Origin of the sequence: Salipaludibacillus neizhouensis (genome assembly GCF_002886185.1) — a bacterium.
Classification (GTDB): Bacteria; Bacillota; Bacilli; order Bacillales; family Salisediminibacteriaceae; genus Salipaludibacillus; species Salipaludibacillus neizhouensis.
In genome coordinates, this window is sequence record NZ_KZ614146.1 from 2,998,938 (window position 1) to 3,056,608 (window position 57,671).

Consider the following 57,671-nt stretch of genomic DNA (forward strand, 5'->3'; position numbering starts at 1 on the left):
CTTTTCAGATCAATCCGTTCTAATATATACTTCAAAAATGCCGTTTCATCATGAGAATTCAAAGGAATATCCTCTTCGGCAGTAATAAATAAAAACTTCGCTAAACTTAGTTGTCCAGTTCCTAAAATTTTATTTGCAATCGTAAGGATTTCTGTTGGTTGTTTTACTTGTTGATAAGGAGTATATCGTTCACTCCCAATTGCAAAAAGTAACGGGTGGACCCCTGCAGCATCAACAGCATGAACTTCTTTCACGCCAGGTAGTTCTTGTTTTACCGCACCACCAGTTAACTCATGAATCATTTCCCCAAATACCGTATCTTCTTGAGGCGGTCGACCAACAACCGTAAACGGTAGAATCGCATTAGATTTTGCATATACTTTATGTACTTTCATTACCGGAAATGAATGAGTAAGACTGTAATACCCCAAGTGATCCCCAAAAGGTCCTTCAGGTTTCGTATCATTCGGATGAATCTCGCCGGTGATTACAAAATCCGCATCATTACTAATACAATAACCATCAATATAGCTATACCGAAAACGACGTCCAGCTAGTAATCCGGCAAAAGTCATTTCACTCATTCCTTCCGGCAAAGGCATAACCGATGATAGAGTGTGCGCAGGAGGTCCCCCTATAAAAATACTGACTTTTAAAGGTTTTCCAAGCTTATTTGCCTTGGCTTGATGAACCCCGATACCTCTATGAATCTGATAATGCAGACCAATTTCTTTATTGGTCTCATAGTCGTTACCATTAAGTTGAACACGATACATTCCAAGATTCGAATTCATAATCCCCGGCTTTTCCGGATCTTCTGTATATACTTGAGGCAATGTAATAAATGCCCCGCCATCCATTGGCCAATGTTGAATAGAAGGAATATCTTCAATGCTGATTTCTTCCATAGTAACGGGAGCATTTTTATTTTTCTTAACCGGTAAAGCAGTCGATGCTGCTAATCCTGTTTTCACGTGTTTAAGCGGATTTTTCAACGCCTTTATCGGATCGTTTCGCAAAGCGATAACAGTTTGCACGGAATCCCACGTACTGCGAAAAATAAATTTGCTTCGCTCAATAGTACCAAAAAGATTGGAAACTGCTTTGAATTTACTGCCTTTTACATTTTCAAATAACAAGGCAGGCCCTCCAGCCTCATATACTTTCAAGTGAATCGCAGCCATTTCCAAATGCGGATCAACTTCTTCTTTCACGCGTACTAAATGACCATTTTTTTCTAAATCAATAATACAATCTTCTAAATTCTGATACATAATAGAACTGCTCCAATCTCTTTAAACTAACGATATATAAGAGAATTATTTTGCTAGCTATAACTGAGTTTCATACATTTTATATTACTTCTATATTCGCATAATCTGGCGAAAAAGAGAAGTAGATCATCATATATCTTTCATGTACGTAAATGGTGTTGTTAAATAAAGAATCTAAACCAAAGTAAGTTTGCGACTCCCTACGGAAAAAGCAATTAGTGAATTCAAGTATCTCTGAACGAATAAATCACTACAACAATCAATGATAACAGTGCCATTATTTTAAAATAACACTTGTGTAAGCGTTAAACGTATTGCTATTCCTATGATCATCATTACAATTAGTTTGATTTATAAGTATTTTCTGAAAATAAGGGTTGTTTTTCTTGCTTTAAGTCGTTAAACTATTTTCTATAGTTAAATAATATGACATACATCAGGGAGACACACACTATGGTAACTTTCTTATTTGCAATTATATTACTTATTGTCGGATACATCGTTTATTCCAAAGTAGTCGAACGAATTTTTGGAATAAATGACGCGCAACTAACACCCGCTTATACGAAATCAGACGGCATGGATTTCGTCCCAATGAGTTGGTGGAAAGGCAGTCTCATTCAATTATTGAATATCGCTGGTTTAGGTCCAATATTCGGGGCCATTTTAGGCGCTTTATACGGACCAATTGCCTTTATATGGATTGTTGTAGGCTGTATTTTTGCTGGAGCAGTGCACGACTATTTCTCCGGAATGCTTTCAATCCGCCATAACGGGGAACAATACCCAACACTTGTAGGAAGATATTTAGGAAAAACAATGCAAGGCTTCATCAATGTTATTTCTATTTTATTAATGGTACTAGTTGCCGCTGCATTCACAGCAGGTCCTGCACAGTTAATTTCAGAAATCACACCACTTAGCTTTATCGTGGCTCTCATCGCGATCTTCGGTTATTTCGTATTAGCCGCTCTTTTACCAGTAAACAAAATTATCGGGAGAATTTATCCGATCTTCGGGGCAATCTTAATTTTCATGGCAGTCTCGATTGCTATCTCCTTACTGTTTTCTGACACATCTATTCCTAACCTAACGTTCGCTAATCTACATCCAGGAGATTTACCGATTTGGCCATTGTTAATGGTAACCATCTCCTGCGGGGCAATTTCCGGTTTTCATAGTACGCAAAGTCCCATCATTGCTAGAACGTTAAAAAAAGAATCGGATGGCAGAAAGGTTTTCTATGGCGCAATGATTGCAGAAGGAGTTATCGCGCTAATTTGGGCAGCTGCCGGCATGACTTTTTTTGGCGGAACAGAAGGCCTTCAAGCAGCTTTAACTGCCGGTGGACCAGCTGGTGTTGTAAATGAAATTTCAACTAGCTTATTAGGAACTCTAGGTGGAATTCTTGCTATATTAGGAGTTATTATTTTACCTATCACAACTGGAGACACGGCAATTCGTTCTTCAAGAATGATGCTGATTGAACTATTAAGTAAAAGTTTTAAGAAAACGGAAGAGGCTAGTCAGGGAAAAGGAAAATTCATCGTTATTATTGCAACGGTGTTTATTATGATTCCTACTTTCTTCTTATCTACCATCGACTATTCGTTTTTGTGGCGCTACGTCGGGTGGACGAACCAAGTTGTTGCTACAGTAATGCTCTGGACAGGAGCTATGTATTTACTTAAAAATAGTAAATTTCACTGGATATGCGGCATCCCGGCAATTTTTATGTCAGGAGTCGTATGTACGTACATTTTCTATGCACCAGAAGGATTTAGCATGGGATACAATATTTCGCTTGCTATTGGAACAGCGCTCACGTTGATTATTATTGGCTGGTATATAAAACAAATAATCTCGCACAAAAATAATAACTCAGATTCTCAACACACTGCAGCTTAATACTAGATCCATTATGGAAAGCACAAGCTACTAGCTTGTGCTTTTTCACTGTTTTTACTAATAACCGTCTATATCACAAACTGTGAATAAATTAGACGTCGATAGAAAAACTACTCTCAGAGGACTGGTGATTGGATGACGATTGGAATGTTTTTAGACCGAGATGGAGTAATTAACGAAGTACTAAGTCATCGAGTAAAGTTTGTGAACAAACCTGAGGATTTCTATTTATTAGATGGTGTCGGCGAAGCCATTAAATTGTTTAATGAGGAAGGGTTTAAGGTTTTTGTGGTCACGAATCAAGGAGGTATCGGACTTGGTTTTATGGAGGAAATGGCCTTGCAAAATGTACATAAAAAAATGCAGGATGATTTAGCTGTATATGGAGCCGAAATTGATCATATCGCTTATTGTCCCCATAAGCCACACGCTAAGTGTGCATGTCGCAAGCCGAAACCGCAAATGATTACTGACTTGGCAAAAAAATACGATATCGATTTAGAAAAAAGCTACATGATCGGAGATAGAGAACCTGATATTGAAGCTGGAAAAGAAGCTGGTACTCAGACTATCCTTGTTGGAGACCGAAAAGAAAGACAGGCTGATGCTGACATGTACTTTCCCGATCTCCTTGCTGCCGCACAATGGATATGTAACTTAAGAAAAACGCGTAGCGTCTTTTATTAAATACAGCGTGATCTTTAAAGCCACCCCCGAGTAGCACCTACGAAGTGTGTGTAGGTGCTACTCGAAAGGAGGCGAACTTCCCTTGATGCTTGTGTCGTAAAGATAGCTGTCGACTTATACACTCTTATCTTCAAATAATAAGGGGTCTCATTGATTAATGAGAACCCCTTGAAAGACTTATAAAAATATAGGAATGAGCAATCCCGCCAATAAGAGGATCAAGGCTCCGCCTAGTCTTGAAGCAATTTGAGCAAAAGGCATTAATTCCATTCTCTTCGAAGCAGAAAGTACGGCAACGTCACCGGTTCCACCCATGTTCGCCATACAAAGACCAGCAGTGATAGCTGATTCAATAGGGTAGAAACCTACAAATTTACCGACAATACCAGCTCCTATCGCTGCGCCTAGTACGACAGCTCCTACAATAAGGACATATTGTATGCTTAAGGCACCTAGAACTGCATTTAAGTCTGTATAAGCTACTCCAATTCCAAAAAGTAAGGCAAGCGTAAATGTTTTTGCAACGAATTGATACCATTGACTTGCCCCGTCCACGATATTTTTTGGAATAAGGTTGAAGATTTTTGCCATTGCTACAAGAATGATCATTAGAGCATAAGGGTGCAATGGAATAAATCCACCAAGAATGTTCCCACTTACAAAGAAAACCAATGCTGCAAGTAATCCTACGGCTAATTTTTGAATATCAAATGTTGATTCATTCTTCTCCATTTCAAACCCTTTTATTAATTGACCGTTTCCAGTCAAAGAAGGCATTTTGTTACCAAGTTTATTTAACAAACTTGCGAATACGATCGCAAATACATTGCCAAGCGCTAAAGCTGGAACTAGCATAGAAATATAGTAGCTTGGCGGATTGCCAAGGAATTCAGAATAAACTTGTGACATAGGAACGGCTCCTGCCCCCATGCCGCCTCCCATAATTGGCAAGGTAATAACTAGAACTGCATCTTGTAGCGTAAATCCCGACAATGATCCAACGAGTGCCGCCATTCCCATCGCTACAATAACAGCACCAATGATTGGTGCAAAATAGCGGGCTCCGATTTTTACTAATATTTTTGAGTCCATTCCAAGAATGCTTCCCGTAATTAAAGCTGCAATGTAGAAGTCCAGAAAGCCTCCAGTTGTCATGAATCCATCCACAGAAGTCGTTACTGATTCTGGTAAGATACCACTGTAAACTAGATAAGCAGATCCAAATATTGCGACAATAGCGCCTCCGCCAAGAAAATTATTTATAATAGGTGTTCGATCACCAATCCAACCAAGTGTTTCGCCTAATACGATCATCACCAACAGACTACCAATCATGCCTGCGGGAAGATTATCGGTATATATACTAACAATCGTTAATGCTAAAATCACAGCAAACCAGATTATCGGCATATGAAACACTTTAACTGCCTCTTTTGATTTTATCTCATATAAAATATCTTCGTTTTTATGATTTGTAAGTAATTTTTTTGCTGCCTCTACCATTTCACATTCCCCTTTCCGGAAAAGCTTTTTCATTTTTATGTCGTAAGTTTTTTTCTAGAAGGATCACCTATAAATTGGAATCGCTTTCACTGATCTATTTATATCTTAAAGAATGTGACCAAATTGTGAAATGTTTTGTAACTTAAAAAAGGTTTTGTAATTAAAAAAATCAACCGATTGGCTGCTTTTAAGAAAACGATCTATCTTATAGAGGAAGTTCAAATAGGTATGTGCAATGGCTATAAACGCTGCTCGCCTGTTCTGAGAAAACCACTCAGAACAGGCTTAAAACAATGCAGCGGCATAGCTCATTGCTTAAAGGAGTGTCAAAAAGGTAAAAAAACTACCTTTTTGACCCTTCTCTTATAGAAATTTAGAGATGGCCGATTTATTTGATTTTTTATACGTATATAAGTAAGTTGGTCTCCCAACAGGTCCGTATGTCATTCTTTCTCCTAACACACCTATCTCATTTAGGAATTTTAAATACTTCCTCACCGATACTCTTGATATATTACTTTTCTCCGCAACTTCATCCGTTGAAAAAGCTTCTCCTTTCAATTCTTCCATTGCATTAAAAATAACTTGTAATGTACTTTTAGAAAGCCCTTTAGGCAAAAGACTCACTCTTTTTTCTCTTTGATGAAATATTTCGGAATCAAGTACATCCTGATTTAAAGCACCTTGCTTATTTAACAAGTGAAACTTCCCTTTATACGTAGCCAAGGAATGATGGAATCTCTCAAATTCAAATGGTTTAATTATATAGTCAACAGCGCCATTCCTTAATGCTGTCTGGATAGAATCGACGTCCGTTGCTGCGGTAATAAGGATGACATCAATATTTTGCAGTTCATTATCTCTAATATCTTTTAAAAGCTCCAAACCGTTTTTTCCAGCCATATAAATATCCAACAATATGAGATCAATGACAGTCGTTTTTATATACTCCATCGCAGAATCAAAAGAATTAGCGATACCAACTAAATGGAATCCGTCTATTTCTTCTAAATATTGTTTATTGAATTTTGCAACCATGGGATCATCTTCTACTATTAATACATTAATCAATCCCGTTCACCTCAATTTCATAGGGTATGTCCATTGTAAATACTGTTCCTTCCCCTTGAAAAGAATCAACCGTAAAGTTACCACCCAGTTTATCCATACTGTTTTTCACAAGGAACAATCCGTAGCCTCTATTTTTCCCTTTCGTCGAAAACCCTTTTTCAAATATATGTGCTAAGTGCTGCCGTTTGATTCCAGGACCAGTATCTTCCACCTGTAATTTTAGTGATCCTTGATCATAGCTTAACTTGACATCAATCTGGTTACTCTTACTTACCGTTAATGCTTCGATCACATTATCAATTAAATTTCCTAAAATTGTAATCAATTCGTGAGTAGTGTCACTTGATTTTGGAGACGGAATGTCCGTTTCATTTATAATGTTCAACGTTATCCCATTTTCCCTCGCATAACTAAGTTTACCGATCAGAAACCCTGCTAAAACTGGATCTTTTATGTTTCTCGTCACGATTCCTATTTCATTGTTTTTATGATCGACTAATTCGCGTATATAATGAGATAATTCTTCGTAGGACCTATTTCTAACCAACCCGAGTATTACGTGAAACTTATTCATCACTTCATGTGATTGTGAACGAAGCGCTTCTGCATATAATTTCACACCACTTAACTGTTTAGCCATTTCATTCACTTCTGTTTTATCTCTAAAAGTAGAAATAGCACCAATGATTTGATTATCAACAATTAATGGTGTTCGATTAACGACAAATGACATCCCATTTATCGTTAACTCTGAATCAAGTTCGGAGTTCCCGGTTTGTAACACTTCTTCTAAACCATTTCTAGGCATATACTCGGTGATTTCCATTCCTATCGGGTCGTTTTTCAGTCCTGCTTTTGCAAACAATTGTAATCCCGATTTATTAACGAGAGTAATTCTAGCATCTTTATCCACTGCAATAATACCCTCACGCACAGATTGAAGCATCGTATTTCTTTCTTCAAACGTTTTTGCGATTGTAAAAGGTTCTAATCCGTAGAGAATTTTCTTTATGTAATTAGCAATGAGTAAGGCACCGATAATCCCTGTAATGATTCCGAATAGCGATCCTATAATGAGATTTTTATGACTTTCATCCAAGGTTTGCTCTACATTTTCTAAAGAAATCCCCACAGCTACAGCGCCTAATTGCTCATTATCTTCACTCATAACCGGTGTGAATGAACGTAGAGAGGTTTCTAAAGTCCCCTTGGAAATGGAACTGTACTCCTGCCCCATTAAAGCATTCGCTTCATCTTCTCCCTCGAATGGAAGGCCCACCAAATCAGCGTTCGGGTGAGAATAGCGAATCCCATTCATGTCCATCACGACGATAAATAGTACTCCTGAGGTCGACCTTATATCATTAGCAAACACCTGAATATTTTCGGGTGTTTCCTCTGCCAAACTTTGTTGCACCGTTTCTGATTCAGCTACAATTCTAGCTACCGTTAATGCTTTTTCTTCTTGATCATCCATAATTTGATCACTGATCGTATTGCTTACTAGAACATCTGTGATAAATAATGAAATTGCTACTACGATAATAACAAGACATATAATAATTGAACGTAGTTTAAACCTTCTTCTCAGCAATGCATCCACACTCACTCCACTCACCGTAAAATATCGTTAGAATCATTATACAATAGATTATAAATGAAGGTTGTTTTCTATAGAATGGAGCTTTAATTAGAACGAGAAGTACTTGAATCAGCTCCAAGCAACACAGAAAAAGACGGACCCTTTTTAACAAAAGTCCGTCTTTTTCGTCGTTAAATTCATTAGTTAATCAATTTTATGAATGACTTGATTTAACTCCTTCGTTTCTCATCCTTTATTTAATAACGAAAGGACTCGATATTCGTAAGGTCCAATCTCTAGTCGTCCCGCTGAAATCATCTCTTCTGTTAAACGATCCAATGCTTTGACTGGAACGGTCACACTTCCACCTTCTCCATCCATATTGACAATCACCCACGATTGCGTGCCTTCATCATCGATTCGCGGTGCGACAATCGTTCCTTTCGTCACATCCGTTCGCACACTTACTCCTGCTTCTGTTGCATAATGATCTATGAGTTTCATTAATAAGGAATCCCCATCTTCCTCCACAGGTAAAGAACCGATGTGAACTATTTTCCCTTTTCCAACTTTCGATTCTGTTATGAAGGCCTTTCCATCTGAGTTGCCTCCTGCAATCGTACCGACAGTCGTTTGCTCAACATGTTCAAACACCGTACTCCATAACGCTAACGGTGCTTTTTCACCAAATGCATGACCGACTGAGCCGGTTCCATCCATCGGATATGTGTACAACGCTTCGATCCCGGCGATTTCTTCAAGTTCTCCGAGTGCGGCATTTGTATGAATCGTATGCTCTTTCGTTCGTCCACCGCTTAGAGGCCCAACGATCCATGTTCCACCACTTTTCACAAAATCAACTGCTTGCTTTCGATATTCATCTGAAATATACGGCAAGAATGGTGTAAATAATAGCTTATAGTCTTGTAAGCTTCCCTTTTCTGGAATCAAATCTCGATGAACCCCTAAGGAGACAAAATGATTATAAAAATTCGTCACTAATGACCTGAAATTCATTTGCTGGTGAGGCTCCGTTTGAAAGAAAGCCTTTGCTTGATCCGAATACGTTATCGCGATGTCCGCTTGCTGGGGCTTTGTTGCAACCATAAATGGCTCCACTTTCTTTCTCATCTCTTCCACTTCTAAGACACTTTGAAAACCGATCGTTGGCTTCCCCCAAGCACTAATTACCGAACCATGTGGTTGCTCGCACCCTGCTCGTTGCTGTCTCCATAACCAATAACAAAAAGCTTCTCCACCTAGCGCATACGAAGCAATCGCCTCTGCTCGTAAATAACCATTTGCATGCGGACTTGCATAGCTCTCAAGCGAAGCAGCATGTGACGTGCTCGTTTCCATAATCCAAAAGTCTCTACCTTTTTTAAAGTTACGCCACAGATCACAATTCATTAAATAGGATGCTTTATTCTCCTGTGATGCATATGTATCAAACGAAGCAAAGTCTAGATTTTGAAATAAACGTTCATTATCAACTGAAAATGGGAAATTACTATTATGAGTAATCGGGGCGTCTGAATATTGCCGAATAATTTCGGCCTGACTATCAGAAAACTCCGCTATCTTTTCCATAGAAAACTGGCGATACATCGTACTTAATGAAGAATTATGCAAAAATGGAGCAGGACCAGGCTGTGGCACTTGATCAAACGAATGGTAATATTGACTCCAAATCTTCGTTCCCCACGCCTCATTTAGCTGTTCAATCGTTTCGTAGCGCTCCTCTAACCATTGGTGCCATAAAGTACGACATTGCTCACACATACATTCACTCACATGACATTTAAATTCGTTATCAATTTGCCAACCAATCACTCCTGGCAATGAACCAACTGCTTTGGCAATATGTTCTGTAATCTCATTTGCTTTCTTTCGAAAGTACGGATGATTCGTACAAGCATGCTGACGCGAACCATGTCCCATTACGGTGCGGTCCTGACTGACATACATTCGCTCAGGGTGGTTATGAGTGAACCAGATAGGAGGAGTTGGCGTCGGCGTACACATCACCGTCTCGATCCCGTTTTCATGTAGCTTATGAACAATATCTACAAAAAAACGTATGTCGATATTTCCTTCTTCCTGCTCCATCGTATGCCAAGCGAACTCTCCCATTCGCGCTACGTTAATGCCTGCTTCTTTCATGAGGTTAATATCCTCTTCAATCACCTTTTCATCCCAAAGCTCAGGATAATACGCTGCACCATGGTATAGCTTGTTTGCCATATGTATCACTCCAACTTGTTTATTTTATCCCTTAAATTGAATGCGCTTACTTTATTGTGCAATTATTGATTTCAATTACATCTTAATGAACGTAATAGAGTACTAGTAATATCCATCATTTTAAACCTTGCATTCCACATCTATTTAGAAATTTTATCATGTGCAATACATGGTGTCTAATTAAGAAAGCTCTAAAAACCTTTGATAATCAACGGAAATGAGCTCTCATTAATTATAAAATTTCTAAATTGAATTCTTATTTTTAAAGGCTCAATTTGTCCGCAATACTCACATTGTTTATGGCAAACTAAATATGTAGGGGACGGCAGTTAATTTATGAGGGCCCCGCGGGGCCCTCATAAATTAAAAAACGCCACTTGCTAACTTCTCAAAATAACTTTAAACTCCTCGTTGGACCAACAACGTTTGACAGGAGGATATTAGGAGATGTTAGAAGTGACTCAGATAGATTATATCAGACGCGAAGTGAATCAGAAAGGCAATAATTATTCCAGTGTAGCTACCAGGGTGGAAGTAGACCCACGTACAGTAAGGAATATGCCAATCAAGAAGAGTTTGAAGTGAAGTTGCCACAAAAGAGGAGCAAGAGTGATGGATCCAGTGAAACCTATCATAGATAAATGGCTTGGTGAAGTTTAGAGCCCTTCATTAACTGGGTAAAGCATATTTGGCAATTGCACTTTCAAACACTTTATTTCACTTATTGCCTTATGGCTATTCTCATATTTTTATAACTTCTGTGAAATGAAGTTTATTTTCTAGCATAATTAACTACCCCTCGTTTGATTAACCCGCTCGAAACATTTTTTGAAAACTATCACTTAATTTTTCCTCAATATGTTAAACCATTCCAATGACTGTATGGGAAATATCAACACTATGATGATTTACTCGTAATAAATCATTGATAACGTCTACATAAATGGAGCTTAAACGACTGCTTTCATTTTCACCGTGATAGAAATGCTGAAACCTCAACTCCTTTTCTCTCCGCAAAATCATTGGATTCCGATTAATAACTTCCATAGCTATATTATTATCATTTTCTTCAAACGCTTTAACAGCATGAGAATAACTCTTGTAAACTTCTTTATATAATTCATTAATTCCATTTATTTCCCATTCATTTAAACTCGATGATGCAGTCTCTAACTTAATTGTCGTATGGGCAATTTGTTGTAAAGCATCGGAAATTCCTTCTAAATCATTATTAATATAAAGGTATTTAAGACTTTCATTTGATTCTTCATCCGATAAATCTTTTTTCGTTATTTTTTGCAAGTAATGATAGTTACTTCTATATATAACATCTATTATTTTCTCAGTTTGAATAATAGATTGTCTATGACCTGCATTTCGTTCATTTAATAACATATAAAAGTCGTGAAACATCTTTTTATCTAATACGATCGCCATATGGCCCAATTCTTTTCTAACTTGAATAAGTGCCACAGTAGGAACCTCTAAACTACCTTTATCTAAGTATTTAATATGCTTTGGAGTCTTATCTTTTATAGATATTAATATAACCATCCAATCTGCAAATTTATTACAGAACGGTAACAAAATTAGCATATTAACAATGTTAAAGATTGAATGTCCATACGCTATCTTACGTTCTATGTCCCCTCCAATCATGTCTAATACATTTACCAAAATAGGAGTTAATGGTAGAAAAAATAAAACCCCTATGACCTTAAATATGGCATGTGCAACGGCTGTCCGTTGTGCATCCTTCGAAGCATTAATGCTTGAAACTAAAGCCGTGACAACTGTTCCAATATTAGCTCCGTATACAATGGCTATTGCAGCTTCCATCGTTAAAGACCCACTAGCTGCTAGGGTCATTGCAATGGCAATAGTCGCAGCACTATTTTGTACGATTGCCGTAAAAACTAAAGCAATTAATATAGTGATGATAAGATTGTCCGTTAAATAGACAAAAGCACCCGCAAACTCTGGGTTCGTTTGAATTGGAAGCATTGCTTCTGTAATAATTCCCATACCAAAAAAGACAAATCCAAATCCTAATAATATACTCCCAATAGATTTAGACGATACTAAGAAGACCAATACTCCTAAAGCAATAAATATTAAAGCATAGTCTGTTATATTAAAGGCAATTAGTTGCACTGTCACGGTTGTTCCAATCGCAGAGCCTAACATAACCCCCATCGCTTGTCGCAACGTCAGTAAACCGGCATTTACAAAACCAACAACCATTACTGTTGCAGCGCTTGAGGATTGTAAACCAGCTGCTAACACCATTCCTGCAAAAGCTCCTAAGAATTGATTTTTCGTTACCCTACTTAGAAAGTTCTTTAAATGACTTGAAGCTGATTTTTTCAAACCCTCACTTGCGATATACATTCCATAGAGAAATATACCTAATCCACCTAACACCCCCATAATTAATTGTACAATCACTTTAAACCCTCTCCCTAATCATTACTTTTTTCATGTAAACGTACCACATTCACAATATGGTCAGCTCCACGCTCAAGGTATCGATTAACCATTAATAAATGAACTAACGACTCAATTTGCTCATTGTCACGTCTCATTTCTGCCACGATAAACTTTTGATTCGCATCAAAATAACGATCTACTTCCTCCTCTTTTTCCATAATGAGTTGCTCTTGATCATTACTACTTTTTCTTAACATTTGAATACTTTCTTCCAACATTTTTGAAGTAAGACCGCTCATTTCTCTAAACACAATATATAGCTGTGATGCCTTATTAACTTTTATAAATTGGCTAATTTCAACAATATTTACAGAATGATCTCCGATTCGCTCAAGTTCACGAGAAATTCTAATCATTGTTGTTAACACTTCAAGCTCTCTTGGAAACGGAGGTTGTATTGTAATTAACTGTAAAATAGATGATTGTATTTTATTATCAAAGTCATCTACTTTTTTATCTATCTGAATGACTTCATTCTCTATGTCTTTTTTCTCGGAAAATATCGATTCAACAGCTAAGTTCATTTCTCTGTTAACCAACTCACCCATCTTTAACATTTGTCTTTGTATATCATCAATAGCAACCGTAAAAGTTTTTAATTGTCCCTCCATTGTTTTTTTACTCCCTTCTAAAATATTAAAATCCTCATGAATATAATGCTTTATATTATCACTGCTATCAGCTGAGAACTATACAAAAATAGACTAGCTTTCGCCAGTCTATCAAGTTTCTACTAAGTCATATTTTTCTACTGATTTATCAAAGTTCACCGTTTTTTTATGATTGATTTGAATCCAGAACTAGTTTAAATCGAAATTTTGCATCTTCCTCATACCACATTGGAAAGTTCGTTCCCCATATGTTATTGTGTAAGTTCACATGCATTCCACCATCTAATGAAGCAAAGCGGTTATCAAAACGCAATAATTTACGTTCGCCTGGGCAAACTAACGCTGCATCGCTTGTATTGATTGTCATAGTTCCATCAGTGCCCTCATATAACATCCCTTTATCAACTGCATGCAAATTACGATTTCCATCTTTTACAACATTTAATGGTGATACATAAGAACCCAGTTTATGAATTTTCCAATGATTCGAATTGTCAACTATTGGCGAAAACGAAAACCAACTGGCCTCAGGTAGTCTATTGGCATCTTTGTTCTTCCAATACAACTCAATATCTATTGCATTCAAAAACTTGCAAAAAGAAAATTCAACAATCAGTATTTCAGGTGATCCAAAATGAAGAACAGGATATTCAGGCATCTTCAAATTCAATTGAACCACATCAACTTTCTTGCTACGCTTCAACTGAAGTGAAGTTACTACTGGTTCATATAAGGAATGTTCTGCTTTTGGTTCGGCATATTCAAACCCTGGTTTTCCATAATCAGAGTCAGACCAAGAGTGTGTCTTTTTTAAATTACTCATATACGTTCTAAACCAGTGATCATAATTTTCCGGTCCAAAAGTTTCATATGAAAACAATCCAAGTCTTTGTTTTTCATCAGCCCATACTTTACCTGTTTTGTCTACTAATGAACAGATTGCACCATTTACATCAAAAGCAACTTCAAAGTTTCCAAGATGATAGTTTTCTCTTATTTGTAACTTTTCCATATCTTCCAACTCTTGTGGAGGTGTTCGTAAATTAGCTAATACTTGCTCAGCCTCTTCCTTTTTCACTTTCTCTAATCCATCAATAGCTTTTTGCAGATAGTTTCGTTGCTCTGCCCAGGAACTTTCAAACTGTTTATAACTAAAACCATTTTCCTTGTGCTTGAATAATCCTTTAGAGTGTTTGTCTCTCTCATCCATGGCAAATGCACCTATGTAATTATATTTATTGATGATAACATCCTCGTTTACATAATCGTTCGCCCTTGCAATAGTGAAATCAGGTTTTGAGTAGTTTGTGAAATCTGGCAAGTGTTTTTTTAAATCCATACCCCACGTGTGTTCCGCAACGAGAGATAAATTCTCACTTAACACATCATACTCTTTAGAGTTTTTATCAAGGTTTCCTTCACTCAACCACTTCAATCGAAGACGCAAAATTTCACGATAGCCTGCTAATTTATACGGGTCGGTCCCGGCACCGTGAATCCATGTATCACCTATTTCCTCAGTAATAATAGGCAATGTATCCTTGACAGCTAACAACTTTTCGGCGAAAGCATCCATTGTAGAAGCTTTTATATCAGCATTAGGAAAACGCTCTTGCAACTCTGCGAACTGGTTGGCGATTTCTTCTCTAGACGAAGGTCCACAGTTATCACCTGTATGCGCAAACACTAAAACATCCTCCATACCATCGACTTGAAGGATTTCGCCATAGTTATCTGCGTAATTGACAATCACTTCTGAACCACACGGCGCCATCCAGCGGAACAATTTTGGAACCTTTGGTACTTGAGACGCTGGGTTTACACCGAGATGTAAATACTTTATTCCGTGCTCTGCAAGTTGAGGAACCATCGAGAGCGTATGCCCTGGTACATCCGTCATTTTCGCAGCAATGGTTGTTCGACCAAATTCTTTATCGAGATTATTAGAAACAGAAAGACTGTATCCCAAAAGCTCTTTATCCATCAGCTCTGTATGCGTTGTAAAGGGTAATCCATGCCAAGTAATGTGGCCATCTTTAATCGCCTTCTTCATCTTTTTCTGTTCAGTGATCGATGTGGTTTTCAAGTAATGCTGAATGAGCCATGAACCTGTCGTCCACAAATACCTTTCTTTTCCCCCTGAAGCTTTTAATTCTTCCGCAAGGTCAATCGCCTTTGGAATATACTGGGCAACGTATTGATCAATAACACTTTCAGCTAGATCAGTAAATCCAATGTCTAAATGTGTTTTGAAAACTACGTGAACTGTTCGAATCATTTATTTTCTCCTTTCGGTGAATAATTACTGTTAGTCAGATATTCAAAGTATTGTTAGTTATAATGATATCTAATAAACTAACAAGCTTTTTGTATAGTATCACCTAGAATAACGTGCAAACTCTTCACAAATTATTCACTTATAGATCAGTTTTGAGATATTCTTAAATTCGTAGTAAATATTCTAATCTTTAGCTTTAGCACATGAGCCTCTAGGTTTAAACTTAGCTTTAACAATCTTCTTCTTAGATGGTTCAAAATCCCCAACCCCTAATTGATTAAATAACATTCGAACAGATTCCTGTCCTAACTTTGTAGCATCCATGTCAACCGTTGATAATGGAGGGGTTAGTTCATGAGAAAGGACCAAATCATCACTTAGCGCTATAATTGAAATATCTTCAGGGATTATAAGATCTAACTCTTTAAGAGCTCTTAATGCTCCTAAGGCAACCTTATCTGTATCAGTAATTATTGCTGTGAATTCACCTTTATTATCTTGAAGATACTCTAACACTTTTTCATAGCCATAAACACCCGGGTCTTCACTTAACGATTCTTTAAAATAAACTTTCGCTTGTTCAGGTGACAAACTTAAATCTTTATATGCTTGATAAAATCCTTTCTCTCTAACCTTTGAAACAGTCATTATAGATGGGGCATTTAAATAAAGTATTCGTTCATGCCCCTTTTCTAACAAAAACAAAGTGATCTCACGAACGATTTCTTCATTATTATTATCAGTATAAGAAACCTGATCTATATATTCATCAGATGGTTCGCCAATTACTACAAAAGGAATTCCGAAATGCTTCAAGTATTTTAAACGACTATCATCTGATCTTGGGTTTAGAATAACGACGCCATCGACTGCATCCCTTGATAAAAAAGGTAGATCCAATTGGTCTTGAGATAATGTATCAATTAAAATTCGATAGTTTTGTGCAGAAGCTTCCGTAATTACACCGTTAATTAAGTTCGTATGAAATGTACTCAACGATAAATTTTTTGAATGCGGAATGTTAAGGGAAATCGTCATAGTTTTTTTTGTTACTAAGCTACGAGCAATTTGATTAGGTGTATACTTTAATTCCTGCGCTGCGTCTAAAACTCTGATTCTTACCTTTTCACTTATGGGACGCTTCTGACTAAATACATTCGAGACAGTCCCTTTTGAAACATTAGCTAACTTTGCAACATCATCAATTTTAGACATTATTATCAGTCCCTGCTTCCATTTATAAATATTGGATTACTAATGGCTTGTGGCGATAACAATAAAGACCTTTTATCTTCACCCCAAACTTCTACCCGGTAAAATTGGACATCCGACTTTAATGAAAATGAAAGACTGTTATCTTCTAGTTCAAGTGTTTGCTCTACACAAAGTCCTTCAGATGAATATACTCTCAATGTACCATATATCGGATTTTGAATAGAAACATTTAAATTGACATTAGTAGAGTCTTCTGGAATCCTTACAGTATCACCCATATTTCGTCCGTTGATATGAAGGTCGATAACTGCTCCTTTAGGAGTTGATAAGATAGACACCCGTCCCTTTTCAATTGCCTTTAGAATTCCCTGCGGGCTATGGATAGATGCTTCGACCGCCGTCGTAGGTTCACCATACTTAATCCATTCATCAGGACCGTGCTTATCACTCCCACCTAGGGCAATGATTCTTTTTCCCTTTACCAGTTGTTCATGCCACCAATTTAGTGCTCGTAAGTTTCTATCGCTCCATGGGCCATTCCATATTTCCACATATTCAAAATCAAAGTTTTCCAATCCCCAATCCCACCAACAATTATCACAGTGAGGATGGTTAGCAGAAATCAATGCGTTATTAGCTTTCCCTTCAGAGATAATACGTTTCACATCTTGAATAGTTTGACACCTGAAATCATTAAATGGTCGTTTCACCCCATAGAAATTACTATGTCCTCTATTGGTTGTTAATTCTACAGCTGGAATGATGACTAAATCTTCTTGCGGCTCGAAAGCTTCGTTTTGGCTAAAAGTATTATGGTCCGTTAAGGCAATATACTCTAATCCGGCATTTTTTGCATTTGTGATGACTTCTGATAGTGAATAGGGTGAATCACTATGGTTGGAATGCATATGCAAGTCACCTTTAATCCATTGAGGGGATTCAGGCTTCATCTCCACTGTCACTTCAACACGACAAGCCCCACCTATTTTATATGCGTTTAACACGACTCCCCAAGTTCCTTTTTTTAACTTTTCCAAAGTATAACCAGGGGTAGCTCTGTCTTCTCGTACAAATAGAGACCTGCGAGCTCCTCCACTCCATCCTTTTAATCCATCAGGACCTTCCAACCCTAAATCAATGACATTTTCGCCTTCACCTAGTACTTCTAAATGCACCTTAATTTCTTGAACAGGCTCAAAAACTTCAAACGGAAGTGTTATATATTGTCCTTCTATTTCTTTAGGAATCTTCTCATTAATCATAAGTGATATCGTTTCTAGATTTTCTTTATGCTGTCTCATTAGTCTTTCATCCCCGTTCCGATACCGCCCAAACCTTTTTCAAATAGTGGTTGTAATGCAAAATACATAATTAACATTGGTACAGCCGCAGTTGTTGCACCAGCCATAATTAATGTCCATTCAATATTGTGTTCAGTTTGGAATCTAGCTAAGGCAATTTGAATGGTATACATATCAGCAGATCTTGCCACTGTCAAATGCCATAAATATTCATTCCAATTCCCTAAAAAGGTAAAAATGGCTACTAAAGCCAAGGCTGGTCTACTTAATGGAAGAATAATTCTCCAGTAAATTTGAAATTTCGAGCAACCATCAATTGCTGCTTGGTCATCCAAATCTTTCGGGATAGACATAAAGTACTGTTTTAATAAAAAGATCGCAAAACCAGTTATCGCTGTCGGAATGATGAGACCTGCATAGCTGTCCAACCACCCTGACGGACCGGTAAATGGAATATTGCGAATCAACGAAAATAAAGGAACGATCATTAAGCCAGGTGGAATCATCATCGTAGCTAACACAGCTAAAAATAAACTATTTTTCCATGGAAATTCCAACCGAGCAAAAGCAAAAGCCGCTAATGAAGCAAAAAACACGTTGATAACTGTCGCTATTGTCGCAACAATAACACTATTAAAAAATGCTCTCGGTAATACGGAATTTTGCCAGATATCCACAAAGTTTTGAAAGTGAAACTCAGTCGGGATAATTGTCGGTGGCCAAGCCATTACTTCACCTTGGGATTTTAGTGCAGTTGCCACCATCCATAAATATGGACCGACAAAAATCATTAATACGAATATAGCTAACACATATGTTATGATTAGGTTTATTTTTTTTCTCTTTTGCATCTTCAGCCACTCCTCTTAGACAGCTTTAGGTTTAACCAAGTCATTACCAACAAAAATGGGAAAATAAATAATGACATCGTTGCGCCATATCCGACATAGTTGAACTGAAATGATTGCTGCCACACATATTTCAACGCTACAAGTGTACTATTATCCGGTCCCCCATCGGTTAATACGTCGACAATAGCTACAACCTGAAACGATGCAATAATAGACATTACCATACAATATACGGATATAGGCATAATGGACGGTATCGTAATTCTCCAAAACTTATGCCACCCATTAGCACCATCAATCTCTGCAGCCTCATAATAAGATTTTGGAACTCCTTCTAATCCAGCTAGGAAGATAGGGATATTGTAAGCTGCTCCACGCCATGATCCTACAAAAATGAGAATAAACATCGCCCAAAATGGATCTAACAACCAAGCTGGCGGTTCAACTAATCCAACTTTAGGTAATAAATAATTTAATATTCCTAAGTTATGATCAAATATCCACAAAAAGATCATTGCAGAAACAACGTCTGACGTTACACTTGGCAAGAAATAAAATACTTTAAAAAATCTCTTCCCTTTAAATGCTCGGTTTAACAAGACTGCTACACATAATCCGGCGAATAGCCCGAGACTCATAGATCCTAATGTGTAAATAAGTGTGTTACCCATACTTCTCCAAAAAACTGAATCTCCCATTAATTGGGCGTAATTACCTATTCCAATAAATATTGGGTCGTCCGGTAATCGTACCCTGTGAAAACTAAGATAAACAACATAAATAATCGGTACAAATGAAAATGTGAATAATAATAACAATGCTGGAGTAAGAAACAAATATGTACCTAAATAGTCTTTTCTTCTGTTTTTCTTTTTAATTTTTTCTTCTAATAGTGATTTTCCATCCATATAAACTGCACTTTTATGTTTTGATATCATTTGTGTCACTCCTTAATGAGAGGGAAAGGGTATCTTTTTAAGGATACCCCACCCAATTAATCAACCTAATTATTCATTCGAACTTCTTGCTAAAGCCTCTTCTGCTTTCTCTTGAGCTTCAGTAAATGCTTCTTCAATATCGGCACCATCAAATACATTCCTAAATGCATCTGAATATGCTGAGTTCGCTTCTGGAAATGCTTCTAGATAGTATTGTTCCGCATGTTGTAATGTTTCAATAAATGGCTCTAATAGCGGATCTGCATATAGCTCATTTTCATACATATGTGCTTTAACTGGGTGTCTTCCCATCTCGTCAGCCATTCTGATGGCATACTTATCAGAGATAATCCATTTCATTAATTCAAAAGATGCTTCTCTGTTTTCTGAATCTTTTGGTACAAACATACTTCCTCCGCCAGCTACAGAACCTTTCCCAGATCCTGGAAGCAGGGCTGTCCCTACCTTATCAAACATTTCAGGGAATTCATTTTCAATTCGAGAAATATCGAATGGGCCAGATATAATTGCTGCAGCACGCTCATTACCAAACATCGCTACTGGATGATCTGATTGTCTTGCTTGTGCAGGTGGAAGTGGTCCAACCTTATGTTCAGTTGCAATATCAGTGTATGTTTTCACAACATCTAATACCTTTTCATCAGTAAAGTTCGTTGACCATTCCCCGTCTTCCTCTGTTAGAATTTCTGCACCTTCTGAAACCATCCAACCATGTAATCCCCAAGTACTTGCTGCTGGAACAAATCCATATCGACCTTGATCTAGATCAGCAACTTCTATAGAAACTTCAGTGAATTCCTCTAAAGTTGTTGGTGGGGAAAGATTTTTTTCTTCAAACATTTCTGTGTTATATAAGTAAAATGTAGTATTGATGTCTATTGGTACACCATACTTTGTACCTTCCCATGTTACGTTATCAACCGCACCGGGTAGAAATTCCTCTTCGGCTCCCCACTCTTCCCAAAGGTCATCAACAGGTTCAGCTAAACCTTGGTTACCCATTGAAAAAGCGTGGAAATGTGCTAAGTCAGGTGGAGCTCCACCATTTACTGCTAATCGAACTTGGTCTTGCATATCACCCCAAGTATGACCTGCAGTCTCTACATTAATATTAGGGTATACTTCCATAAATTCTGCAATTGCGTCTTGGACAGGAGCCTCATCAATGTAATCCGCAGCCATCCAAACTTCTAATGTTGTCTCCTCAAGGTCACCAATTGCTTGATTGTACTCTGGTAATCCTTCTGCTGCGAAGTCACGATCTGGCACATCTGCTGATTGCTCATTGTTTTGCTCTTCATCGTTGTTTTGCTCTTGATCATTGTTTTGATCATTGTTTTGATCATCGTTACCCGAGTTCACCTCGTTGTCAGATCCTGAACAAGCAGCAAACAATAAAACTAGCAACAAAATCATAGGTAAAAATAAAATCTTTTTCAACTAAAACCCCTCCTTGTATTTTTACTTTCAACAAACATCATTAACTGAATTGATGTTTTATTAAACCGGTTTAATAATGTATTAAAAAATGAAATATTTATGCTAGTAAACCTTAGATTTTCATAAATTAAACCGGTTTAAGAAAGCGCTACCATTAGAATATAATGTATATCTTTCAAATTGTCAATATGATAATTCTGACTTTTAAAAAAATTACTTATTTTAAACTTGATTCCACAATTACTACATTACAATAATTGTGTAGCACCAATAAAGGTACTGTATAGTGGTCTCACAGAAACCTTAACGGGTGTTTTTATTGGATCAATTTCTTTTTCTAGAGTCTCTCTAAATAATTCAAAAGATTTAGAGATTCCTCCACCAAATATAATTACATCCGGTTGAAAAGTATGAACATACTTTGACAAAATCTTTCCTAGTTTTTCACCAAAAAGATTAAATACTTCTTGAGCTTGGGATTTAATATCACTTTTTGCTAGGATTGCTAGTTCGTGAACATTACTGACATTTATTTTTTTTCCAAGAGCAAGATTTAACAATCCACGTGTGGAGAAATAATCATCAATGATACCATATTCAAAAGGTTCATTGAATATTTCTCCAGTTTTTGGTACGCCGTATTCACCTCTTACCTGTTTTCCATTATTAATAAATGCGGACCCACATCCAGTTCCTAACGTAAGACACATATACCTTGAATACATTTTTCCTTGTCCAAAAAAACCTTCTCCAAAGGCAAATAAAGTAGCATCATTACCAAATGCTATACAAATAGTTTCACCAAAATAGTTTCTAACTCGACTGTCATATTCTATTAACTTCATAAGCTCTTCTTTTATATTTACCCCATAAATTGCATCAAACTTGTTTAATTTTATAATGTAGGAAATGCCATTTTCATAATCAAACGGACCAGGAAATCCCATTACCACTCCAGACAATGTAAAGTTTGAACACCCCTCATTTTTTAATTCCTTTTTAACGATGAAAAGCTGGTCTTTAATAATAAACATCAAATTACTTATGATATTATCTTTATTCTTATTTGCTCTTGCATCATACGTTTTGATTGTTCTCTCTATAATTTTGTTATCGCGAACGACGGCCGCATGAATAGTAGTTCCACCAACATCCATCGCTATCAAACAATTAGTCATCTGTCATCTTCACATCCCAATTAGGAGAAACTCCTGCTTTAATTAATTTACACGGAACTTCTCCATTATTTTCAAGCTGAAAAGCACCAAAAACTGCAGGAAGAATATACGATTCACCATAATTTATATCTACAAACACAGATGTATCCTTTAAAGAAATGATTCTTACTTTATCGCCTTCAACAAGATTGAATAGTAAAAATTCACCATTCGTATTATCAATCCACTGGGTATCAAGATGAATTCGATTAACAAAAAATAAAAGGTCATCTCTTTTCCCAAGATCATACTCTTCATTGCTACCTTGTTTGTTAATCATTTTAGGTTTAGGTAGTAAGTTATTTTCTACCCAAGGCTTATCCTTATAGGAATCTACATTTGCAAACCCGTAATCAGTATTAATAGGTCTTGGTTTTCCATCTAAATCTTTTCGTACATAATCATAAATCTTAAATGTGAACCACCACGTAGTTGAAGATATTTCTAAGACTAAGTTGTTTTTTCCAGCACAATGAACGGTTCCCGAAGGTATATGATAGAGGTTTCCCTTTTTACTCTCCCACTCTTGTATATAGTCTGTAAAAGGGATCGCTTCCCCAGTTTTTTGAGACATTTCGACTGTTTCTTTGAATTCTTTTATGTTCACATCTTCTGTAAACCCTAAATAAACTTTCGGGTTCCCCTTGGTTTCGACTATATAGTAAGATTCTTGTTGCTCTAGTTTTTCATTAAATGCTTCACGTAGGAATGATTCTTTAGGATGAACTTGACAAGATAGATTATCTCCTTCAATCGTGTCTAGGAAGTTTAATCGAACAGGAAAGTAATCACCAAATAATCCTACAATTCTATCGCCTAGAATTGCATTATTAGCATTCGCCATTACTAACAAAAAAGGAATTTCCATAGTTTCACCCTTGTTTTCTACTAGGATGGAGTTCTCGGGTGCAATAGGTTCAAAGTTCCATGCACAGTTTGTCATATCATTAGGAAGATCAGCCATTTTCTTTAAATATTGCCCCCCCCAAACACCCGGCATAAAAAATGGTTTAACCCGCAATGGAAAATTGGAAATATCCCTAATTATAGCGAGAAAGTCGGTAATCGTTACGAGCTTAGGTTCGTTTTGATCATTCAAATCTACGTAATAATCAAATTGCGATAAGTTACGTTTACGGTAATTTTCTAAAATAGGCCACTCCACAAAGTACGAAATTTTAAATTTTTCTACAGCATCGATGTTTGTCTGAAAACCAAAGTTCATTAGAGATTCCTTATGCTTAATTTCTTGACTTTCTCTTGTAACATCCAAAAATAGAGATATATCTATATCCTTGCTATGAAGATAGCTTGCACCCGGCCCCCATACAATGCACATTTTTTTTGTATCTGATTGTTGTCCTAAAAATGTCTGGAGAGTTTCTCTTGCGTCTTCTTCAAAATACGTATCTATTTCTACTTCTGTTACATAACCAAAAGCTCGATTATCTGTTATATTTTTATCAAAAAACTCTCTAATCTCCTCTTCTGACTTTAAGAAATCATAGGTCGAGAGCAGTGTTATTTCTTCTTGGTTAAAGTGCAACAGTATTTCATTAATAAGCGGTTTAAAGTTTACTCCATGTGTTCCATCAAGTATGACAGTTTGTTTATTGGACAGTGACAGGCTATTCAATAGTGAAACTATTTCCTCATAGCCGTATTTTATAGTAGCATTTAGTTGTGTACTACGAACAGGGTTTAAAGGTCTTTTATTATACATAAATATACTCCTTTTTCATTGAACTAATTTACTATTCTTCGTTGAAAATACGATTATAAAAAGTTTGCTCATGATATTACCTATTTTAACTTCTCTTCCATTTTCTTTAAATTTTCTAAGCTAAGTGCTAAGCTATCAAACGGACTTACCTTACATTCATCTTGCTCTATTACGTACCACTCCACCCCGTGTTGTTTTCCCCATGACAAAATGGAACTAAAATCTATGGAACCTGTACCCACCTCTGCGAAAAATTCTAAACCATCTGTAGTCATATCTTTAAAATGAAGATAAGGTGTTCTTCCAGTATATTTTTTTATAAATGCTAATGGATCAACCCCAGCTTTTTTCACCCAATAAGTATCAATTTCTGGATATATAAAATTATTCCCTTTTGGTTCAAGTATAAATTCAAGAGCACTTTTACCTTCAATGGTGGTTTTAAATTCAAAATCATGATTATGATAACCAATACGAAATCCCAATGGAGATAATTTCCTAGCTACCTCTAACAGATCCACTTTCGCTTTCTTATAACCTTCCACATTTTGCATATACTCTTCCATGTAGTGACAGAAAAAGTCTTTAGAATTAAATAACAGTGATTCTTTCATTACATTATCTAAATCATCATTCATACGGTCTAGTCCAATATGCATACCTGCTGTTGCTAAACCAGTTTCCTTAAGAACCTCGGCAATTTCTTCTGCTGAATACCCAAAAAGACCATCAATTTGAACGGCTTCCCAGCCCATTTTTTTAAGCTCTCGTAAAACTCCCGGAAAGTCCTGCTTCAACTCATTTCGTAGTGTATATAATTGTGCTGCATAGTTTAATTCCATCTAACATTCCTCCAATTAATAGTATTGTATTTATTAATTCTTTAATTCTCTCAGTAACTTCTTGTGTTTAGAGTTTTTTTCGCCGTTTGTATGAATCTGAAAGATAATAAACCCTTCTATGGAAATATAGACTTAATCATCACGTTTCCATATTATTTGTTGTGGATAGAGTAAAGAAACCTCCACCTCTTTATCGCTAAATATAAACGGTCTACTTGGCATATCACCTCCCCCAAGAAAAAACGATTTGAAAATACCATTTACTCTTATGCTATAGTTACTTTCTGCGCAAATTTCTTTGATATAAGACACATAAATTTTTTCTATATCACTTATTTTTGTACCTTTTGGAAGTTTAACTGTTGTTGAAAAAGGGCCATCTGCATCATATGCCATCTCGAAATTTTGATGTGTAGCACTAAAGAGTGTTTCTTTATTCAGTAACTTCACTTTAAAATCGACTTTCCCTTGAGCGTCTTTCCCCTCAACAGTAAGTTTAGTTGATTGAATATATAAATAATGACGTGGATCACTCAGCAAAGGTGTGTTTGGATCATGAGATAATTCAAGCCTTTCTTGACGCCTGATCTCTTTAGCTGAAATCAAATATGTCCATTGGTATTTATCCATAACTGTTTCTCTGTTTAGTTGTCTAGGAAGGCAGGTTGCAGGCTTTAAAAAATAACGGTAGGTGGATGATATTTGATCTGAAAAATTGCCATTATCCGTTGCAACTTGTAAAATTGGGTGGTTACCAAGACCTCTTGCTCCCTTGAACGGAGTTGTGATATGTTCAGCTCCTTGGAAAAACTCCGTCTCATCTTCATTCAATAAACGACGTCCACGAGGATCTACCTTCACTTTATAAACCCATTCTATATCAGAGGTTCGTCCCCATTTAGACATTAATTTAGTTGCAGTTGTTCCACCATCTTCATGGCTAAAGATAATATGGTACTCTATTATCATCGCTCCATCCTCTGTATGGTCAGAATAGTAGAATAAAACTAGTGGTGTATCTGTATAACTATTTTCAAATGGAGACATTAAATGACGTCCATAAATAACCGGAGCATGCTGATAGAACACAATCTCATAGTCTGACTCCTTTACTTGACGAATCTCTATCATATGAACTATTGCTTCAATTATTAATTTTGATGATTTATTAGATTGGAATACAAATGAAAGTTCGTGTTCACCAGGCGGTAAACTACCTATCATCCTTTCGTAAGTAAATGGCTCATTTCCATAAAAAAGTATATAATCTTGGTTGTATTCCCCGTTTAAAAGTACCGTTACAACTGCTGATTCTTTATCTTTCATTCCCCAATCTCCGTCAGGAACAGAACTGGTAAAATTAATAAGTGTTTCCCCAACATCCTTTAAAGAAAATCTTACAGTTAACTGGTTTTCTCCATGAAGCGTGAAAGGAGTGTTAACGTATGAAAAAGATGTTATAAAATGCTCCATAATTCCCTCCTATTCTATTCAAAGATTCAAATTGCAGTTATGAATTACCTTGTTTCTACTAATAAATCAACCCATTTCATTTCAGTTTCTGTTAGAACTATATTTGCACCATCTGCGGACGAATGTAACTCAATCTCATTTTGTGGTCCAATAATAGCTGCAGTAGGGAACGTTTGATTTAAGACATAGGCTAATGCTATTTGAATAGGTGAAACATTTTTCTCATCAGCAAGTATCAAAGCTCTATGATAACGCTCCCAATTCTCAGGACTATAAAATACGCGAACCATCTCCTCATCGCTACGTTCTTCTTGACTAAACCTACCAGAGAAAAAACCACCCGCTTGTGATGACCACGAAAATAATGGCATATTTGTTGTTGAATGCCAATTAACACCCTCATGATCTAACGAAACACAACCTGCCCACCTCGGTTCATTACATTTCGCTAAACTTAAATTCGGACTATTAAAGGTAAAACCCACTAGTTTATTTTTCTCTGCGTATTTATTTGCTTCCTCAATACGTTCATTATTCCAGTTAGAGGTACCAATTGCATGAATTTTCCCAGCAGAAATATGCTTATTTAATATTTCAATAATTGGTCCAACTTCAACCTCTAAGTCATCACGATGAAGTGCATAAAAATCAATATAATTAGTATTCAATCGCTCTAAGCTTTCAAACAAATCCTTCTCAATGGAAGCTGGGTTTAGACGATTCCCAGGCTCCCCATCATCTGGATGTGCCCCCTTCGTCAAAATTTGAATTCTATCACGATTATTCTTTATCTTAAGCCACTTACCTAATGTTTCTTCACTCCTTTTGTACTGATGACCAGTATCAAGAAGGTTCCCTCCCTTCTCTAAGAACGCTTCGAGCATTGGAGTCAATTGCCCCTTCTCGTCAAGTTGAAAAGCCTCAGCTGTTCCCAAAATTAGTTGCGATACCCTTTTATTGATTTTTTGGTTATTAATCGTTGCCTGAACACTAATTGTTTTCATAGAAACACCCCTCATTTTTGATCAGTTAATTCCTCAATATCCTATTTGTTGTTAATAAGAATTATTCTTCCTTTGTCCAATAAAGAAAAGTCTACCTCAGTTTATTAAACCGGTTTAATAGTACATAAAAAAAATGAAAATTTAATTATTTATAATTCTCTTTTCAAAAATGACCACTTCCACTGGTGAAAATGGAATTTTCACTCTACTATGAATCAATATACAAGCGACTCTATTCGTATTTATAACATAGTCGCTTGTATATTTAAACCCTTTTTGAAAAATAGTTTTAATATTTTGATTATATATATAAGTCAATGAGTCCTCTTAATCAAACAGACTTCTTAACAACATTCAAAGGATTTCACCAACTAATCTGCTTAATGTGTCTATAATTCCTTAAGGAGCCGAGCATTGGTGAAAAACCTAAAATTGTTGTAGAACGGTTAGGTCATAGTCGTGTGGGCAAACACTAGATGCGTACTCTCATGTCAATGCGGACATTCAAGACAAGACTGCAAGTAAATACTGATGCTTTAGCAGGATAAAGTTGCACAAAATTTGCATCAAGTCCAAAATAAAAAAACGTTTAACTGATCAACAATTACAGCTGAGTGCGTTGTAAAGATCGTTTGTATTTCACTTTGACTAACACTGTTGTTTTCCTTTATCGACATTATAAATTCTCTTTGTGCCTGTGGGTGTAGGTCTTAACTTACTTACTTACTTACTTACTTACTTACTTACTTACTTTCTTTCTTCCCCCTCCGGAAACTCTTCCCGTCATCATCCCTAAACCTCAATTATCGACTGAAAATTTTCTGCACCAAACCTTCTTCTCTATTTCTACGCCTGTGTTAGAATCTTTGCATTTATATAATCAATGACCTCTTCTGTGGTAGATAATCCGCCTAAATCTTTTGTTTTTATTCCTTCACCAATTGTCTCTTTAATAGCTTTAAATAACAGTGAGCCTAACTCCTCTAGCCCAAGGTGATCCATCATCATTTTTGCAGTCCACAATTGTCCAATTGGATTAGCAATACCTTGACCAATAATATCAGGTGCAGAACCATGTACCGGCTCAAACATAGAAGGATAATTACCATTTAGATTAATATTTGCTGCAGGAGCTATCCCGATGCTTCCCATAACAGCAGCCCCTAAGTCTGTTAGAATATCACCAAATAGATTACTAGCGACAATAACATCAAAATGGTGAGGTTTTGAGACTAGAAACGCACATAATGCATCAATGTGATTGCTTTCTATATTTATGTTTGGATATTCCGTGCCGACTTCTTTAAACACTTGATCCCAAAAGGGCATACTGTGCACAATTCCATTTGATTTCGTTGCACTCGTCACTTTCCCGCTACGTTTTACAGCTAGATCAAAAGCATATCGAATCGTTCTTTCTGACGCTTTTCTTGTAAAAACAGCATTTTGAATAGCAATTTCATCATCTCCACTGTGAATACGACCACCAACTTCACTGTACTCTCCCTCACTGTTTTCTCTTACAACAACAAAATCGAAATCATTTGGTTCCGCAAGTGGTGATTTTACTCCCTTTATGTATTGCGCAGGTCGAATATTCACAACTTGCTCACATTCACGACGTATTTTTATCAACAATCCCCAAAGTGAAATATGATCTGGAACAAGTTGTGGATTCCCAACAGCCCCTAAATAGATAGCGTCAGATTGGTGCAACTTAGCCATACCATCTTTAGGCATCATTTCACCATGCTCTAAATAGTATTCACAACTCCACGGATATTTTTCATACTCAAACTTCACACCACCATGTACACTAGCCAATGTATCAAGCACGTTTAATGTTAGTGGAACAACTTCTTTTCCGATTCCATCACCCGGTATTACTGAAAGGTTTAATTTGTTCATATTATTATCCCCCTTAAAATTTATTAGATAAAAACATGTAAAAGAAAAGGATCTAGTTGCAATACGATTTTTACGTATTGGTTTTACTAGACCCTCTTTTATTACCAATAATTGATTTAGTTTATATTCTTGATAGATTGATCATTTAATTCTAAATCAGTCTCAACTTTTTTTCCTAAGAAAATTTGTATAAGAACTGCTACAACAATAATCACCAAAGCAATCAAATCTGTCACAATACCAGAGTAAATAGAACATAAAGCGGCTGCGACAAGAAGAATACGGGTTATGGATTTTGCAGGACGCCCTACAAACCAAGCTTGAACAGCTGCTGCTAGAAGATAAATACCAATAGAAGCTGTAAATACCGCAATAGTAATTTCTAGTGCACTTCCCACCATAAGGATTTCTGGGCTATATATAAACATGAAAGGCACAATAAATGCTGCTATTCCTAATCTAAACGCTTGAACACCTGTTTTCATAGGATCTGTTCCGGCAATTCCTGCAGCTGCATAAGCAGCAAGAGCAACTGGCGGTGTGATTGCTGACATTACAGCGAAGTAAAAGACGAACATATGAGCAAATAAAGGTTCAATTCCTAAATTAATTAGTCCTGGTGCTACAACAGATGCTGCCACAGCATAGGCAGCTGTTGTTGGCATTCCCATTCCGAGTAAAATTGAAATAAACATTGCAAACAATAAAGCTAATAACTCACTACTACCTGCCACAGAAAATAGCATTGAGCTAAAACGTAAGCCAATACCTGTTAATGAAATAACACCAACAATAATTCCCGCACAAGCACATACCGCAAGCAATTGAATAGTATTTTTCATCCCAAGCTCTAATGCGCCTATAATTTTTCTGATACCCATTCTAGTCTCAGCTTTGAACAAACTCACAATTAAACATGCAATAATACTATACGTTCCAGACATTATAACAGAGTATCCTTGTAGTAACATTCCTATTAAAAGAATAATAGGTAGAAATAAATAAGACTTTTTAATAATCCCTTTAAAGCTAGGAAGATCTTTTCTTGCAATTCCCTTCATACCCTTTTTGACAGCTTCAAAGTCTACCATCAAATAAACAGATAAGAAATAAAGTAATGCAGGAATTGTTGCAGCAATAACAATTTCACTATAACGAATACCTGTTATTTCAGCCATTAAAAAGGCACCCGCACCCATAATTGGGATCATAATTTGTCCGCCTGCTGATGCAGTTGCTTCAGTAGCAGCTGCAAATCTGGCGTTATAACCAACACGTTTCATTAATGGGATCGTTAAAGAACCCGTAGCAACCGCGTTACCGGCAGATGTTCCATTCATCATCCCCATTAGTCCACTAGAGATGACAGAAACCTTTGCTGGTCCTCCACGCATTCCGCCAGCAAGAGCAAATGAAAAATCGATGAAGTATCGACCAACACCTGACATTTGTAAGAACGATCCAAAAATGATAAACAGTAAAATATATTTAGAAGAAACATCTAGAGTTACTCCAAATATCCCATCTAGTCCGTAAATATATGTTGAGAAACGTTCGACGCTGTATCCACCGTGATTTAAAATACTTGGGAGATACGGCCCAGCAAATGCATAAAGGATGAAAATCCCTGCAAGAATAGGGAGCGTCCAACCACTTGTACGACGAGTTAGTTCTAAAACTAGTAAAATACCAACTATTGCTACAACAAAATCCATCGTTGTTGGCATAACACCAAAACGGAATAGTAATTGTTGTAAATTAATTACAATATAGATAAAGATACCTATACTTGCTACTATTAGAATCCAATCAATGATTGAAACTCGGTTAGAAGCTTTTTTCCAACCAGGGAAAAGCATAAAACCAAGAACAATACCAAATAGTAAATGACTACTCCTGAAAATCCAAGGGTCAATAGGATGAAAATTTAAAATGTATAAATGATATAAGGCCCCAATTACAGCTATTGTTGTAAAAGTTATTTTTAACCCACCTGTTAAACGTCTAGCTTCAGAAGAACTTTCTATTTGTTCCTCATCTTCAACTCCTTGAAGCAAATCCTTTGCGGGTTTCTCGTCTATTTCTTCTGGAATATTTTTGTCTTCACTCATTGTTCACCCTCCTTAGATAGAGTAAAAGTGACTCATAAACTACCCCTAGTAGTGTAAGAAATTTCCACACGTCAAAACATAATGTTTAATATTGGCACTAATAGAGGCAGGCCACTTGGCTGTATAAGTCACTCTTATTATTTACTTATTCATTTATTATTCCCATTCCTCCGGGTAAACAGATTCTGGTAACTCAATACCAATTTCCTCGTAGTACTTAATAGCACCTGGGTGTAATGGAACGCTTTCATTTTTAGTGATTGCTTCAGCAACGGCTTCTTTCATTGAAGCATGTGTTTGAGTCAGCATTTCACTGTTCTCATGGTAGGCTTTTACTAAATCATAGACAAAGTCTGGATTCTCATCCTTACGCACAATGCCAAAGTTAAACATTGCGATTGTTTCAATATCTTGATCTAAAGTAGTGTACGTGTCTGCTGGGATTGTGAACGGGAAGAAGTAAGGAAATTCCTCGATCACTTTATCTCTTGTTTCTCCTTCAATACCAAAGAAGTTAATATCACGTTGTACTTCAATTTCTGAAACAGCTGAAATAGGAATTCCTGCCGCATATCCAATAATATCTAATTGACCATCCATTTGTTGTGAAGCCATATCACTTGCTCCAGCTTGGACATTATCTGTGTCAAGACCTAGAACATCATGAATTAGTGGAACATACGTACCTGAAGTACCACCTGCTGGACCAACACCTACACGTTGCCCCTTAATGTCTTCTAACTTAGTCACTCCTGAATCTTCAAGTGCCCACCAGTGAATAGGAGTCGTATACATAGGGAAAACAATACGAACATCATCCATCGTTTCACCTGCTGTCCATTCCCCTGTGCCTGTATACCCTTCATAAGCTGGTCCTAAAGTTACAAGACCTAGATCTTGATCACCTGCTTGTGTTAATTGCATGTTATGAACTGGCCCTCCTGTTACTTCAACATTCGCAGTAATATCAAGTTTCTGTTCAAGTAGAGAAGCTAATCCTCCACCAACAATAAAGTAGGTCCCCCCTTGAGATGCTGTACCGACTTTAACAGTTGACGGGTATTCTTGGTATTCAACACTTGCTGAACCTGTATCTCCTTCATTACCCGGTAAGGCTGTTTCTTCTTCATCGCCGCATGCGGCTGTAAATACAAGTGATAAACCAGCAAATAGTACAGCAGTATTCTTTTTCCAATTCCATTTCATTACAATTCCCCCTGAATTTTTTTTGCGAAGTTTACTCTCCCTCATATTTTGGGAGAGTTTTTATATAATCGCTCCCAAACCGGTTTTCAAATTGTTGATATAATGGCTTGAAAGCGTCTTCCCACTGTTTTTTTTGATCCACTGATAAATGGTGAATAGCAATGCAATCACAGTTCTCTAAAGATTGAAAATTATTTTCATTTAACTCTTCAGCTATTTTTATCTCCCATTTTGAAACTTCCACCATTGTCTCGTGGAGTAGTATTTGTATATCTTTGGGAAGATCATTCCAAAAGGAATTATTCATTAGGACGACATAGCCTAAATATCCATGATTACTTACAGTTAAATGACTTTGCAAACTCTGTAAGTTTTTGCTATGAATGTTAGAAAAAGTATTTTCTTGCCCGTCAATTCGGCCATTTCCAAGTAATTGATATACCTCATTGAAGGAATTCGATTGAACGTTAGCTCCTAGTATTTCAAATTGAGATGCAATAATCGGACTAGGCATTACACGGAATTTCAAGTCTTTAAAATCACTTGTCTTAATTAGCGGATGACTTTCGTTTGTTATTTGTTTAAAGCCATTGTCCCAGACACCTAAAGGATAAAAACCTTTAGGTTCAAATTGAGCTAATAAATTACGCCCTATAGAACCACTTAAATATGTATGAACGTCCTCGACATCTCGAAAGGCAAATGGAAGATCCATCACTTGCCACTCAGGTACTTCATTCGTCATTTTAGAAGTAGCCGGAGCAATCATTTGAATATCTCCTTTCTTTAGGGCACTAATTTCCTCCCCGTCTTTATAAAGGAAACCATTAGGAAAAACCTGTACCTCAACAAACCCATTCGATCTTTCTTTTACTATTTTTGCAAATTTCCGTGCCGCCAAACCTTTAGGTGTATTCTCTCCTACAATGTGTGAAAAACGAATGATTATTCTTTCTTCCTCACTTAACTGCTCATGATCTTCTGTATAATCAAGTGAGTTACATCCTGTTAACAAAGTAAGAAAAAGCGCAAAAAGTACGACTAGCGGTGGACACCTATTAAACATTCACAGAAATCCCCCTGAACTATATTTTATTTGCGCTAGTTTAAATTGATCAAGTAATCAATTTAAATACTTTTGGTAACAATCTCTTCTAACTGCTCCAATTGTAAAGCGCTTTCATTGTAGTTACAATGTTGTACTCATACTGTTCTTTTTGGTCTTTATGGTCTCAGACAGAGTAATAATGACTCGGGCGTCCTACGGAACCATACTGTATGTGGACTTGGATCCTTTTCGATCGGTCAAGGAAATCTAAATATCTTCTTACTGTGACTCTAGCCATCCCCAATAAAGATGCTAATTGTTCTGCAGTTACAGGTTCTGATTGTTCAATTAATTTCAAAAGAATTTGTCGCATTGTTGCCTCACTCAACCCTTTAGGAAGTATCTCTTCTTGTTTTCCAACTTGTTTAAAATGATCTATGTCCTCTTGATTCAGCATAGAGACACCTTGAAGTTTACTCCACATTTTTTGATAACTCTCTAAAGCTACTTTAAATCGGTCAAAACGAAACGGTTTCACCAGATAGTCTACGGCTCCAAGACGAAAAACCTCATGGACTGTTTTTGCATCTTTTGCAGCTGTAATCATGATGACATCACAATGAATTTGTTTATTTCTAATAGACTTCAATACTTCCAATCCTGATTTGTCTGGTAAATACATATCAAGCAAAACCAAGTCAGGATTTTCTTTTTTTATTTTAGCTTCAGCTTCCTTTCCATTAGCTGCTGTCCCACACAACTTAAAAGGAGGGACCTTTTCCAAAAATCCCATGTTAACATCTAGCACCATTGGATCATCTTCTACTATTAGAACTTTAATCATTTTTCACCTCTGTTTACTTCAATTGTTATTTCTGTACCTTCCCCAACTTCTGATTCAACAGTTATTTCTCCCTGCTGAGCGGTAACAATTTGATTCACAAGAGCTAGCCCAATGCCTCGTCCCTCTTTTCCCTTTGTACTATAACCGTGAGTGAAAATCTTTTCCTGTTGATCAATGGTAATTCCTTTCCCCTCATCTCTTACTCTTATATAGAGAAAATCTGCATTTCCTTGTATTAGACATTCAACTACTTTACTCTCTTGGTCACGATTAAATGCTTCAAAGGCATTTTCAAGAAGGTTTCCTAAAATCGTAACCATATCTCCGCAACTAAAACCGTTTAGTATCTCTTTTAGATAACTATTCCGATCAATATAAAACGTAATCCCTAACTCACGTGCCCTTGATCGCTTTCCAAGCAACAAACCAGAGACAGAGTAATCACTTAATTGCTCCTTTAAAAATTGGATTACATTTTCTTCATCAACCGTTTCATCAATTATTAAGTCCAGAGCTTCTTCAGTTCTATCCAATTGGATTAGTCCCGCAATGCTATGAAGTTTATTCATGTATTCATGATTTTGAGCCCTAAGAGCATCGACTAATGCTTTCACTCCAGTAAGCTCCTCAGCAAATCGATTGGCCTCTGTTCGTTCAACCATCGTTATAAAAGACCCAACTAGCTTTCCTTTCACATGAGTATGATAGAAAGACAGTAGATAGATTTTCTCAAATAACACAGCATTTCGATTAATTAATTGCTGTTCTCCACTGGTTTTTAATTGATTTACGATTGCCTCCCAAGTTTTTAGTGAAATGTCTCGTAAGTGCAATTCCTTCGTCTCTTCTTCTTGATAGGTGTATTTTTTTGCTAACCTATTCATAAAAGTAACATACCCCTGCTCATCTAAGGCAATAATCCCCATATCCATTGCCTGCATTACAGCAGACCGTTCCTCTGCTAGTCTTGCTATTTCATAAGGCTCTAACCCAAAGGTTTGCTTTTTAACATTATTAGCTAGGAGAAAAGACCCTATTAATCCAAGTAGTAATCCCCAGATAAGTAATAATAAAAGATCATTGCTATACTGTGTGATCATAGCTTGAAACGTTGGTGTCAAGACTCCCACAACTGCAACACCAACCTGCTTAATCCCTTCTTCATCCATAATTGGTACAAAAGCTCTTACAGCTTTTCCTAAGGTTCCTTGTGCTTCGGAGGTATATTCATGTTCGGCTAAAGCAGCGAACTCATCCCCACCGACGAACATTTTTCCAATTAAACTCTCTGATGGATGGGAATAGCGTATTCGATTCATATCGATTATGACAATATAGTTTACGTTTGTTGCTAGTCTTGTTCTCTCTGCAATTGGTTGAATGATTTTTGACCCATTTAGTTCCCCAACATTGTTTCTTATGTCTGGCATTTGTGCTACTGTTCTTGCAATGGCAACTGCTCGTTCACCAAGTTCCTCTTCAAATGAATCTGTAATGCCATACACCATAATCCAACCACTCGTTACAATTGAAATTGATACCATAAAGAATGACATAACTAGTATTTTTAAACGTAAGCTTATTTTCAATAATTGTCTCCCTTTTAAAATTGTGTCATACCAAATTCCTTTTTTTAAGATAGCCAGTACTTGATTAAATTTAATTTACTTAAGATCACCCAAAATCTTTTCGGTTTCGGCCATAACTTCATTAATTATTTCCTTAACGTTTGTATTTCTAGCTAACATGGGACTTTGACCAGACCATAGTGACATTAACTCTCGGTTACTCTGTATGGACGCAACGCTTCTAATTTTTTTAGTGAGACTATTTTGAACTGGAAATTCAGGTAATTCCTCTTCTTTTTCTACCATATCTTCTATAAATTTATTTTTGATTCCTCTTGCCCATTTTCCTGAAAATGAACGTGTTAATACAGTTTGGTCATCGCTTGTAGTGAGAATCACTTCTTTATGTACTTTGTGAGCACCACTTTCTATACAAGTTAAAAATGCTGTTCCCATTTGGACAGCTTCTGCCCCTAAACATAAAGCAGCACTTAAACCCCTACCGTCCATAATTCCGCCTGCTGCAATAACAGGAATAGTCACTTGGTCAACAACTTGAGGTATTAGAGACATTAAACCTATTAATCCTTCATTTGAATCATTAATAAAGCTTCCTCTATGCCCCCCAGCCTCTATCCCTTGAACAGTAACACTATCCATACCACTTTTTTCATTTTCAATTGCTTCTTTTACTGTTGTGGCCGTTCCAACTAAAACAATGTTGTTCTGTTTTAGCTGTTTTATAACCTCAGTACTAGGTATTCCAAAAGTAAATGAGCAAACAGGCACTTGTTCTTCAATAACAACCTGAACCTGTTCTATAAAGGTTTGCCTTTCTGTCATTGGACTAGGAACTTCAAAATCCTCAGCGTTAATATTAAATTCTTTATAATAAGGCTGTAAAATATCAATGGCTCTGTTTATATCACTAGTTGAAACAGAAAATTCATTAGGAACAAATAGATTAATACCAAAGTGATTCGTCTTTTGTTTAATCTCTCTAATTTCTTTACGCATTTGAGAAGTATTTAAATAACCAGCTCCAAGCGTCCCCAAACCACCTGATTCTGAAATAGCAGCAACTAGGTTCGCTGTTGTTATACCACCAGCCATTGGTGCTTGAATAATTGGATGTTTTATATCTAGTAGTTCTGTCAGTTTATTTTTCATAGACTCCCCCCGATTAGATTAAAGTTCTAGGATAAAAGTAACCCACCTAGAAATAAGAAGATAATTGGGTTACCATAAGAAGCTGTTACTACGTCGACTTCTAATGCTCCCGTTATTGGCAACAAAATTATTGGCAAGAGTGACGTTGCTGGAATAGGAATAGCTTCTGTAATCCACCATGTGGCTACATTTGTTTCAGTATGTGTAAATTTATTATCTGCGCTTTCATAATAACGACAATAAAAAGTTCATATTATTCTTTTAGGTCTTTAAGTTCTATTTAACCTCTATTTAATGTGTCTTTTTTCCCAGATAATAATCCCTCATTTCCTCACAGTTCTCCTATTGAAAGCATTGGCTATTTTTTTGTTAGAGAACATATCAGTTATGTTGGATCACCAATTTTCATGCGATAAAAAAGTACTACCTCATTGTTGAAGTAATACTTGCAAGCACCTAATTTTCTTGCTTGTTAGTAGCCGCTATTTATAATAGCTTGTTCATAGTCTATAGGGGGGTCAACATCGAAAATAATAGAGGCATCATTGATATTCAATAGGTTCACTCGTATATTTTTGCAGAAGATATTCCCCACCCGATCAGCTTGATTTTTACTCACATTTAGCGATGTGGCATTCCAAAAAAAAAAACGGATACAGGTAATCATTTAGGTTTTATGTCTCTATCAAATGATTTTTACACCAGAATCGTTTTCTCTCCTTGAGAGCTGAAAAGTTGGCTCCGCTTTTTCGTTATACTAAAGGTCCGCCTAGCTCAACAATCTCTCCAGATACGCTTGTGAACTTTTTGAAGTTTTCTTTGAACTTGCTGGCAAGATCTAATGCTTTTGCATTATAAGCTTCTTTGTCAGTCCAGGTTTTTTCTGGCACTAATACGCCATCGGGAACACCTGGAACACGGAGCGGAATTTCCAGACCGAAGATGTCATCCTTTCCGGTTTCCACGTTGTCTAATTCGCCATTAAGGGCTGCTTTCACCATTGCGCGCGTGTAGGAAAGATTCATACGTTGCCCTTCGCCGTATTCGCCGCCAGTCCAGCCTGTGTTCACTAAGAATACTTTTGCATTGTGCTTTTCAATTTTTTCTCCCAGCATTTCTGCATAACGAGATGCGTTAAGCGGTAAGAATGGAGAACCGAAGCATGTAGAAAACGTTACTTGCGGAGATGTAATCCCCCGCTCTGTTCCAGCTAACTTACTCGTGTAACCGCTTAAGAAATGGTACATGGCTTGTTCTTTGGATAACTTGCTGATTGGGGGTAAAACGCCGAATGCATCAGCTGTTAAGAACACAATTGTATTTGGGTGTCCGGCAACACTTGGTAGTATGATATTATCGATTGCGTCAATTGGATAGGCTGCACGTGTATTTTCTGTTAGAGATACATCGTTGTAATTTGTAAGACCAGTATTTTCGTCAATCATAACATTTTCTAGTACAGAACCGAATGTAATCGCATCAAAGATTTGAGGTTCCTTCTCGCGAGATAGGTTTACGCATTTTGCGTAGCAGCCGCCTTCAATATTAAACACACGGTTATCAGACCAGCCATGCTCGTCATCACCGATTAACTTGCGGTTTGGATCTGCAGATAGCGTTGTCTTTCCTGTACCCGATAAGCCGAAGAACAACGCCACATCGCCTTCTTTAGACACGTTTGCAGAACAGTGCATAGGTAGAATGTCTTGTTCTGGCAACAAGTAGTTCATAATAGAGAAAATCGATTTTTTCATTTCACCTGCATACTCAGTACCGCCGATTAGTATAACACGCTTTTCAAAAGAAACGATGATGAACGTTTCAGAATTTGTACCGTCAATAATTGGATTTGCTTTAAATGTCGGAGCAGATACGATTGTAAATTGATCATCTAGTTTAGCGGAATCAATCACTGTCGGACGAATAAACAATTGATGTGCAAACAAGTTATGCCAAGCGTATTCATTTATAACTTGAATTGGAAGGCGGTGGCTGTGATCCGCTCCAGCAAAGCCTTTAAATACAAAGATTTCTTCTTTTTCTTTCAAGTATTCTAGTACCTTTATGTACAGATTATCAAAATGCTGTTGGGAAATCGGTTGGTTTACAGTACCCCAATCAATTTTGTCAGCAGTGGATGCTTCTTTCACAATGAATTTATCTTTAGGAGAACGACCTGTGTATTTACCTGTTGAAACTGAAACAGCACCAGTAGAAGTTAATTTTCCTTCTTTTCTCATTATTACTTTTTCTACTAGCTGCGAAACACTTAATTGAACCTGTGCATTGCTTCCATTTAGTAAATCATGTAATTCAACTTGGGCCTTCACATTACTCATATACATACCATCCTTTGTCTTTTTAATAAAAAATCCTCTTAATTCATATAAATAGTTTTGTTAGGGGATCATCTCTTGAAATATGTTTCACATTTTTTTGGCTAGCAAACTGATCTGCTACTAGCTTTACGAGGTCTACTACGCGGCAGGAGTAGACCCACTCATTATCATACCAGGCAAGAACCTTTACCTTACGGGTTCCAATAACGAGTGTAGATAATCCATCAATAATGGACGAACTTGTTTGTATTAAAATCTACTGACACAAGCTGCTCATTACAGAACTCTATAATACTCTTCATCGATCCTTGGGAACCAGTCTGAAAGGCATTATTAATTTGTTCCACTGCTAGATCAAGATTTATCTTTATAAGTTAGCGTTTTCATTTTCTTCGATGTTCCATACTTAATGACTTTCTCTCCTCTGTATTTTAATAGTTCCGTAGAATAATAAAAGTTTATGTAACTAATGTAAGCGTTTTTTAATTAAAAAAAGTTAGAAGCCAAATAGCTGCTTACCCAGGCTATCGAGAAATTCTAGAGATTAGCCAAAATTAAGGTGCTAGAATGAAAGCGCCAAGTGGTTTCTTTGACGGTTATTATTCTTGCATGATGCTAATTCCTATATATTCGCTTAGCTCAATTTGTTTCTTTTGGTATAAATAGTTTCTAGCTTGAAATGCCAAGGTGTGACTTATTAGTATGGTAATTAAAGTGCTATATAAATAACATTCAAATCGTTCTATTTTCATTTTCTTGATTATTTATTCCAAAAATTTCATTTCCGTGTTCTTCATAAGATCCCAATTTCTCAACGTAACGAATACATACTATACACCACTTACTCCGATAGTTCTTCACGTGGCACATTAATAATAATAGTGTTATATGTGTTTTTGTTAAGAGTGTGGCTGGTCAGAACCACTCCCTTCTTTTTTCGGGTTCTTTTTTGCTTCTCTAGTCTGCTGGGCTTCGAAAAGAAGGCGCGGTACATATTCTTTCTTTACTTCATGAGGGCTCTCATGTCAATGCGGACATGCAAGACAAAGCTGCAAGTAAATTTGAAGAAACATACTTCAGTAAATACTAATACTTTAGCAGACTAAATGTGCACAAAGCCTAAAATAAATAACGACACCATTCCTCGTAAAGACGAAGAACCGCGTCGTTGATAGCGTTATGTATGATTGAGCATAGCGGGCTAGAACCGCTGACCTCTTGACTGTCAGCCTTGAGATTAGTTTTTCTTTTAGAACGATAAGTTGCCTTCGCAATACTTATCGTTCTTTATTTCACATAGTTCACAGGGCTTTCTCCAACTATTCACTTATTTCTTTCGAACGTTGCATTCCACCTTCAAATGTAACCTTGACTTTCCAGCTCTTATCATCGACACTAATCAGTAAAAGTTTAGAAAAACTCCTCTCTATCGTCCTGCATCAACGTTAAATTTGTCATTAGTTAATCAATTTTCTATATGACTTAATTTTACTCCATCGTTCCTTATCCTTTATTTTAAAAAGAAATTATTCGATATTCGTAGGGTCCAATCTCTAATCGTCCCGCTGAAATCATCTCTTCTGTTAAACGATCCATCGCTTTTTCTGGAATGGTCACACTTCCACCTTCTCCATCCATATTGACAATCACCCACGATTGCTTGCCTTCATCATCGATTCGCGGTGCGACAATCGTTCCATTCGTCACATCCGTTCGCACACTTACTCCTGCTTCTGTTGCATAATGATCTATGAGTTTCATTAATAAGGAATCCCCATCTTCCTCCACAGGTAAAGAACCGATGTGAACTATTTTCCCTTTTCCAACTTTCGATTCTGTTATGAAGGCCTTTCCATCTGAGTTGCCTCCTGCAATCGTACCGACAGCCGTTTGCTCATCATATTCAAACACCGTACTCCATAACACTAACGGTGCTTTTTCACCAAATGCATGACCGACTGAGCCGGTTCCATCCATCGGATATGTGTACAACGCTTCGATCCCGGCGATTTCTTCAAGCTCTCCGAGTGCGGCATTTGTATGAATCGTATGCTCTTTCGTTCGTCCGCCACTCAGAGGCCCAACGATCCATGTACCACCACTTTTCACAAAATCAACAGCCCGCTTTCGATATTCATCTGAAATATACGGCAAGAATGGTGTAAATAATAGCTTATAGTCTTGTAAGCTTTCCTTTTCCGGAATCAAATCACGATGAACCCCTAATGAGACAAAATGGTTATAAAAATTAGTCACTAATGACCTGAAATCCATTTGCTGGTGAGGTTCCGTTTGAAAGAAAGCCTTTGCTTGATCCGAATACGTTATCGCGATGTCCGCTTGCTGGGGCTTTGTTGCAACCATAAATGGCTCCACTTTCTTTCTCATCTCTTCCACATCTAAGACACTTTGAAAACCGACCGTTGGCTTCCCCCAAGCACTAATTACCGAACCATGTGGTTGCTCACAGCCTGCTCGTTGCTGTCTCCATAACCAATAACAAAAAGCTTCTCCACCTAGAGCATACGAAGCAATCGCCTCTGCTCGTAAATAACCATTTGCATGTGGACTTGCATAGCTCTCAAGCGAAGCAGCATGTGACGTGCTCGTTTCCATAATCCAAAAGTCTCTACCTTTTTTAAAGTTACGCCACAGATCACAATTCATTAAATAGGATGCTTTATTCTCCTGTGATGCATATGTATCAAACGAAGCAAAGTCTAGATTTTCAAATAAACGTTCATTATCAACTGAAAATGGAACATTACTATTATGCGTAATTGGTGCGTCTGAATATTGCCGAATAATTTCGGCCTGACTATCAGAAAACTCCGCTATCTTTTCCATTGAAAACTGGCGATACATCGTACTTAATGAAGAATTATGCAAAAATGGAGCAGGACCAGGCTGTGGCACTTGATCAAACGAATAGTAATATTGACTCCAAATCTTCGTTCCCCACGCCTCATTTAGCTGTTCAATCGTTTCGTAGCGCTCCTCTAACCATTGGTGCCATAAAGTACGACATTGCTCACACATACATTCACTCACATGACATTTAAATTCGTTATCAATTTGCCAACCAATCACTCCTGGCAATGAACCAACTGCTTTGGCAATATGTTCTGTAATCTCATTTGCTTTCTTTCGAAAGTACGGATGATTCGTACAAGCATGCTGACGCGAACCATGTCCCATGACAGTATGATTCTGACTGACATACATCCGCTCAGGGTGGTTATGAGTGAACCAGATAGGAGGAGTTGGCGTCGGCGTACACATCACCGTCTCGATCCCGTTTTCATGTAGCTTATGAACAATATCTACAAAAAAACGTATGTCGATATTTCCTTCTTCCTGCTCCATCGTATGCCAAGCGAACTCCCCCATTCGCGCTACGTTAATACCTGCTTCCTTCATGAGCAGAATATCCTCTTCAATCACCTTTTCATTCCAAAGCTCAGGATAATATGCTGCTCCATGGTATAGCTTTTTTGCCATTTGTATCACTCCAACTTATTTTGTTTTATAGCTTAAATTGAATACGCTTACTTTTTATCAATAATTTATTTCAAATACTTCTTAACGAACTTAATAGATTACTAGAATATTCATCCTATAAACCTTGCATACCACATCTATTTAAAAATTTTATCATGTACAATACATGGTGTCTAATTAAGAAAGCTCTAAAAACCTTTGACAATCAACGGAAATGAGTACTTATTAATTATAAATTTCTAAATTGAATTCTTACTTTTTTAAATGCTCAATCTGTCCGAAATACTCACAATACATTTGTCCAAAGCATAAAAAAGACCCTTTCCACCGAAGTGAAAAGAGCCTTGAAACGTAGATATATAGCAAAATCAATACTACAAGTTTTTAAAAGCATCTTGAATAGCCTTAATTGTAAAACCAAATTCACTAACAATTCTATTTCCTGGAGCACTAGCACCAAATCTATTAATAGACAATGAAGTGCCTTGATCACCAACATATTCTTCCCAACCAAACTTGGATCCCATTTCTATTGAAATTCGCTTTTTCACTTCTTTCGGTAATACAGATTCTTTATATTCCAATGATTGTGCTTCAAACAAATCAAAACTTGGTAAGGAAACAACCGATACATCGACACCTTCTTCTGCTATAGCTTTTTGAGCACCGATTGCTAAGCTTACTTCTGAACCAGTCGCAATCAAGATACCTTCTGGCATTTCACCTTTCTGTGGTGAGATAACATAGCCTCCTTTAGCTACATTTTCATTCGCATTTTCTTTTGTTCCTTCAATGACAGGTAGATTTTGACGACTTAACACCAAAACTGTGGGTGTCTCTGTTGAAGTCATCGCAATTCTCCACGCTGCGCGAGTTTCATTTCCGTCAGCTGGACGAATAACATGAACATTTGGCATAGCACGCAAGCTAGATAATTGTTCAATTGGTTCGTGTGTTGGCCCATCTTCTCCAACTGCTACTGAATCGTGTGTTAAGACATACGTTACAGGGGTGCGTAGAATTGCGGATAAACGAAGGGCTGGTCGTAGGTAATCTACAAAAACAAAGAACGTTCCGCCATAAATATGTGTACCGCCATGTAGTTGGATCCCATTCATTGCACAAGCCATCGCAAATTCACGAACACCAAACCAAATGTTGCGACCTTCGTATTGACCAGGTTGGAAATCTTTTTCATCGGCAACCATGGTATTGTTGGAGACAGATAAATCGGCAGAACCGCCCCATAAACTTGGTACAGCTTTTGATAAAGCTTGAATCATATCTTTACTTGAAACACGGCTTGCTTGGCTTTCACCTACTTCATAAGTTGGTAGCTCACTGTCCCAACCTTCTGGTAATTTCCCAGCAAATGCTTGTTTGAATTGCTTAGCTAATTCAGGATATGCTTTTGCATAAGCGTCAAACTTTTGATTCCAAGCTTCTTCAGCGGCTTGACCACGATCTTGAATAGATTCTTTAAAACGAGCGTCAGCTTCTTCCGGAACAGTAAAAGCTGGGTAATCCCAACCATAAGCTTTTTTAGCAGATTCAATGCCTTCTGCACCTAATGGGGCGCCATGAACAGAGGATGTCCCAGCATTTGGTGCACCAAACCCAATGACTGTTTTTACTTCAATCAATGTTGGTTTATCTGTTTCTGATTGAGCTTCTTCTATCGCTTTTGAAATCGCCTCTAAATCCGTGCCGTCCTTCACTAAGATATGCTGCCAACCACTCGCTTCAAATCGTAGTCCAACATTTTCGGTAAAGGCTTTGGAAGTAGGTCCATCTAATGAAATATCATTTGAATCATATAAAACAACCAATTTGCCTAGTTTTAAGTGTCCTGCTAATGAAGCAGCTTCTTGTGAAACCCCTTCCATTAAATCTCCATCTCCGCATAGTGCGTATGTGTAATGATCAACAACGTTATATTGTTCACGATTATAAGTTGCGGCTAAATGCGCTTCTGCCATAGCCATTCCTACAGACATAGCGATTCCTTGTCCTAAAGGCCCAGTAGTTGCTTCTACACCATCTGTATGGCCCACTTCTGGATGTCCAGGAGTTTTGCTTTCCCATTGACGAAAGCTTTTTAAGTCATCTAATGTTACTTGGTAGCCTGCACAATAAAGCATGCTATATAGCAATGCAGAACCATGACCTGCTGATAACACAAAACGGTCGCGATCTATCCAGTTACGTGAAGTTGCTGGATTAATTTTTAGGTACTTTGTCCATAATGCATACGCCATTGGAGCAGCTCCCATTGGTAGACCCGGATGCCCGGAATTTGCATTTTGTATAGCATCAATACTTAATGTACGTAACGTATCTACACCAAGTTGATCAATTTTATCAAACATATATTTCCCTCCAAGAATAGAGGCTTTCAAACAATCTGTGATACAGATTGTTATAAAGCCTCTAAAATTTTTTATATTAATACTTTTCCAGTGATTTCCTCATAATCTTTCGTCATGATTTCCCATGATTTTTCGATATCTTCATCTAATCCAAATAAACCGCTACGACCTACGATATAAATATCAGGACCGGCTTCATCAATTCTTTTAAATGATTTGCGGTTAGATGATCCGTCCATTTCAATGACGTATTGATAATTCTTTTCTTCTCGTAATTTTCTTAAATCCACAATTTTATCTAGAGTGCCCTCGATAAAACGTTGCCCAGCAAACCCTGGATCAATTGTCATTACTGTAATTTTATCGACTAATTCAATATAAGGGAAAATCGTCTCAATAGGAGTTTCAGGATTTAAAACGACTCCTGCTTTTAATCCGGCGTCATGTATTTGATCAATCAATCGAAAAGCTAGACCATCAAGTACTTCTGCATGCATGCAAATCCATTCGCATTTAATATCAACTAGTTTCTGAACCCAGAAGCTTGGATCCGTTACCATAAGATGAGCAGAAATAGGCAAGTCACTTATTTTTCTAACTTCTTCGATAAACCAGGGGGATAATGTAATATTGGGAACATAATGCCCATCCATAATATCGATATGATAAGAATCTACGTGATTGTTTAAAAAAGTAATTTGTTCTTTGAATTTATCTAAGTCCATTGTCATCAGGGATGGTGAAAATTCTACTTTTTTCATAATTAATTGTCCTCCTTTTACTTAAATCAATTTTATAATTCAACTTTCTAATAATAAACGAATGTTTTTTTAATAATATCCCTTGTTGTTCGATTTACGTTACAGACGAACGCTTGACGTGAGTGAGCTTGCTTGGCCGTAGTCTTGTCATCACCCCGTCAACCAGCTCTTAAGCAGTAATTTCGTCTCTTCTATATTTGCTGTAACTAAGAAAAATTTCATAAATCTCGCCTTTGTATTACAAAATTTTAATATCATTCACATCAATATCATCTTCTTCAACTTCTGTTTGTAAGTTGATTTGCTCTTGTGTCTTATTTTTCATAATTAAAGCCAAGGTTAATCCTGTTACAAGAATATTCACCAATAGTGCTGCAACCCCTGACCATGGATTGGTCATAGTAGGTAACATTAATACGCCACCAAACGGTACAGTTGCATCTGCACCCAACGACATAGATACAGCTCCACCGGCAGCTCCACCAATTGCGGTTGCAATCACACAACGAACAATATTATTCATAACAATTGGAATTACACCTTCAACAATATTAATAAAGCCCATCGGTACTGCCGATTTCAACGCTTCCGTTTCTATTGGCGTATAGATATTTTTTCTGAACAACTTTGCTATAAAGTAAGCTAACCCAAAGCCAATTGGTGTTGCTGTATTTACTAACTGTAAGGCTGTAATTGGTCCATTGACACCTTCTGCCTGCATTGTCAATACAAAGGCAAACACTGTTTTGTTAATAGGTCCACCATAGTCAACTCCACTCAATATACCGACAACTCCACCAAACATTAACAAGGAAGAAGACCCCAAACTGTCTAACGCATTTGTTAATAATGATGTAAAAGCAGCTATTGGTAAACCAATTACGTAAACCATGATTAAACCACCAATAATGGAAGTAAAGAATGGAATGATTAATGTTGGCATTAGTCCTTTAGCCCACTTAGGGACTTTAATGTGTTTTAGAATAGCTATTGCAAGGTAACCTGCTAAGAAACCTCCCAAAATACCACCAATGAAGCCAGCACCAATTGCATTAGCAGTTAAGCCGATAATAAAACCTGGAGCTATTCCTGGTTTTTCTGCAATAGAGTAAGAAATCCCTGTAGCTATAACGACAGGCAGTAACCCTAGACCAGCACCTCCCATTGTAGCTAAAGTATCCCAAATGGAAAATTCACCTTGTATTAATTGATCCTGGAAAGTACCACCGAATCCCATGCCAATGGCTATTAAAAAACCGGCTCCGCAAACAATTGGAATTAAAAATGAAATAGCCGTCAATAAATGTCCTTTAATGTTTAATTCCTTAAGTTTATCCATCTTCCATCCCCCTATAAGGCTTATATTTGTTGAATGAACAAGCTATCTGTTCTGCTGTTCATTCATTTATTGTTCTTTGTGATGCTATGCAATTTTATGTTAATTTTCATAACTTTCAATCATTAAAAAAATAGAGGTTTAAGCTCTCAGCGTCTTATGCTGTAGCTTCGCTATATTATTTAATGCACCTTTGCACAACTGTTAATTAGCAAAAGCTTCTTTTACATCTTCTGTTTTTTCTGACTGTAACAATTTTTCAATTACTTCATCATTACCTAGCTTTCTTGCAAATAATGATAATAATTTCAGGTGATTTTGTGCTCCTTCGTTGTCATTACCCACAGCAAATAGAATAATTCCTTTAACTCCGTTCCCATCCATGGTTTCCCATGGGATTTCGCTCTTATTGATCCCTATCGCAACTCCTAGTTTTTTCACAAAATCACTTTTACCGTGTGGAATAGCAATGTAATTTCCAATTCCTGTTTGTCCTATTTCTTCCCTAGCATAAATATCTTTCATAAAACGTTCAATATCGGTGATATACTCGTTTTCCAGAAGTAAATTCGCTAGCTCGATCAAAGCTTCATCTTTACTTTTGGCGTTCATATTTGTTTTGATTGTGTGTTCATTCAAAATCCCGCTTATTTCCATTATTACACCTCGAATTGGATAGATTTTTATTGTTTCTGCTTCACTACTTCTTCTGCTTTTTCAATCAGCTTATTAGGTGACTTCACAGCAATTTCTGTCGCCACTTGAATGATACGCTTTCCTTCAAACCGATCTCGTCCTGATATTTTTACGTCCGCTGCCAGGATAATAATGTCGGCTTCCTGGATTTGCTGAGGAGTTAATTTATTCTCTGTCCCGATCGTCCCTTGTGTCTCTATGGAAATCTCATGCCCTGCTTTCTTTCCTGCGTTTTCCAACTTTTCTTGTGCAATGTACGTATGTGCGATTCCTACTGTACATGCTGCAACACCAACTATTTTCATCGTGATTCCTCCCTAAATGTGATTATTTCTTTGTGAAAGACTGATTTTTCTTCTATATTTAATAATCGGTCTAAATAACCTTCATTGGCTAAAGACTTGGTAAATAAAGTGATTTTTTTCTTTATTGCTTCTTCTTCATCCTTCTTCAATAGAATAGTAATAATCAGTCGAATATCTTCTATAGTGTCGTCCCAACATATAGGCTTTGCTAACCTGAAGAATAAGATTTGGCTTTCTATTATGTGCTCACTTTCAATATGAGGTAACAAAACATGTTCCTCTATCTGAGGGCTTCCGGCTTTTTCCCGTTCTTTAAATTGATGAAAAATTGCCAGTTTTTGTTGAGAAGAACTATGTTGACCTGCGATTTCCGAAATAAAGTCATATACTTGATCTTTTGATTTTAAATCGCAGTCAAAATAAATTTGAAAAAAAGAATTACCGTTCATGATAAATCTCCTCTATCTTTCTCTGAAGTCTCTTCTGATCTTCAATGGTAAACATCGCACTCACTATTAGAAACGGTATATTGTCTTCGATGTGAACAGTGCTCAGGATTAATTCAATATCTGAGTATTTTTCTTTAAACATCTGCATATTTCGTGATGCTACTACGTCCACAATTTCCAACTCTGGAAACTTTTTTGATGCCTTTGCTTTTAAAAGTTCTGAAGTTCCAATCCCTGTTGTACACATGATAAGTGTTTTTATAGGACGCTGATGCTCGCTCGTTTCGATCATTTTTGCAAAGTAGAGGGTAATAAATCCATTTTCATCGTCATTTATTGCTGGTAAATTAAATTTTTCACTTATAAACTCAGATACGTTTGTGACGCTGGTAAATATCTCTTCATAAGTCACCTTAATTTGACTTAACAAGCTATTTTTAACTCTAATTTTATGTTCTAATCTATTAAGCATTGGTTTAATATGATTTGCCAAATCAACGAAGATTGGTTGATTGTCCATATCTAAACCTATTCTCGTACTCATTTCATCAATGTATAATTTAGTTACCTGGATTACTCTTGAAGATAAGTTCGATGTTGTAACAAGAGTTCCTTGCATCCTCGATGACACTAAATATTGATAAAGGAAATAAATCTCAATTTCCGGTAATGCATTATTCAAATATTTCTCCATGTTATATACGGTAGATTTAGCCACCTGATATAAATTAAAGTCTTTTTTCATTTTCTCCGTCTCTTCACTAGACTCTTTATCTGTATATATAAAAGCTGAACTTTTTCTCGAGCGATTTAGTAATATATACAGGTGAGAAAAGATATTTACGTTGTATGGATAAGGTATCGTTATATTCAAATCTTTTTCTATATTTCTTAATTGATCCAACATAAACAAAACGTCATACTTACTGAATTTAAGCTCCTGATTTGTTTTTAAATCATCGATATCAATAATATTAAATATTTCAATAATGTCCTTGATTGCCTTCCTAATATTAACTTCTTCCCCTATGATAGCCAGCGTCCTGTTTTTTCTCTCCAGAACTAAATTGTACTTTTTAAGTTCTTCGCTCATGATCTGTCCGTCATTAAAAACAACGGAATCTCCCACATAATAGGCACTGAATAAGTGGTGGATTTTTATAGGTTTAGGCGAAGATAACAATAATTCCTCCATAATTCGTTTACGTCTTTCATTAGGAGAAAAATGGTCTTCTTTGTAATTCTTATTGCTTATTTGATAGTTAATAAATTCTTCGTAAAGTAGTTTGTAACCCCGTCCTTTTTCAGATACAATCAGTGAATCATCCGCGCACTTATCGTTAATTTCTTTTATTAAACGGTATACTGTTTTTTTAGAAGTATGAAGTACATCTGCTAAATCCTTTGAAGTAACATAATCTTGATTTTTTGAAAGAAACTGTAGCAGCTTTTGTTCACGATTGTCTTTAGAAATCACAACATCCCTCCTAGCTATTTCTATATTAACTTAGTTTTAAGAAAGCGCTTCCCTGATAATTGACCGTTGCAACGGTCAATTTTTTGACTTTCTTTACTATTTTTCTGTACGGACCGACGAAATATCCATTTTATCTCTCTGTGCATGTTATAAGTTAGAGGTTCAAGATTTAAAATTAAATGGGTTGTTGCGAATTTATCGGAAGGGAAGCGTGTAAGATCCATGTCAGTTTTTAATGTTGATGACTTTAGTGAACAGGTGACTCCCATCATTTTATCTATGTATGCTGGAAAAAGTCCTGTAAGTTCTTGGAAGTGTTCATCCAATCTGGCAAGTTCTATCACGTGACAAAAAGAACAATCAGTCGTGATTGACAGATTTTTTTGTTTCCCATTTGCGGTGAGGAAAGTATTAGTATTCTTCAGGAGATTGAAACTCCTTCTACATACCAAACCCTTCAAATGAAGAATTTGGTTACCCTTTAGATATTTATGATTCTCCCTTTGATAATGAAGACACAAAAAAAGAAGGCGTTAGTCTTACATATAAAAACCAGAAAAAGGTAAAGGACATTATTGCGTAACCTTTAATGAAAACATATTACAAATAAACAATTTCTCATACATCCCTTCTAATCTGCAAGAAATCAATAATTCAGGATAACCTAATTTTTTAAGACTGTAAATACAAGAATACAGCGTTTGTTGAAACTGAATATAGCCACTTGTGCCATGTTTTAGAGGCAGTCTAATACACGTTTTTGAGCCACCTTAGGCATAAATAAAGCCTTTCTTTAAGAATTGTTTTAATGGATTGGATATTTGGAACAGAGGAATAAGTTAACCTCTTCTGACAGGCCCACTCTAGAAGTATTGGGGTTTAATGATTACTTAATTTTATTAATGTCATCAATGTCATATATGCTTTCAATGCCTATATTTCCTTTTTATAAGAGTTGAAAAGTCGATGAAATTGACGGTCCTGTATTCCTTCATAATAGCCTTTATTCCAATTTAAATAATTTGGGTGATCCTTTATGTGTACCGGGAACAGCCGTCAGCTGGCCTATTCTGCCCATTATTCGCCTATGGGAAACCATCCGGATTAAACTTGAGATATGAGTTAACAATTGCCTCATTGCAAACTATGGTTGCCTCTGCAGAGAAAGTTAGTTAGGGGTTCGTTCGTTGAGGGAAATCTTTTTTCAAATTAAGAGCCGAGGCTTTCTCTTGGCTGTGAGCACAAAACTGGTCCTCTCCTAAAAAAGGAGGAAATCTATAAGAAAAGAAATTGAGCTCATCACATTTTCGAGTGAGTAAATGATAATTTTTAAGAGATTTTATATGGAGGGGCTGGCAAGACTTAGAAGCATACCTCCCTTGTTAAATGACTTCTAAGTCATGCCCACAGAGGAGCAATGTCAAATCTCTTGGGTTTGATAGTCTTTCTATCCTTTACTCAAATATCTACATTTTAATCGAATATTCAAGTACTGTTTCAGTAATATACAACACTCTGTATTTTAATTAAAACTCTAGTGAGGGAATATTTGTTGTTTGTCTGTATTTCTTCGGCGTCATGCGAACATGATTTTTGAAACTTCGAATAAAGCTAGAATCTGAAGTGAAGCCTACTTTTTTAGCTAATTTATGAATGGGCATATTCGTATTAATTAACATTTTCTTTGCCTCATATATTCTTCTTTGTTGTATATACTGATAAATGGTAATTCCAAATTCTTTTTTAAAAAAGTGGCATAAGTAATATTTATTGAAATGTAGTCGACTTGCTAGATTTTCTAAGCACCAATCAGTATCCCAAATAACATTGATTTCTTTTAAAATACGCTCATGCACACCAATATCTTTTGAGGCATGAAAGGTGGATAAATGAGACTTTGGGTCATAGGACAGTTGAATTTCTCTCCCTAAATATAGAAGTAATTCAAGAAAGTATAATTCCAATGCACTCTTCTGTTCCCATTGATTATTTTCCTGTTCTCGTAATAAATGATCGACAATATGCTCGAATTGTTCGGCTTTCCATGTAAATAATTGCAGAACGTAATGTGGCGAAGGTAGATCATCTAAAAATTGTTTGAATTTTGTTAATATCGGATGATCGAATGAAACAAATTCATCAGTGAACATAATTACGACTCGTTCATAAACAGAGTTAGCACTTAAACTAACTTTATGAAACTCAGTACTTTTAAATAATAATACATGGTGTTTTGTTAAATGATATACTTTATCCTCAAAAATATATTTTGCTTCCCCTTGCTTTAACCACACGATCTCATAACCTGAATGAAAATGGAAGTTTGATGCAGTAATCTCGCTTGTTTTATACTGAATTATAAATGTAGGCACTGTTTCATGAATAAGCAATTCATCATTAATATTTTGCATTTAAACACTTCCTCGTTTGTAAAAAACAGATTTTATCCCGTTAATTAAAAGCCGGAAAAACATGTAATTACCCTAATTTTCATAAAGTCATTGACCAATTAATTAACATTTTAATACGCGTTCTTTTGAATAATCTGCCACTTCATTTTCAGATAGTATCCTCCTACTATCACTTGACAAAGCGCCTGGGCCTTTACTTCCATACTCATATAATCTTGCATCCATTGGAGAAAAACCGGCCATCTGTGTCCATCCGTCCTGTTTAATATGGGAACCCATGTCACAATTTTTAAATAGTACACTGCCTTGTGCTTCTGGGTTTCCACCTGGATGCCAAGGTCTTCCCAGATAAACCGAATGATCAGCCATCTCTTCCGTTTCTTTTACCAACATACAATTCTCAAATAAAAAGCCATATGGTTGTGTAATTAACGTGCTTGCAGCTGTTATATAACCATTATTTGTCTCGCTTTTCCTATCCAATGAGATAATTTTACAATTATCAAAGACAGCTTGGCCTCCACCAAAAATAAAATCAACTGCTCCTTCAATAACACATTCATCAAAGTAATGGGTCCCCACATTGGTTAATAATGTATCTTGAAAACTACGAAACCTACAATTTGTTAGCCGTGTCCGGGTACTGTTACTTGCTGTAGAAAAAGCAACTGCCTGCACATTTCTAATTTTTGTTGAATCATCTTCTTCCTTATTTGTTTCTAAAAAATAATCAAAAGCATTTTCAAACGTTACATTAAAAGCTGTAAAATCCTCTTCATGAACTGTTATACTAGCGCTGCCAAAAGTCCCATATGTGCTTCCATCGGCTTTCTTACTGCCACTTGCTACATTATATATAAGTATTGTTTCATCTCGATTTTCTCCAATTAAAGTGATACCTGGTTTGTTTATTTCCACTTTTTCATGATATATCCCTTTTTTAATATAGATAATACACGGTTGATTCGCAGTCGGCTCTACACTATCTACTGCATTTTGAATGAACTCAAATGTTGGCTTTCCCTCAACTATTTCTCCATTAAATCCAGTAAAAATTTGGTCCACGACTACTGTGGCTTCTTCTATCGAATAACATTTCATAAACTAGACCCCCTCAATCATTTCCCTATGGTACGTTCATTATTTTGATTTATAGTTCTTGTTCAAAAAGAGCAAAACCACCCCTTTTTGAATAGACTCTTAAAATAGAAACTCTTTATCATTGTCCTTACTGTAGATTCTGGTATCCTTCGTTATATTCTGTAATAATTTGCTCCCCGCCTTGTTCCTCCCAGTTACCTATTGCATCTTTGAAACCCTCTTCATCAATATCACCTATCATATAAAGGACAGTCGCATCATCAATAATTTGTTGAAGGTATGACCCTTTTTCCCCGTAAGTTTTTGAATCTAATGGAGCTGTTGGATCATTAATTAAAATATTATTATTATCTAACATTTGATTATATTGTTTTTCATACAATTCATTTTTAGGATAAGCCTGTAAGGCATCCACCGTTGTTTCATCACCAATAACTAAACCTAACAATGGACGAACACTCTCTTGAAACGAATCTTGAGCTTCCTTATCCGTTAGTCCTTTCGCTCTACCATCAACAACTTCATAGTGCTCACCTTCAATACCAAATGTTAACATATTATAAACTTCGGGCTTCATTAGTTCATTAAAAAAGGCTAACACTTCTCTAAGATCTTCCTCTGTCTTATTTGAGGCTTTTGGGAATAAGACTACTGTTCCGTACCCAGAGTTAGACCATGTACCAGGTTCACCATGAGGTCCTGCGATACGATTTTGTACATCTAGCTTTCCATCAGGATTTGATTGTTGTAATTGATCTTGGAACCCGCCGGCACTGCAAATACAACCCACGACTGAACCCGCCTTACCATTTAATAACATAGCGTTCTGATCTTTTTGACTAGTAACAGGGAAGTCTAGATTAACAAGTCCTTCATCTCTTAATCTTTTAAAGAAATCCATTGTATCAATGTAGCTAGGAAACATAAATTCTGGTAGTAATTTACCATCCTTCTCACCCCAGTTGTTCGGGGTGCCAAAATAGGAGCTCACAAACTTAAAACCACCATAAACTAAGTCAGAACTAACAGCTACTCCTATCGTATCGTCTTTACCATTTCCATCTGGATCTTGCTCTGTAAACGCTTTAAACATTTCATACAGTTCATCTGTGGTTGTTGGAGCACTTAAACCAAGATTATCTGCCCAATCCTTACGATATTCTAGTCCCCAACGTGATGATGGTCTACCAGAGTAAATGGAATAAATTTTACCATTTACAGCTGTGTTTTTTAACACATCAGGATTAAAATTGCTTAAGTATTCATAGTCATCCAAAAATTGACCTATTTCCCAATACTGCTCCTCATTAATGGTATCTTTCATCTGTATAAACGATTCACTATTTTTTACAAACATTGCTTGTGGAAACTCATTGGTTGCAACTACTGAGTTCATTTTCTCATCATAGATTTCATCCATTACCCAAGTAATATCCAACTTTGTATTCGTCATTTCCTCTAATTTCTCAATAATAGCACCATCCGAAGCGACTTGGGCTGTATGGAAGTTTGCCATAATACTAATCTCTTTTGGCGCATCTTCTCCACTTTCATTTACAACCTCACTATCTGTTGAGCTTGAACAGGCTACATTTATACATAGAAGTAGAGTAAACACACAGAAAATAATAAGTTTTTTTGCTTGCGGAACCAATTGATTATTTAACATTGCTATCTCCTCCTGATTATTAATAATATACTTTTAAGGCATTGTTATTGTACTTATTCTGTTTTCTTTTTTATTTCTTCAAAATGTTACCTTCTTTATAATCACGCACATTTGTTGTATATAAAAGACATTTCCCATAGTTAATAAACTGAATTTTCGAAAATTTGTTTTTGGGATAAATTTACTAGCAATAGTTTTTCAAGTTTGATTTCACATTTCCTCCTTCATCATTTTTTTATAACATGATAATTATTTACTAGCTAGATACCAGCTAAAAACACGCAATCCATAAGCTTTTTTCACCTAAAAATATCTAATTTTTAAAAATGTTAATATAGTCTAATGTTAGTACAACATTGTAGAAAGCGTTTACATAATATTAGCTTAACACACAAAACATTGTTTTCTACCCATTTTTATTGTTGAAAAAATGTGCCCATATTGCTATGTGGATATTTGGATTTATAATTAAACCTCTCTATCAAATTATTTAAATCTAAATTTTTTAAATCCGCAATCACTTTAGTATCCTACTTAATGAATCTTCCTGTTTAAATCCATTAGGGGAAATTTTACATATACGTCTCTCCCTTCTGTCACAATTAACATTTAATACTTACTTACAATGACTGATAGAGTCTGTTAAGAAAAAAATATAGCCGCTTTTTTTAATATTACAGCATCAGCTTCCACCGTCCCGACTAGCACCTGCGTAATACGTGTAGGTGCTACGCGAAAGGAGGGTGGGTTTGACTTGATACTTGCGACATGAATGTAGCTGCAATTTTATAAATTCTCTTAAAAAAGAGCTTGCCCATTCCTCACAAATCTCGTAGGATAAATAGACGCTAAATGAATTAGCTGATTACACACTCCACTTGGATAGTGCAAAACACACCAACCATCTGTAAATATCTTAACTATAATATACTAGTATTAACATTATTCACTCAAAGTTATCAAGCAATGTACGCACTTCATCTGTTGACGCTGTGTTCATCATTTGATTTCTTAATTCACTTGCTCCTCGAAACCCACGCACATAAATCTTAAAAAATCGATGAAGAGGTTTGAATGGACGCGGTTCAAATTCCTTTGAATAGTGATCATGGAGGTCAAGCTGTAGTCTTAAGAGATCCAGAAATTCCTCACTACTATGCTCTTTCGGCTCCTTTTCAAAGGCAAATGGATTTGTAAAAATACCACGCCCAATCATAACGCCATCAACACCTAGCGTACTTATGTCTAATTTAAAACACTTTGGTATTTATTGGAAATACTTCAACATAAAAAACGTACATTATATTGTCCTAATAATGTACGTTTATATATTACATTTCCATATATGTTGTCAATTAAATGCATCTAAAATTCTGTCGTTTCTCCAACAACTTCTTCAGCTTATCCTTTAATGACCAGTAAAATATTTCATCATTTATATTGAACTGTTTAAACTCCTGCTTACAGTAACTTCTCTATGTTGTTAGTATAAAATTAAATCATCATACTTCCAAATCCACCGTCTACACGAAAGAGACATCCTGTGACAAACCCCGAAGCTTTATCAGAAGTGGGTAGATGTCGTTTTACTGCTGAGAAAGAATAGAAGAGACAAAAATACATGCAGTGCAACTAGTCTAGCCATGAGGGCAGGCTTTAATGTTTTTGCAACTTTATTAATCGACATATATTTTGCGCAGCAAAGGCCAGATTATCTTCTCCATTCTTT

The 57,671-nt window shown here is 36.5% G+C and carries 41 protein-coding genes and 3 pseudogenes (2 of these 44 cut by a window edge); 3 read left to right on the top strand and 41 right to left on the bottom strand.

All coding sequences use genetic code 11. From position 1 onward, the window contains the following. On the bottom strand, nt 1–1,274 hold the 5' portion of the coding sequence (locus CEF18_RS14250; RefSeq protein WP_110937082.1) for a UbiD family decarboxylase. The gene continues 562 nt to the left of window position 1, outside the view; only the first 1,274 of its 1,836 coding nucleotides appear in the window; its start codon is at nt 1,272–1,274; its stop codon lies beyond the left edge, outside the window. A gap of 453 nt (nt 1,275–1,727) precedes the next feature. Between CEF18_RS14250 and CEF18_RS14255 the strand changes: the two genes are divergently transcribed. Both CEF18_RS14255 and CEF18_RS14260 read left to right on the top strand, forming a co-directional pair. Beyond that, entirely contained in the window at nt 1,728–3,182 is a 1,455-nt protein-coding gene (locus tag CEF18_RS14255) for a carbon starvation CstA family protein (protein ID WP_110937083.1), read from the top strand. Nucleotides 3,183–3,317: 135 nt separating this feature from the next. Then, nucleotides 3,318–3,869 carry a D-glycero-alpha-D-manno-heptose-1,7-bisphosphate 7-phosphatase gene (locus CEF18_RS14260; protein WP_110937084.1) on the top strand — a complete coding sequence of 184 codons (552 nt, stop codon included), beginning with the start codon at nt 3,318–3,320 and terminating at the stop codon, nt 3,867–3,869. Nucleotides 3,870–4,046: 177 nt separating this feature from the next. Here CEF18_RS14260 and CEF18_RS14265 read toward each other — a convergent pair whose 3' ends face one another. From CEF18_RS14265 to CEF18_RS14280, 4 genes are all read right to left on the bottom strand, one after another. After that, complete coding sequence (locus CEF18_RS14265; protein WP_110937085.1) at nt 4,047–5,372, bottom strand: 2-hydroxycarboxylate transporter family protein; 1,326 nt, start codon at nt 5,370–5,372, stop codon at nt 4,047–4,049. 363 nt (nt 5,373–5,735) lie between these two features. Next, entirely contained in the window at nt 5,736–6,443 is a 708-nt protein-coding gene (locus tag CEF18_RS14270; protein ID WP_110937086.1) for a response regulator, read from the bottom strand. Further along, on the bottom strand, nt 6,436–8,061 hold the full coding sequence (dcuS, locus tag CEF18_RS14275) for a DcuS/MalK family sensor histidine kinase (protein ID WP_223292309.1): 1,626 nt from the start codon (nt 8,059–8,061) through the stop codon (nt 6,436–6,438). Before dcuS ends, CEF18_RS14270 begins: the two co-directional genes overlap by 8 nt. A 210-nt stretch (nt 8,062–8,271) precedes the next feature. Continuing rightward, nucleotides 8,272–10,269 carry a beta-galactosidase gene (locus CEF18_RS14280; RefSeq protein WP_110937087.1) on the bottom strand — a complete coding sequence of 666 codons (1,998 nt, stop codon included), beginning with the start codon at nt 10,267–10,269 and terminating at the stop codon, nt 8,272–8,274. Between the two features lie 447 nt (nt 10,270–10,716). On the opposite strand from CEF18_RS14280, the gene CEF18_RS14285 reads away from it, so the two are divergent. Next, on the top strand, nt 10,717–10,854 hold the full coding sequence (locus tag CEF18_RS14285) for a hypothetical protein (RefSeq protein ID WP_223292310.1): 138 nt from the start codon (nt 10,717–10,719) through the stop codon (nt 10,852–10,854). A 276-nt stretch (nt 10,855–11,130) separates the two neighbouring features. Here CEF18_RS14285 and CEF18_RS14290 read toward each other — a convergent pair whose 3' ends face one another. The 36 genes and pseudogenes from CEF18_RS14290 to CEF18_RS14470 form a co-directional block, all read right to left on the bottom strand. Next, nucleotides 11,131–12,717 (bottom strand): Na/Pi cotransporter family protein, encoded by a 1,587-nt coding sequence (locus tag CEF18_RS14290; protein ID WP_110937088.1) that lies wholly within the window; start codon nt 12,715–12,717, stop codon nt 11,131–11,133. Nucleotides 12,718–12,731: 14 nt separating this feature from the next. Further along, nucleotides 12,732–13,370, bottom strand: a complete 639-nt coding sequence (gene phoU, locus CEF18_RS14295) for a phosphate signaling complex protein PhoU (protein WP_110937089.1) — start codon at nt 13,368–13,370, stop codon at nt 12,732–12,734. A gap of 166 nt (nt 13,371–13,536) precedes the next feature. Beyond that, nucleotides 13,537–15,648: a DUF5054 domain-containing protein gene (locus CEF18_RS14300; RefSeq protein WP_110937090.1), complete on the bottom strand. Its 2,112-nt coding sequence runs from the start codon at nt 15,646–15,648 to the stop codon at nt 13,537–13,539. Between the two features lie 183 nt (nt 15,649–15,831). Next, nucleotides 15,832–16,863 (bottom strand): LacI family DNA-binding transcriptional regulator, encoded by a 1,032-nt coding sequence (locus CEF18_RS14305; RefSeq protein ID WP_110937091.1) that lies wholly within the window; start codon nt 16,861–16,863, stop codon nt 15,832–15,834. A gap of 5 nt (nt 16,864–16,868) precedes the next feature. Continuing rightward, a complete protein-coding gene (locus tag CEF18_RS14310) occupies nt 16,869–18,164 on the bottom strand; it encodes a CehA/McbA family metallohydrolase (RefSeq protein WP_110937092.1) in 1,296 nt (431 codons plus the stop codon). Then, a complete protein-coding gene (locus tag CEF18_RS14315) occupies nt 18,164–19,015 on the bottom strand; it encodes a carbohydrate ABC transporter permease (RefSeq protein WP_110937093.1) in 852 nt (283 codons plus the stop codon). The genes CEF18_RS14310 and CEF18_RS14315 overlap by 1 nt, the downstream gene beginning before the upstream one ends. A gap of 2 nt (nt 19,016–19,017) precedes the next feature. Further along, nucleotides 19,018–19,953: a carbohydrate ABC transporter permease gene (locus tag CEF18_RS14320; RefSeq protein WP_110937094.1), complete on the bottom strand. Its 936-nt coding sequence runs from the start codon at nt 19,951–19,953 to the stop codon at nt 19,018–19,020. A 69-nt stretch (nt 19,954–20,022) separates the two neighbouring features. Then, nucleotides 20,023–21,414 (bottom strand): ABC transporter substrate-binding protein, encoded by a 1,392-nt coding sequence (locus tag CEF18_RS14325; RefSeq protein WP_110937095.1) that lies wholly within the window; start codon nt 21,412–21,414, stop codon nt 20,023–20,025. A 248-nt stretch (nt 21,415–21,662) separates the two neighbouring features. After that, nucleotides 21,663–22,592, bottom strand: a complete 930-nt coding sequence (locus tag CEF18_RS14330) for an ROK family protein (RefSeq protein ID WP_110937096.1) — start codon at nt 22,590–22,592, stop codon at nt 21,663–21,665. Further along, nucleotides 22,585–24,354 (bottom strand): class I mannose-6-phosphate isomerase, encoded by a 1,770-nt coding sequence (locus CEF18_RS14335; protein WP_110937097.1) that lies wholly within the window; start codon nt 24,352–24,354, stop codon nt 22,585–22,587. The genes CEF18_RS14330 and CEF18_RS14335 overlap by 8 nt, the downstream gene beginning before the upstream one ends. Before the next feature lie 80 nt (nt 24,355–24,434). After that, nucleotides 24,435–25,196, bottom strand: coding sequence for a sugar phosphate isomerase/epimerase family protein (locus CEF18_RS14340; RefSeq protein WP_110937098.1), 762 nt, complete (start codon nt 25,194–25,196; stop codon nt 24,435–24,437). Between the two features lie 132 nt (nt 25,197–25,328). Then, complete coding sequence (locus tag CEF18_RS14345) at nt 25,329–26,669, bottom strand: hypothetical protein (protein WP_110937099.1); 1,341 nt, start codon at nt 26,667–26,669, stop codon at nt 25,329–25,331. A 44-nt stretch (nt 26,670–26,713) separates the two neighbouring features. Continuing rightward, nucleotides 26,714–27,673 (bottom strand): aldo/keto reductase, encoded by a 960-nt coding sequence (locus tag CEF18_RS14350; RefSeq protein WP_110937100.1) that lies wholly within the window; start codon nt 27,671–27,673, stop codon nt 26,714–26,716. An 846-nt stretch (nt 27,674–28,519) separates the two neighbouring features. Further along, a complete protein-coding gene (locus tag CEF18_RS14355) occupies nt 28,520–29,581 on the bottom strand; it encodes a tartrate dehydrogenase (protein WP_110937101.1) in 1,062 nt (353 codons plus the stop codon). Between the two features lie 116 nt (nt 29,582–29,697). Continuing rightward, the gene (locus tag CEF18_RS14360; RefSeq protein ID WP_110937102.1) at nt 29,698–31,692 is read right to left on the bottom strand and encodes a TRAP transporter permease; all 1,995 of its coding nucleotides are present in this window, start codon (nt 31,690–31,692) and stop codon (nt 29,698–29,700) included. Nucleotides 31,693–31,848: 156 nt separating this feature from the next. After that, on the bottom strand, nt 31,849–32,898 hold the full coding sequence (locus CEF18_RS14365) for a TAXI family TRAP transporter solute-binding subunit (RefSeq protein ID WP_110937103.1): 1,050 nt from the start codon (nt 32,896–32,898) through the stop codon (nt 31,849–31,851). Between the two features lie 31 nt (nt 32,899–32,929). Then, nucleotides 32,930–33,964, bottom strand: coding sequence for a DctP family TRAP transporter solute-binding subunit (locus CEF18_RS14370; RefSeq protein ID WP_110937104.1), 1,035 nt, complete (start codon nt 33,962–33,964; stop codon nt 32,930–32,932). A 166-nt stretch (nt 33,965–34,130) separates the two neighbouring features. After that, a complete protein-coding gene (locus CEF18_RS14375; protein ID WP_110937105.1) occupies nt 34,131–34,790 on the bottom strand; it encodes a response regulator in 660 nt (219 codons plus the stop codon). Next, nucleotides 34,787–36,379, bottom strand: a complete 1,593-nt coding sequence (locus CEF18_RS14380) for an ATP-binding protein (protein ID WP_223292311.1) — start codon at nt 36,377–36,379, stop codon at nt 34,787–34,789. The genes CEF18_RS14375 and CEF18_RS14380 overlap by 4 nt, the downstream gene beginning before the upstream one ends. Nucleotides 36,380–36,454: 75 nt before the next feature. Continuing rightward, complete coding sequence (locus CEF18_RS14385) at nt 36,455–37,528, bottom strand: NAD(P)H-dependent flavin oxidoreductase (RefSeq protein WP_110937106.1); 1,074 nt, start codon at nt 37,526–37,528, stop codon at nt 36,455–36,457. Between the two features lie 29 nt (nt 37,529–37,557). Continuing rightward, nucleotides 37,558–37,716: pseudogene (locus CEF18_RS27205) on the bottom strand (SLC13 family permease); the annotation flags it as partial. 564 nt (nt 37,717–38,280) lie between these two features. Next, nucleotides 38,281–39,867: a phosphoenolpyruvate carboxykinase (ATP) gene (pckA, locus tag CEF18_RS14395; RefSeq protein WP_110937107.1), complete on the bottom strand. Its 1,587-nt coding sequence runs from the start codon at nt 39,865–39,867 to the stop codon at nt 38,281–38,283. 43 nt (nt 39,868–39,910) lie between these two features. Beyond that, nucleotides 39,911–40,241, bottom strand: a pseudogene (locus CEF18_RS14400) (type I glyceraldehyde-3-phosphate dehydrogenase); the annotation flags it as partial. A 1,141-nt stretch (nt 40,242–41,382) separates the two neighbouring features. Beyond that, on the bottom strand, nt 41,383–43,368 hold the full coding sequence (locus CEF18_RS14405) for a beta-galactosidase (protein WP_110937108.1): 1,986 nt from the start codon (nt 43,366–43,368) through the stop codon (nt 41,383–41,385). Nucleotides 43,369–43,742: 374 nt separating this feature from the next. Next, nucleotides 43,743–45,737, bottom strand: a complete 1,995-nt coding sequence (gene tkt / locus CEF18_RS14410; RefSeq protein WP_110937109.1) for a transketolase — start codon at nt 45,735–45,737, stop codon at nt 43,743–43,745. 71 nt (nt 45,738–45,808) lie between these two features. Further along, nucleotides 45,809–46,498 (bottom strand): D-allulose 6-phosphate 3-epimerase, encoded by a 690-nt coding sequence (gene alsE, locus CEF18_RS14415; protein ID WP_110937110.1) that lies wholly within the window; start codon nt 46,496–46,498, stop codon nt 45,809–45,811. Between the two features lie 238 nt (nt 46,499–46,736). Beyond that, a complete protein-coding gene (locus tag CEF18_RS14420) occupies nt 46,737–47,837 on the bottom strand; it encodes a PTS fructose transporter subunit IIC (protein WP_110937111.1) in 1,101 nt (366 codons plus the stop codon). Nucleotides 47,838–48,038: 201 nt separating this feature from the next. Beyond that, nucleotides 48,039–48,491 carry a PTS sugar transporter subunit IIA gene (locus CEF18_RS14425; protein ID WP_110937112.1) on the bottom strand — a complete coding sequence of 151 codons (453 nt, stop codon included), beginning with the start codon at nt 48,489–48,491 and terminating at the stop codon, nt 48,039–48,041. A gap of 26 nt (nt 48,492–48,517) precedes the next feature. Then, a complete protein-coding gene (locus CEF18_RS14430; protein WP_110937113.1) occupies nt 48,518–48,835 on the bottom strand; it encodes a PTS fructose transporter subunit IIB in 318 nt (105 codons plus the stop codon). Continuing rightward, nucleotides 48,832–49,284 carry a PTS sugar transporter subunit IIA gene (locus CEF18_RS14435; protein WP_110937114.1) on the bottom strand — a complete coding sequence of 151 codons (453 nt, stop codon included), beginning with the start codon at nt 49,282–49,284 and terminating at the stop codon, nt 48,832–48,834. The genes CEF18_RS14430 and CEF18_RS14435 overlap by 4 nt, the downstream gene beginning before the upstream one ends. Further along, nucleotides 49,274–50,761, bottom strand: coding sequence for a BglG family transcription antiterminator (locus CEF18_RS14440; protein ID WP_110937115.1), 1,488 nt, complete (start codon nt 50,759–50,761; stop codon nt 49,274–49,276). The genes CEF18_RS14435 and CEF18_RS14440 overlap by 11 nt, the downstream gene beginning before the upstream one ends. 1,526 nt (nt 50,762–52,287) lie before the next feature. Next, nucleotides 52,288–53,172 (bottom strand): AraC family transcriptional regulator, encoded by an 885-nt coding sequence (locus tag CEF18_RS14450; RefSeq protein WP_110937117.1) that lies wholly within the window; start codon nt 53,170–53,172, stop codon nt 52,288–52,290. A 102-nt stretch (nt 53,173–53,274) separates the two neighbouring features. Beyond that, nucleotides 53,275–54,273: a pectinesterase family protein gene (locus CEF18_RS14455; RefSeq protein ID WP_110937118.1), complete on the bottom strand. Its 999-nt coding sequence runs from the start codon at nt 54,271–54,273 to the stop codon at nt 53,275–53,277. 127 nt (nt 54,274–54,400) lie between these two features. Further along, complete coding sequence (locus tag CEF18_RS14460; protein WP_110937119.1) at nt 54,401–55,942, bottom strand: extracellular solute-binding protein; 1,542 nt, start codon at nt 55,940–55,942, stop codon at nt 54,401–54,403. 946 nt (nt 55,943–56,888) lie between these two features. Further along, nucleotides 56,889–57,173 (bottom strand): annotated as a pseudogene (locus CEF18_RS14465) (tRNA-dihydrouridine synthase); the annotation flags it as partial. A 425-nt stretch (nt 57,174–57,598) separates the two neighbouring features. Further along, on the bottom strand, nt 57,599–57,671 hold the end of the coding sequence (locus tag CEF18_RS14470) for a glycerate kinase (protein WP_110937120.1). 1,064 nt of this gene lie beyond the right edge of the window; the window shows 73 of its 1,137 coding nt (coding positions 1,065–1,137); its start codon lies beyond the right edge, outside the window; it ends in the stop codon at nt 57,599–57,601.

What these genes read in the sequence shown, in the direction of transcription:
- CEF18_RS14460 (WP_110937119.1), bottom strand. Translation starts at nt 55,942, where the DNA reads ATGTTAAATAATCAATTGGTTCCGCAAGCAAAAAAACTTATTATTTTC.
- CEF18_RS14370 (WP_110937104.1), bottom strand. Translation starts at nt 33,964, where the DNA reads ATGTTTAATAGGTGTCCACCGCTAGTCGTACTTTTTGCGCTTTTTCTT.
- CEF18_RS14340 (WP_110937098.1), bottom strand. Translation starts at nt 25,196, where the DNA reads ATGGAATTAAACTATGCAGCACAATTATATACACTACGAAATGAGTTG.
- CEF18_RS14300 (WP_110937090.1), bottom strand. Translation starts at nt 15,648, where the DNA reads ATGATTCGAACAGTTCACGTAGTTTTCAAAACACATTTAGACATTGGA.
- CEF18_RS14260 (WP_110937084.1), top strand. Translation starts at nt 3,318, where the DNA reads ATGACGATTGGAATGTTTTTAGACCGAGATGGAGTAATTAACGAAGTA.
- CEF18_RS14315 (WP_110937093.1), bottom strand. Translation starts at nt 19,015, where the DNA reads ATGCAAAAGAGAAAAAAAATAAACCTAATCATAACATATGTGTTAGCT.
- phoU (WP_110937089.1), bottom strand. Translation starts at nt 13,370, where the DNA reads ATGGAGGGACAATTAAAAACTTTTACGGTTGCTATTGATGATATACAA.
- CEF18_RS14435 (WP_110937114.1), bottom strand. Translation starts at nt 49,284, where the DNA reads ATGAACGGTAATTCTTTTTTTCAAATTTATTTTGACTGCGATTTAAAA.
- CEF18_RS14320 (WP_110937094.1), bottom strand. Translation starts at nt 19,953, where the DNA reads ATGATATCAAAACATAAAAGTGCAGTTTATATGGATGGAAAATCACTA.
- CEF18_RS14420 (WP_110937111.1), bottom strand. Translation starts at nt 47,837, where the DNA reads ATGGATAAACTTAAGGAATTAAACATTAAAGGACATTTATTGACGGCT.
- CEF18_RS14450 (WP_110937117.1), bottom strand. Translation starts at nt 53,172, where the DNA reads ATGCAAAATATTAATGATGAATTGCTTATTCATGAAACAGTGCCTACA.
- CEF18_RS14350 (WP_110937100.1), bottom strand. Translation starts at nt 27,673, where the DNA reads ATGAAAACAATTAGTGTTCAGGCAACGATTAATAACCAAAAAATCAAT.
- CEF18_RS14255 (WP_110937083.1), top strand. Translation starts at nt 1,728, where the DNA reads ATGGTAACTTTCTTATTTGCAATTATATTACTTATTGTCGGATACATC.
- alsE (WP_110937110.1), bottom strand. Translation starts at nt 46,498, where the DNA reads ATGAAAAAAGTAGAATTTTCACCATCCCTGATGACAATGGACTTAGAT.
- CEF18_RS14360 (WP_110937102.1), bottom strand. Translation starts at nt 31,692, where the DNA reads ATGAGTGAAGACAAAAATATTCCAGAAGAAATAGACGAGAAACCCGCA.
- tkt (WP_110937109.1), bottom strand. Translation starts at nt 45,737, where the DNA reads ATGTTTGATAAAATTGATCAACTTGGTGTAGATACGTTACGTACATTA.
- pckA (WP_110937107.1), bottom strand. Translation starts at nt 39,867, where the DNA reads ATGAGTAATGTGAAGGCCCAAGTTGAATTACATGATTTACTAAATGGA.
- CEF18_RS14335 (WP_110937097.1), bottom strand. Translation starts at nt 24,354, where the DNA reads ATGTATAATAAAAGACCTTTAAACCCTGTTCGTAGTACACAACTAAAT.
- CEF18_RS14265 (WP_110937085.1), bottom strand. Translation starts at nt 5,372, where the DNA reads ATGGTAGAGGCAGCAAAAAAATTACTTACAAATCATAAAAACGAAGAT.
- CEF18_RS14345 (WP_110937099.1), bottom strand. Translation starts at nt 26,669, where the DNA reads ATGGAGCATTTTATAACATCTTTTTCATACGTTAACACTCCTTTCACG.
- CEF18_RS14405 (WP_110937108.1), bottom strand. Translation starts at nt 43,368, where the DNA reads ATGGCAAAAAAGCTATACCATGGAGCAGCATATTATCCTGAGCTTTGG.
- CEF18_RS14365 (WP_110937103.1), bottom strand. Translation starts at nt 32,898, where the DNA reads ATGAAATGGAATTGGAAAAAGAATACTGCTGTACTATTTGCTGGTTTA.
- CEF18_RS14385 (WP_110937106.1), bottom strand. Translation starts at nt 37,528, where the DNA reads ATGAAAAATAAACTGACAGAACTACTAGATATAAAACATCCAATTATT.
- CEF18_RS14305 (WP_110937091.1), bottom strand. Translation starts at nt 16,863, where the DNA reads ATGTCTAAAATTGATGATGTTGCAAAGTTAGCTAATGTTTCAAAAGGG.
- CEF18_RS14425 (WP_110937112.1), bottom strand. Translation starts at nt 48,491, where the DNA reads ATGGAAATAAGCGGGATTTTGAATGAACACACAATCAAAACAAATATG.
- CEF18_RS14355 (WP_110937101.1), bottom strand. Translation starts at nt 29,581, where the DNA reads ATGAACAAATTAAACCTTTCAGTAATACCGGGTGATGGAATCGGAAAA.
- CEF18_RS14310 (WP_110937092.1), bottom strand. Translation starts at nt 18,164, where the DNA reads ATGAGACAGCATAAAGAAAATCTAGAAACGATATCACTTATGATTAAT.
- CEF18_RS14330 (WP_110937096.1), bottom strand. Translation starts at nt 22,592, where the DNA reads ATGACTAATTGTTTGATAGCGATGGATGTTGGTGGAACTACTATTCAT.
- CEF18_RS14455 (WP_110937118.1), bottom strand. Translation starts at nt 54,273, where the DNA reads ATGAAATGTTATTCGATAGAAGAAGCCACAGTAGTCGTGGACCAAATT.
- CEF18_RS14375 (WP_110937105.1), bottom strand. Translation starts at nt 34,790, where the DNA reads ATGATTAAAGTTCTAATAGTAGAAGATGATCCAATGGTGCTAGATGTT.
- CEF18_RS14280 (WP_110937087.1), bottom strand. Translation starts at nt 10,269, where the DNA reads ATGGCAAACAAGCTATACCATGGTGCAGCGTATTATCCTGAGCTTTGG.
- CEF18_RS14285 (WP_223292310.1), top strand. Translation starts at nt 10,717, where the DNA reads ATGTTAGAAGTGACTCAGATAGATTATATCAGACGCGAAGTGAATCAG.
- CEF18_RS14430 (WP_110937113.1), bottom strand. Translation starts at nt 48,835, where the DNA reads ATGAAAATAGTTGGTGTTGCAGCATGTACAGTAGGAATCGCACATACG.